Here is a 57,671-nt window from a genome sequence, read left to right as displayed (position 1 = left end):
GCGGCTATGCGAGATGCGATAGTAAAAATGGGTGGAAAAGCCGAAAAAATAAACCCATTAAATCCAGTCGAATTGGTCATTGACCATTCAGTTATGGTCGATGTGTTTGGTCAAGCTGATGCGATGGAAAAAAACACCGCAATTGAGTTTCAACGTAATCGTGAACGTTATCAGTTTTTACGCTGGGGTCAGCAAAGTTTTGATAATTTTAAAGTGGTACCACCGGGCCGTGGTATTGTACATCAGGTAAATCTCGAATATTTAGCCCGCGTAGTATTCAAAAAGCCCGACGAGAATAATTTACTTTACCCAGATACCTTGGTTGGTACCGATTCACATACCACCATGATTAATGGCTTAGGTGTGTTAGGTTGGGGAGTCGGCGGTATCGAAGCTGAAGCGGCGATGCTTGGACAACCCGTGACCATGTTAATACCTGAGATTGTTGGTTTTGAATTAACAGGGAAATTACCTGCAGGAACTACAGCGACTGACTTAGTCTTAACGGTAACCGAACAATTACGTGCTGCAGGTGTGGTAGGTAAGTTTGTCGAGTTCTTTGGTACTGGGGTCAATGAACTGACCTTGGCCGACCGAGCGACCATAGCCAATATGGCGCCAGAATATGGGGCAACGTGTGGAATTTTCCCCATCGATCATCAAACTACCGATTATCTGCAATTAACCGGGCGTGACAGTGACCACATTGAACGCGTAGAGTCCTATTTAAAAACGATGGATATGTGGGGAACGCAGTCTCAACAGCATGCTGTTTATCATAGCCGATTATCATTAAAGCTAGATGAAGTAGTGCCTTCTATTGCTGGTCCTAAACGTCCTCAAGACAGAATTTCACTTGACCGTGCCGGTCTGGCGTATCGTGACTGGTTAGCTTTACAACACGGTATAAAACAAGCAGTCTCGAGCGATAGTGAAAGTGGCTTTGAAAGTGAAGGCGGACAACCTTCGGTACTATTACCTGCTAGTAATGAAGATTCAGGCGTTCCCTGTCAGTATGCTGATGAAGACTTTGTATTAAAACACGGATCCGTCGTTATAGCGGCAATTACCAGTTGCACTAATACCTCAAATCCATCGGTATTAATTGCCGCTGGACTATTAGCCAGAAATGCCCGGTTGCGAGGATTAACGGTTAAACCTTGGGTAAAAACCAGTTTTGCACCTGGTTCACAAGTGGTCACTGATTATCTGCTTAAATCTGGCTTAAATGAAGATTTAGATGCCCTTGGTTTTCAGTTAGTCGGATACGGATGTACTACCTGTATTGGTAACTCCGGCCCTTTACCTACCGAAATTAGCGACGCTATTCATCAAGGCGATTTATCTGTTACCTCTGTTTTATCGGGTAACCGTAACTTTGAAGGTCGTATTCATCCAGAAGTCCAAGCTAATTATTTAGCCTCTCCTCCTTTGGTCGTTGCTTATGCTTTAGCGGGTAATATGAAGATAGATATTACCACGGGCTCACTAGGTGATGACCCTACAGGTAAACCGGTTTATTTACATGACATCTGGCCAGATAGTCAGGAAATTAAACAAGTTATCGAAAAAGTTATCGACAGTTCAATGTTTATTTCCCGATATGAAGATGTTTATAGCGGTAATAAAGACTGGCAAGCGCTGGATATAGTACAAAGCCAAAAATATGATTGGCCAGCTTCTACCTACGTTAAATTGCCACCATTTTTTAATAATATTAGCGCAAAAATACCAACTATTAACCCAATTAAAAATGCTCGATGTTTATTAAAACTGGGTGATAGTGTCACTACTGACCATATATCTCCTGCCGGTTCGATTGCGCTAGATAGCCCCGCGGCTGAGTATTTAAAAAGTGAAGGCGTCTCACCCAAAGACTTTAATTCTTATGGCTCTAGACGCGGTAATCATGAAGTGATGATGCGCGGTACTTTTGCCAATGTTCGTTTACGAAATTTATTAGCACCCGGCACTGAGGGCTGTTGGACGACACTGATGCCATCGGGTGAAAAAATGAGTGTTTTTGATGCGGCGATGCAATATCAACAACAAAACATTGCTTCGATTGTTTTAGCTGGAAAAGAGTATGGTACGGGCAGTTCTCGTGATTGGGCCGCCAAAGGGCCAGCTTTATTGGGCGTTAAAGCGGTTATTGCACAGAGTTACGAACGTATTCATCGCTCTAATTTAGTCGGCATGGGCATATTACCATTGCAATTTATGCCAGATGATAATGCCGAGTCACTAAAACTAACAGGTGAAGAGCAATTCAGTATTCCTGCCGTGAGTATTGGGCAGAAAACGGTGACAGTATCTGTTAAAACTGAAGAGGGTAATGAACGTTCCTTTGAAGTAAAAATTCGTATTGATACACCCAACGAATTCAAATACTACCAACATGGTGGCATATTACATTATGTGCTACGAAATTTAGCGTCAACAGACTAATGTTGTTACCCTTCTTAATTCCTTCTTAATTAATTTTGAAGGGTAAATTTTTTAGCATAATGCATAAACAGGTCATATTGTTGACCTGTTTATTATTCATTGTTGTAGAGGTTAACATTCAACAGTAGATTTTAAATGTAAATGCCTGAACCCTAGTCAATATTTACGATACTAATGGCCTATTCCTTAACAGGAATACCTTCGAGTAGCTTTATGATCGTGGGGTTGTTGTTTATATAGGCTAAATTAATGAGGTATTTTTTTTCAAGATCTTGCATGGATTGATTTGCTAGTAAGTTTTTTATTAATAATGCTTCGCCATTTCCTATTGCAGTTTTCAAAGCAGAGAAGTTCACGGTAGCGTGTTTATTTTGATTGGTATGATGAGATCCCATGATAAAACTCCGTTAATTATTCGTTATGATAGTCACCGCTACTCCTAGCATCTAACGATGCAAATTAGGAGCACCAGTAAAGCAGTTTTTTATATAGACTTATTCGTATTGATGCTATTTAACATATCGATGTAGCGTTTACTTTTCGATGATATTTTTTGGGGGGTTGGCATTGTGTAAATATTTAAATAAGTCACTGTTAGTCGACAGTACTAATGTCGTATCTTCGCCAATAGCAAGCTCATAGGCTTGCAAGGTTCGTGTAAAAGCATAAAATTCAATAGATTCTTGACTTTGGCTATGTGCTGTAGAATAAATTCCAGCGGCTTTAGCATCGGCTTTACCGCGAATTTCTACAACTTGACGATAAGCTTCTGATTGAATTTTATTTAAATCACGTTCGCGGTTGCCTAATATCCTAGCTGCTTCACCTTTGCCTTCAGATAGAAACCTTTCGGCAATTTGGCGACGTTCACTGATCATGCGCTCATAAATTTTAGGTCGTACACTTTCATTATAATTAATGCGCTTAAAACGAATATCTAATAGTTCAATACCAAACACCTTAACCTTTTCTGCCGCGGCGTTAAATATGTCTTGTTCGACAAGTTTCCTACCTTTATGGATAGGTACTAAACTGCCCATATCTAATGCTTTTTCTGCATCAGTTAACAATGGGTCACGCAGAGGTTGGCGGCCTTTCGTGGTCCGAATAATTTCAATTAGCTTATGTGTTGCTACCGCATTTCGTGTCTCACTACCAAAAATATCATCTAATCTCGATTGCGCACTGCGTTCATCACCCAGACGTAAAAAATACGGCAATGGGTCGGTTATCTGCCAGCGTGCATATAAGCTAACAGAAATATATAACTTGTCCTTTGTCGGCATATCTGAAGGTGTACCTTCCCATTCCAACACACGTTTATCAATCGAATTAACCTGCTGAATATAAGGTAATTTAAACTTAATACCAGCATCAACAACCGGCTCCCCCACGGGACGACCAAATTGCGTAATAATGACTTGTTCGACTTCATTTACGGTATAAAAGGCGCCATAAAGTAAGGTAATAATAACGAATAGCAAAATACTCGTGAATAAGCTTAAATAACGTTTCATGGTTTTCTCCCTTCAATAGATGTTAAATCAAGCAAAGGTAAGACATCTATTGTGCCACTATCGATGATAATTTTATTGCTTATGGATGGCATTACTTTTTGCATGGTCTCCACGTAAATGCGCCTGCGCGTGACCTCTGGCGCCAATTTAAATTGGTCATATAGTGCATTAAAACGTAATACATCACCTTCTGCTTCATTAATTCGTTTTATTCTATAGCCATCTGCTTCGCGAATACGTTGATCTCGCTCGCCTTCTGCCAATGGGATAATACGATTGTAATCTCGGCGCGCTTCATTAATCAGCTTTTCCTTTTCTTGTTGAGCCTGATTTACCTCATTAAATGACGCTTGAACGGGCTTTGGCGGATTAATATTCTTTAATTGAACTTGGTCGATACTAATGCCCATTACATATTTAGTTGCCAAAGCCTGCATTTTTTTAAGTGCTTCAACTTCAATTTCTTGGCGGCCAATAGTGATCACTTCGTCAACAGTTCTATCACCTACCACTTCACGCATCACTGATTCAGAAACATAGCGTAACGTACCTGCTGGATCACGTACTTCAAATAAGTAATTTTTGGGATCAGCAATTCGATACTGAATAACCCATTCCACCAGTGCAGTGTTCAAATCCCCCGTCACCATTTGCGTTTCACCCACTTGATTACTTGCTACGGCTAAGTCACGCTCACGAGCACTACGGCCTATATTGTTTAAAGAATCATTGAACGAGTTGTTTATGGAGATATTTTGGTCAGGGTCTTTAGCACCAGGCGTTGAAAAGCCAAACTCTTGCTTCAACTGCCGCTTTGTTGGCACTATGTTCACTTGCTCTATACCTAAAGGTAATTTGAAATGTAAACCCGCGGGGAAAATAGCTTCAAACTTACCAAATCTCAGTACAACGGCTACAGAATCGCTAGGAACTGTGTATACCGCGGTATAAATACCACCAGTGAGCAATATAACTGCAAGGATAATCCATCCAGGTTTTTTGCCACTACTCGTTGGCAGTAATTCTTGATACTTTTGAAAAAATTTACCGACTACTTTGCTTAGATCAGGTAGCTCTGATTTGGGCTTTTTAGCGTTGTTATTATCTGGCGTCATAGGCTCCTCTCTTTATTAACTAACCTTCGAAAAATAGGTTTTAACTTTATAATTAATGACTGCCCCATCCTATCAAACTGTAAAATATAACTTTAATTAAATAAATCGTATTATATTATTTGTTTTTGGATAGACACACTTTGTAATTTCCTAGTCAGGATCATCAGAAAATTCTACGATAAATAATATTAGTTTTCTGTTCGATACCACACGTAGTCGTCATAAATCATTTCAGTTAATACAGCCGGTGATAGATAGAACATCATCACAAATCATAAATCATTTCAGTTAATACAGCCGGTGATAGATAGAACATCATCACAAATATTGAATTTTGATTGAAGTTGAGTGTCGAAATAACGTTTTCACAGCTTGGATTTATTAGATAACTTTCCATTGAATCTGAAAAAATTAAAATGGTGATTTTTTTATTTTTTATAAGTGCTTACGTTAACCCTTGATGTGGCCAGTAGTAGATAATTACTGACGCACTTGTGCAGGTAAGGTCTCTATTTAAAAGGAGGGCTAAAGCGGTGGGACAGTAATTTCTGTTTGACGAATCTCAACCAGCGGACAAACACTGGCTACTTTATCATGATATACCTCAATCTGGTGATCAGCTGGAACATCCAACATCATCAGCACTTCGCCATTACTAATTGCAGTTTCGCATGCAACCTTCTCCTGATCACTTAAACCAGCGCCTACCATACCTGAGACCCAAGCACCAAAACTCGCACCCGCAACGGTAAAACCTAAAATAGCGGCACCACCAAGGGCTAAACCCGTAGCCGGAAGGGTTATAACCGCCAGACCTGCCAATAATCCAGTAGTTCCACCAGCAATAACACCCCGTTTGATCGCTGGGTACAAGTCTGAATCATCCAATACATCCGCTTTGGGGAGTTCGCTTAAATCGATTTTATCGTTTGCTATTAGATGCATTTGACTGTCGTTAATGCCATCAGCACGAAACAAGTTTACCAATTCACATGTAACCTTAACATCGGGGGCTAGAAAATAAATACGTTTCATTTGTTGCTCCTGTGTGCAGCCACACTGGCTAAAAACCTTATAATGTTAACAGGCAATGAACTGCAGTATTTGATTAAAACAAGAAGGGAAAATTTTAATAATTCCCCTATCGATAAAGTGCATGTTTATCCATAAGTCATCATAAATTGATATCCACAAAGCGTCTGTGCGTTGCCACACATTATTTAATGAAGTGATCTAAAGTCATAAATTGCATTGCTTAACCTATGATAAACAACGTCAAAATTTACCCTCTGCTTATCAATGAGATCTTAACTAACGACAAGCTGATTGATCTGTATCAACCTTGATTCAGATAAACTAGCGCTCTTTATCAACAGTAACTAGACTAAAAATCAATCGATTAGTAGAAGCTACTACCTCTACCTTTGCTTAGGTATCTGTTTAATTTATTCTGCTATTTAATGAATGACCCTTGATATGATTAGAAATTTTTATTTCATTTGTCATTATTAATGGGCAAGAATTGATTCTCTATTATCTTCATATAGCGCAGAGTGTTAACTAGCTGGCTAATAATTCAACCTAAAAATGATTAAGGAATAATAATGAAATACTTTCTATTGAGTTTACTTGTCGTTATGTCATTAACACTGTTCAGTTGTGATAACGGAATTGACTCACCAAGAGGATTTAGTCTACCTACAGGGAATATTGAAGCAGGTAAAATAGCTTTCTTAAAATATCAATGTTTAGCCTGCCACACACTCGATGGTGTTAAGGATGATAGTATTGCAAAGCAGCAAACCCTTTCAATTTCCCTGGGTGGTAAAAAAACTAAAATAGTCACTTATGCTGAATTGGTTACCTCTATTATTAATCCATCCCATAAATTTTCAAATTTACATTCACCACAGTTTAGAACACCTCAGGGTGAATCAAAGATGAAAGTCTTTAATGATGTAATGACTGTGACTGAACTTATTGATTTAGTATCCTTTTTACAACCTAACTATTCATTAAAACCTTATCAACAAACCAGATATCAATATTATCCACATTAAAAGGTATGGGAGTTAACATGAACATTAAACTTTTTGGAGCCACTAGAGAAGTCACTGGCTCTTGCTATTTGGTACAGGGTAATAACAAAAATATACTGATTGAATGTGGTATGTTTCAAGGTTCTCATCACCATGAAAAACACAACCATGACCTCTTCCCTTTTGATGTTAGTGAGTTAGATGCTGTGGTGATCACTCATGCACACCTTGATCACTCGGGTCGATTACCCATGTTAATCGACTCCGGCTATATACACGAAAAAGAAGCGATGGATATACTAGATAAAGAATTAAAACACCTGCATCAGCCTAATGTAACCCAAGCAAGTTATAAGTAAAATATTATAATCTAAGAGGGGGTGGCAATTTGCATGGTCATTGACCAAGACATTATTATAAGGAAGGGAATTGGTTAATTGGTTTGTCGACGATACTGATAAAACTAGGGTCAAACAAAACAGCGTTTGTCTTTGCCTAGTCGCAGATAAAAAATTTTAGCTTAGGGCTTTTTTATGGCTACCATCACACATCGGCTGAGATGCCGTTTGTTTACAGCCACAAAAAAATACTTTTTTTGACTCTGTTGCGGTATATCTTACTGGTGAGAATTCTGAGCCTTTATGAGAGCCATCACAAAAGGGTTGTTTTTGGCTTTCCCCACAAGAACACCAAGAATATTTTTTACCTTCTTCAACGTCGACTGCAAAAGGTGTGTCAGATGCTCGTACTGGTGTAGACATAGTAATCTCCATTAATTGATATATAGCGCCCGATAAATAGGCAAGTAACTGATATTTAAAGTAAGCGATAAAGCCATAAAAGCCAACTGTTATTTATCCCAGTTGAACTTTAATTATCTGTTGAGTAAAAAAATCATAAGAAAACTGCACTAAAGTCCAAGGTCAATAAAGGGATTTTAAAATTTTATCCTCTGACATTTGAAGAATAACTATGCCAAGTGAAGTAACAATAATAAAGTTAACCCAAAAGACTAAAGCCATTAAAAACAAGGCTGCTTAAGGAATAGCGTTCAATGAAAAGGTGGATTAAAAAAACCTGCGCTGTTTAATAAGAGAGACGTTAAGCAAATAATTCAATTAAAAATACTAATTTTGACGCTTTAGATACCAACAGCTTGTTTAACTTTTTCTTTGTAACTTCGACTCACTTTTAATTCTTTGCCATTACTCATCACTAAGTAATATTCGCCATTAAGTTGGCTACAAAACTTATCAACATAATTTTTATTAACTATGGTTGAGCGATGACTGCGTACAAATTGCTTTGGGTCTAATATTTCTTCAAGCTGCTTCATGGTTTTACGTAATATATGTGTAGCGCTATGGGTATGAACACACATATAGTCTCCCGCAGCGTCAATCCATAAAATGTCTTTAACTGGGACTCTACTCACTTCTCCTGCATCTTTTATAGCCAAGATATCAGAGTAAGAAGATAAACTTACCGGTTGATTATTTGCGAGCTCAGCTAAAATTTTATCACAATCATTACCGGTAACATCACTAACTAGCTGAATAAGTTTAGATTTATGAGCAGCATTTTCTGAGCTGATCAGGCTCTGCCTAACCTTGTCCATAGATTCGGCTAAGCGAGTTTCATCAGCAGGCTTTAACAGGTAGTCTTGTGCGTGAACTTCAAAGGCTTGTAAGGCATATTGATCAAAGGCGGTGACAAAAATAACAATGGGTAGCTTTAATCCTCTTTCAATAATAGCTTGCACGACTTCAAAACCATTGAGGCCTGGCATTTGAATATCAAGAAACATTAAATCAGGTTCATAGGCTCGCACGGCTTCAAGTGCTTCACGACCATTATGGCATTGCGCAATAATATCAACGTCTTTATGATCCGCTAATCTTACGGCAAGGCCTTTCCTTGCTAAAGGTTCATCATCAACTATGATTGTTGACAGAAGCTTTGTCATGTATTTATCTCTAGTTCATAGGGCATTCTAATGCTCACTTTAACACCTTTTGGCGTATTATTGGCAACAACTAAAGAAAAATCACTACCGTACAATGCGGCTAATCTTTCTCGGCTATTTGCGAGGCCAACACCATTCTCACGATAAAGATTACCATTTTTAATTTCAGCGCCAGGACCATCATCGGCAAGTTCTAATAATAAGTCATTGGCAAAGCGGGTCACCGTAACTTTAATGGTACCGCCACTCTCTTGAGAAGCAATAGCATACTTAATAGAGTTTTCAGCAATAGGTTGTAATATCATACTGGGTACTAAGGCATTTTTACAATCATCCGCTGCGATAAACTCTACACATAATCGGTCTTCAAATCTAACTTTTTCTATATCTAGGTAAAGTTTTAGTGCATGCAACTCACTATTTAAGGTGACTTTTTTCATCGGATCTTTATCAAGAGAATAACGAAGAAACTCACTTAATTTAGTCACCATACCATTGGCTATTTTATTTTCATTAACCAAAATAAGGGTAGAGATTGCATTAAGAGTATTAAACAAAAAATGAGGGTTGAGCTGATAACGCAGCATTTTAAGCTGAGCCTGGTGAGCGACGCTGTTAGCCTCTAAAACATTTTGTTTTTCTTTTTGCAGCATTTGATAATATTTTGTACCAAAGTATAAACCACTCCAGCTCAAAATAATAAAAAATGAATAAACACTGTTAGTGGTGTAGTACAGCCAAAAATCAGGGCGATAACCGTGCTTGTATATTTCCCAATGGTTAATGTTTTTAACAACTTGCCAAAGAACGCCAACCAAATAAGAGGCGACTATGACCACAACGGCTATTTTTGCCGGACTAAAATTCCAAACTCTACGATATAGGTAGCGCAAAGGCACAGTGAACAGCCAACCCGCATAAGCATTGAGAAAAATTATCACGACAAAAATATCACGAGGATCATGTAATAATGATCCTAAATAATGCACTAAAGCAAATCCAAACCAACTTGTGCTATGCACTAACCAAAAAAGTCGGTTCTTATTTTCTAATAATTCTTTCCAATTCACGCAGTATAACCAATAAAAAATCTTATAATAATTATGAAGTAGCTTTGCCATTCACGCATTACCGTTGACCGTAGCATTTCAGCGACTCAACTCATTTGTATTCAATATAAATACAAAGCTTTAAAGCGCTATCATTTTACCTAAACGTTGCCCACCGACTAAGTGCATATGGATGTGATAAACCTCTTGGCCGCCATGATCATTACAATTAATAATAAGGCGGTAGCCATTTTCAGCAATGCCCTCTTCTTTGGCTATTTTTTTAGCGACAGTGATCATGCGCCCTAGAGTGAGCTCGTCATCGTCAGTGACATCATTAACCGTCGGAATTAATTTATTCGGAATAATAAGAACATGGGTACTCGCTTGTGGTGTTATGTCTCTAAATGCTGTTACGAGTTCATCTTGATAGAGTAAAGGTGTTGGTATTTCTTGTCTGATTATTTTTGAAAAAATAGTTTCTTCTGCCATGATATGCTCCGTTGTGTCTGTTAGTTTACTTCTGGTGTCCACTTATTATAGTGTATCGCGTTATCAACTGAACGTCTCGGCAACCACCCTGCACTTTCTAATTCAGGTTTGTCTTTGAAATGTGTGACATAACCAACGCATAAATAAGCAATGATTTCAATTTTTGTGGGAATATTCAAAGCATCTCGAAGCTTGTCATCTTCGATAATACTTACCCAGCCAACGCCTAAATTTTCTGCTCTTGCGGCAAGCCATAAGTTTTGTACAGCGCAAACCGCACTGTATAAATCCATTTCAGCTTTGATCGTTTTTCCTAAGACAACTGGGCCATTTCTTTCTCTATCACATGTGACACATATTCCTATCGGCGCTTCTAATATCCCTTCAAGTTTTAACTTTTGATAGCTTTGTTGTTTATCATCTGTAAACATTTTTTCAGAGACCGAATTTGCTTGCTCAAATCCATGCTTAATTTTTTGTTTTGTTTCTTTATCATTAATAACAATAAAGTCCCACGGCTGCATGAAACCAACACTGGGAGCATGATGAGCGGCGGTTAATACTCGCTTTAAAACATCTTCTGGGATGGGTTTGTTAATAAAATCGCTTCTAACATCTCGACGTGAAAAGATAGTTTTATAAACCGCGTCTCTTTCTTTTTCAGAAATATGCATTTGAATAATTTTTGCTTGAGGTAAATGAAATAAATAACAATGTCGCATAAAAAAGGTCTAGGTTAAAAATTAACCTAGACCTAATCATATATTTAAAAACTCATCGTTAGCTTTTTTTCAACACTCGTCGAGTGAAGCCAAAGGTTAATAGAGCGAATAAACTGATAAAGCCTAAACCAGCGCCTTCTCTTTCTATTTTTTTCTCTACCGCTGAACAGTCATCTATCTCACCCGCTAACGGTCTCAATGTGACAGCACGAACAACATCTTCTAAAAGCTGCTCGCCAGTATCTAAATCAAACATCAATTCACCTTTTGCGTCACGGCGAGGTGCTTTAACAAGTGCTGAAGCAGATATTTCATTTTTATCGTTAATGTCTCGCGCTTCGATAATTGTGTACTGTGAGTCACAAGTTAAAAAGTCATTGAGATCGGTAAAGGTCTTACTGGCAATCTCATACATAAAAGCATGTCTACGACGAGGAGACTGCTGATCGTTATGTGTTTCAACTTCACCTTCACCAACAATAATACCATTTTCGTTAATAGCACGTGCAGTACTTGATGAGCCCTTGAAAAAGTCATCAGGCATTATCATTTGCATACCACTATCAAAATCATTGGTATCTACATGAAAGAATTTTGTACGCGTATTACCATTTACCACCGTTTTAGTATGACCGATAGCAATACCAGCATTATTAATACCGTAAGTACGAGAATCAAAAAACTTACTATGATCATCAGTGAAGTCTTTCACTTGACCATTTTTATAAACTACCGCATATAAATTTCGACGTTCACTTCTGCTTGGTTCGGTTTCGTTCTCATCCACCCAACCATGAGCAAAACCAACAGCAACACCATCATTATTAATAGCCTGTGCGTAGTTAAGAAATTCTCTTGTATCATCAACATTTGGTGTAACTAAATGCCCTAAAGTCTCAGTCTTTGTCACCCCTTCTAAACTTAGCGTCCATTTTATTGCTTCAGTGTTATACATACTCGACACTGCATTTTGAATACAAATTTCGAACGGAGCATTTGCTAAAATAGCAGGGTCTGCACAGCCACCCGTTTCATCAAAAATAAAATCAAGCGCTTCTTGATCGATACTCGTACTGGCATAACCGACAGCAAATAAAGATTCACTCATGTCTAAAATAGCAGAATCACCGCCTAAGCGAAGATTCTCGGCAACATCGTCACCTTCAGTCGGTGGCTTTAATTCAATAATGGTATTGCCTGCATCAGGAGAATAAAAGGCTCTTGAGGTAAAATCACGAACCCAATAGACAACAGGGTTATTATCAGTGCCCGTAAATGGCAATGCAGTATATGGAGCTGAGCCGTTACCATAAATCCAGCCATCATTAGTAATACCGTTTACATAATCAACCGTTGAACGCGTCAATGTTGTGGTATCTGGGAAATATTGGTCAAATACAGCAAAGCTTTCAGTATCACCCGCTTTACCTGTTAAGTTACGCATAGCCAAGATATTACCAATTTTTTGATAAAACCTAGCTGAGCTACTGCTGTTTTGACTAGTCAAATACAGGACAGCCCAAGCTAAATCATTAGCGGTTGGATTACCTAACCTTAAGTCGTTTTCGTTTTCAATATCGACTAAGCCATCAACATCTTCATATTGTAAATTGGCAAATCTAACAATACTATCAAAATCATTAGTATCAAAGTACTGAAATTGAACGGGAAAATTATAAATATCTGAGCCAGAAATAGCCATTTGATTTTGGTTGTTTTCTTGCTGAGCATAACTATATTTAACTATATCAATGCCACCTTTATCGATAACTTCATATTTAGCTGCCTGTGCCATTGATAAACTTAACGCACTGCTAATTCCTAAAACTAATACAGATTTTACAAATTTGTTCATATACTACTTAACTCTCATTTCTTGTTATAATTCATCTAGCTCTTGCCATCTTGCGAAAGCGATTTCGAGTTTTGACTCACTTTCTTCAAGCTGGTTCAATATATTTTTTGTTTTATCACTATCTTGAGCAAAAAAGTTAGCGTCGTTGACTTGTTCTTGCAATGAATTTATTAATGCTTCAAGTTCATCGACCTGTCCAGGTAGCGCTTCTAATTCACGATTATCTTTGAACGATAATTTTTTTTTAGTAGGCACATTAACTGCAGATTTACTCTCACTCACTGAATTAACAGGGGCTTTTATACCTTCAGCTAACTGCTTACGCTGTTCAGCTTTGTATGCTAAATAACTATCAACATCATCATAACCGCCAACAATATTTGTTATTTCACCACTACCATCAAAGTAAAGACAACTATTTACACAATTATTAACAAAATCGCGATCATGGCTTACTAAAATAACGGTTCCTGCATAATTTGCAACGACTTCTTCTAATAATTCTAAAGTTTCTATATCTAGATCGTTAGTTGGCTCATCAAGAATAAGTAAGTTGCTGGGTCTTAAAAATAGACGTGCTAATAACAAGCGATTTTTTTCACCACCTGAAAGCGCACGTACAGGAGTTCTAGCACGTTTAGGACTGAATAAGAAATCTTGCAAATATCCCAATACATGGCGTGTTACCCCATTAACAGTGACTTCTTGCTTACCTTCGGCAACGGTGTCCTGAACGGTCATACTCAAGTCTAAAGCATCGCGATGTTGATCAAAATAAGCCACATCTAAATTAACACCAACACGCATCTTTCCTGAGGTGGGTTGTTGTTGTTCCATGATTAATTTGATTAACGTTGACTTACCCGTGCCGTTGGCACCAATAAGGGCTAAACGGTCGCCACGCGTTATAAGTAAATCTAAACCATTAAAAATGGTTTTATCACCAAACGCCATATGCAAGTTTTCACACTCAAAGACTAACTTACCTGAGCGATCTCCGGTTGATATATTAATATCGCCCTGCTTCTTAACTTCACGTCTTTCTTGGCGTTCGACTCGTAACTTTTCAAGTGAACGAACTCTGCCTTCGTTACGAGTTCTGCGAGCCTTAACCCCTTGTCTTATCCATACTTCTTCTTCAGCTAGACGCTTATCAAAAAGCGCATTTTGTGTGGACTCAACTTCTAAGTCGTGAGCTTTTTGTTCGATATAAAGATCATAGTTACCAGGATAGCTAACAAGCTGACCACGGTCTAAGTCTAAAATACGGGTCGCTAAACCACGAATAAATGCTCTATCATGACTAATAAATATGATAGTGCCTTTAAAGTCTTTTAGAAATTGCTCTAACCACAACACACTACTAATATCTAAATGGTTAGTAGGCTCATCAAGTAATAGCACGTCAGGCTCGCTGACTAATGCTTTCGCTAATGCCAGTTTACGTAACCAACCACCAGAGAGATCGCAAATCATTTTGTCTGCTTCTAGCGCTAGCGTGGTTAATACTTTATCGATACGTTGTTCATCTTGCCAAGCATTGGCTTGGTCAAGTTGTTGTTGAACGTTTGATAATTTATTAAGATTCTTCTCTGAAGGGTCTTCACCAATAATATGAATTATATGGTGATATTGCTTAATCAATTCTGCATTTTCAGCAACACCTTGAGCAACATAATCAAAAACGCTCATTTCAGATGACTCAGGTGGATCTTGCTCTAACATCGCTAACTTAATGTTGCTCGACATCAAGATCTGACCATCGTCTAGGTTCTGTTTACCCATCAACACTTTCATTAATGAAGACTTACCTGCGCCATTTTTACCAACTAAACAGACGCGTTCGCCCGTTTTTACCGTTAAGTCTGTCTTATCTAAAATACTGTCTTCACCGAAGGCTAATTCGCCTTGAGCTATTCGGATTAATTCCATGGTTTATATCAACTCTACTACTTGTGATTGTTCGAAAGGCCAGAATAATAATGTGTTATCACTCAAGCGCTCTAATACGGGAATATGAACACCGTATAAATTTACTAAATTATTTTCACTACTGGTGTCATCATCAATAATATCAACCACCTTAATTTGGTGATCGGGTATTATATCAACAATTAACTCTGCAGCTTGCTCACAAAGGTGGCAACCGGCACTACTATATAAGTGAAATAAAACACTCATTAAGCCGTAACTTTTTTACGGGTAATTAACCAACTGTTATGGATGTGCTTATTACGCTGAAAATCTTTATCGCGGGTTAACTCTGAAATTGACTTCACCTCAAAATTTAAAGCAGCAACAGCATCAAAGTCCATTTTGAAGTTTCGTTTATTATTCGTGAAAATAAGCTCACCGTTTTCAGCAACACACTTCATTGCATCAGTAATTAACGCCACGTGATCGCTTTGCACATCAAAGCTGTCTTCCATACGCTTAGAATTTGAGAACGTTGGCGGATCAACGAAAACAACATCGTAAGTGCCCCTATGTTCTTTTAACCAAGTTAAACAATCGGCTTGTACAAATTGATATTTATGACCTGACAATTTATTCAAGGCAAAGTTTTCTTGTGCCCAGTTCAAGTAAGTATTCGACATATCAACAGTAGTAATACTTGTTGCGCCATGCAGTGCGGCTTGCAATGAAACAGAACCGGTATACGCAAATAAATTAAGTAATGATTTGTTTTTAGCTTTCTGTGCAACAATTTGCCTGGTTTTACGGTGATCTAAAAATAAGCCTGTATCAAGGTAGTCCCATAAATTAATTTTTAATTTTGCACCATGTTCGTTGATAATCATCGACTGTTTACTTTGATCAACACGTTGATATTGGTCACTGCCCTTTTGCTTGGCACGGGTTTTTAATATCACCTTATCGGTAGGAACACCGAGTACCTTAGGAGCAAAATAGATAACTTCTTGCAAACGTTTTGCTACTTTACTTTCTTCGATAATTTTAGGTGCTGAATACTCTTGAATAACCAAATACTCACCATAAACATCAACCGCGACATTATATTCTGGAATATCTGCATCGTATAAACGATAACATTCAATATTTTCTTTTTTCAGCCAGCTTTTTAAATTTTTCTTATTTTTTAATAAGCGATTACCAAAATCCGAATCTTTATCTTCGAATTCTGCATCATTGTTTTGCCCTGAAGCTTGTTTTTCATCGACGTTATAAAGAGCAAGTTGACAATCTAATGGACCATTCTTAAATTTATAGCGTTTGTGGCTTGCTAGCTTCATCATCGAAAGCAATTCAACATTCGCTGTTAAAATAGCAATACGCCAGTCCACAAATTGTGCTTTTAGTTTTCGACCTAATAAAACAAAATTTTCAACAAGTTCTGGTAATTCACCAATACGCTCCCCATAAGGAGGGTTAAGTAAAAAAGTACCATTGTGGCCAAAACCATTATTTAAATTATTGATATCTTTACATGAAAATTCAATAAACTTTTGTACACCGGCATTACGAGCATTTACTTGTGCGGTATTTATTACTCGGCTATCAATATCAATACCAAAAACTTTCGCTTTTAATTCTTCAAGACCAAGATGTGATTTTTGTTTAGCTTGAGTTAATTGTGCTTGCCACGGGTATAATTGATGACCAAGCCAACAATCAAATCCCCATTTTACTCTGTCTATACCCGGCGCGTAACCTGCGGCCATCATTATAGCTTCAATTAAAATCGTGCCAGAACCACACATAGGATCAACAAGCGGTTTAGTGGTATCATCTAACCAGCCTGAACGAGTAATAATAGCCGCCGCTAGATGCTCTTTTAATGGCGCAGCACCCGAGTGCTCGCGATAGCCACGCTTAAATAAACTACGACCAGAGAAATCAAGATAGATAACAACCTTTTCTCTTAACAAACGCGCTTGAAAACTGATGTCTGGCGTACTTTTGTCAACAGAAGGTCTATCCATACCTTGATCACGAAAATGATCAACTAGCGCATCTTTAATAGTAAGCGCACCAAACTGGGTATTTCTGATTTCATCACTTGACCCGACAAAGTCGATAGCAAAGGTATGGTTACTCGAAAATTGTTCAGACCAATTAACACTTTGCGCGGTTGCAAAAAGTTTATCTTTATTTTCAGCATCACCTTCAGCAAGTTTTAATAAAATTCGCGTTGATAAGCGACAATAGAGACAGATTTTATAGGCCTCTTCAATTGTTGCCGTAAAATATACGCCTTCAGGCTTTTGCACGACTTGTGATGCTTTTAAATCTTTTAGCTCTTGAGCTAATAAAATTTCTATACCAGGAGATGTTAATGCTAAAAATTGCTGCATGAGTGTTTTCCAGACCGATTTATGCCCGCAATTATAAACAAAGACGCTAACTACTTATATAGAGACGTGCATAAAACACCAATATTCACTGATATATATTTTAAAATATTTTTAATAACCGTATTAACAGACCTTGAAGGTCACAAAACCACCATTTAGACTACAATTAGGGCAATTAACTGCCTTTTTTTAATAGATGTAAAAATGTTAAAGAAACGCCTTGCAATGTGATGTAACTATCCTTAAGATACGCATCGCTTTCAAGGGCTGAGGCTTTTGAAATGCATTCGTTAATAACAAGAATTAAAACAGTTATGGCTTGTTTATGTGTAACCTTTGATGGGAATACTTAAACCATTCGGACGCGGGATGGAGCAGTCTGGTAGCTCGTCGGGCTCATAACCCGAAGGTCGTCAGTTCAAATCTGGCTCCCGCAACCAACTTACGCTTAAGTATAAAAAGCAAATTCTTAAGTTTGAATTAAAACAACTTGGCTTTCCTAAGAAGGTATTAGGACATTCGGACGCGGGATGGAGCAGTCTGGTAGCTCGTCGGGCTCATAACCCGAAGGTCGTCAGTTCAAATCTGGCTCCCGCAACCAACTTAGGATATAAGTATAAAATCAGGTCGTCAGTTCCCTTTCAATTAGATATGGGCTCCGATAACCAACTTTAACTCAAGTATAAATAGTGTCTGTACTGAAAGTCGTCACTTCCTTATTTAAAAACATTCTCCGATACAAAATCCATATTTCATTGTTAAATAACATTTAGTCACTCTATAACTAAAATATTTTCTAATACATATTTATTTAGTACAAAAAAATCATCATATTAAATTTAACATTATTTGCTGTCTATCCTGTTAAAATTTAATAATATTCTTCATTACTCGCTTTAATTAGAAATAACCGCTAATAAGCTAACGTCTGGGATAAGTAACGAGCTCACCATACACATGAAGTGTACTCATCTTATTAAGCTTTCTTAGAAAATAAATTTTTACTGTTAACACAAACACCGTTTTCTTTAAGAGGTGACAAAGAAACTGATGGATCCCATATCCGCTGCCAAACACCTCCAAGCAGACTAAAATCAGGCCTAGCACTTACCTTTTCAGTATGACTCTTAACAATCCCAATACTCGTTTGCTCGCCAACAATAAAATTAAACACATAACTACACTCCACACCCATGCGTAAATCGGATAAAACAATATACTGCTCTGCTTGTTTTACTGAATAAAAGCCTTTCGTGAACCATTGTAGTCGTTGCACATCCCATTCATCTTTAATATTAGTAAGCAGAGAGTCTGACGATTGATATGCTTCTAGACTTACCTCAGATACTGAGTCAAACACAGAGACATAGCCCTCGTAATATTGACCATCAGACATAACCAATACCCGCCAAAGTAGCGTAGAAAAAGGCGCAGGTGTACTCAAATAATGATGTGTTTTTATCTGTCGATCGTTTAACGCTGTTGTGACTTTATCGTCTATGTAAAGCTTTGCCATCAAAGACCAACAGATATAAAGTGTGCTTATCGCCAATGCAAAATTATTGATTTTTAAAGCACTTGCCGGTTTAACTCTGGGCAGAAAAATAACAATAAACGCAAACAATAGCGGTAAGGTATACATGGGGTCAATGATAAACAAATTAGAGACCGCAAACGGATATTCAGTAATAGGCCACAGCAATTGCGTACCGTAAACAGTGAAGCTGTCCAAAATCCCATGAGTAGACAAGCACAAAAATACCAACACAAACCAGTGTTTCTTATAAATGGCTGTAGCTTGATGACATTTGGTTATTAACCAGGCAATTAAAGGGCTAATGAGCAAATGTACTAATAACGAGTGGCTAAATCCTCGATGGTAGGTAAAAGCTTCAACATCACCGCTATAGGGTAAGAATACATCTAAGTCAGGCAATGTTCCTAAAACGGCACCATAAATAGCTGCTTTAGGACCAACTTTATTACCTAATACCGCATAGCCTACCGCGCCGCCCAAGACAGCTTGTGTTAATGAATCCATAATGACCTTGCCGATTTAACAATTATTATTCTAATACGCCTTTATCTACAATTCTAGATCAATTGAGACAGCAAATTTTCTTAGGTTTTTCATACTGTTTAAATTGTTAATAAACTATATTCATTCAGTTTACTGACAATTTTAACAAGAAGCTTGTTGTTCATAGAGCGTGACATGACATAAACTTTCTATGGCATTTAACTCATATAATATACTCATGACATAGATAGAATAACTAAGGTAATGATTAACATCTTGTTCGACGATCAAAGTTTCATTATTCCAAGATAAAAAAACCGCAATTAAGCGGCTTATATTATGATGCAGTAGACTTATTTTACTCTCATATCTAATATTGGCATATTACTACTACCTAAAATTGTTGCTGGAAGCTTACCATCCCAGTTTTGAGCTTCTGTTAGCTTAACAATTAAAGGGTTGTTACCCAGTGCTTTAGCTTTAGCCGTAATCGCTTCAGCTTCAGCTAAGCCTTTAATTCGAATAGATTCAGCTTCTGCTATAGCAACGAGCTTAATACCATCTGCTTTTGCTTTTGCCGTATTTACGTCACGTTGCGCTTCTAAATTTTGACGTGCGAGTTTATGTTTCTCCGCATCAGCTAGATTTTTTTCTGTTTGCTTAGTCTCAATAGAGGTTAAGTACTTAGCCGGTAATTGAATGTTTTCAATTTGAATGTTATCAACAGTAACAGGAAAGTCTTTCATTTCTTCGATAAAGCTTGCTTCAATCGCTTGAATGGCACTTGCTCTATCTTGTATTAATTTTTCTGCATCATACTGTGGGATAACATCTTTAGTGGCAGATCTAAAACGAGGATCAAGAATTCTATTTTCAAATTGCTTTAAACCACCGTATTGACGAAAAAGTTCAAGCGCAGCTGTCTTGTCTACCGTCCAGTTAACTGAAACAATAACAGTTACTGGCATTTGCTCTTTAGTACTTGATGCCATTTTTTCTTCATTTTTTCGTGTTCTGACTTCTATCTCTTCAACGCTATCAATAAAAGGCACTTTAAAGTGTAAACCAGGGTTAACCTGCTCTTTGGCTTCACTGAAGCGTTTGACAATGCCGATGTGCCCTTCATTGACGGTGTAAACAGAGCTGAAAAATAGGGTAACAGCAATCGCCACTGTTATTATTGATTTAGTTGGGATATTTAATTTTTCTATATTCACTTTTCTACCTCAGAGGCTTAATTAGGTGCCCATATTTAAAGACACATTCGTTAAATATTACAGCATGTTATTCGCTATGCAGAGACCATAACCTTTTAAGTGACATAACGTCAAACTTACACCTGAGTGAACCAGCTCTGCAAGTCTAAACAATCGATAAAATTAACCGTTAGTAAGTTCACCTTATCAGTTAGGTGAACTCAAAAGTGTTGTATTAATATTTTTTCTGTCGGCCATTAACAAAAGTTAATGGGTCTGTTGTCATTTATGTGGCATTAGCAATCATCTTAATAGCAATATCAGTTAAATCGGTCACTTCTCCGATGCCGATAGTACTTTCTAACTGAGTTTCAAGATCATCCGCTAAGTCTTTATCTAGACTTTTTAAATAACTGATTTCGTCACGGTAATACATGTTTTGCACTTTATCACTTTTTTTCAATTCAACTTTTAAAATTGCCGGTTTACCGTGATTAGATACTTTCTGGGTATATTCTTTCAATTGGGCAGATTTTTTCAATACTGATAAGTCACGATACCAAAAGGAATACTCTTCTTTATCATTTTTATCTTTAGGTAAAACAAGAATATAAAATGCACGAGCAGGTAATTCTTTATAAGCAAGTACCGCAATAATTGATAAGCAAGAATCTCTAAACTTTTGATTACTCAATAGATTAAGAATAATTTCTTCACTATTTTCATTTTTATAGACAAGGTGCTTAAGTGCAGAGTTACCACTAAAGCTCGCCGCATTAATATATTGTTGGTGCTTAGTTGCTTTTAAGTAGAATGGAATAGAGAAATGATTGTGTGCATATATATTCCTCATCGCTTTCTGCAGACCATAAATACGACTACCGCGTTTTCCGCAGGCTTCAAGGGTATCAACATGTTGATAAATATACTTTCTTATCGCCCTGCAAGCTAAATGTTTACTTTCAATTGTATTCATTAATAATCGAACAGCCCCATGGCTGTCATAACCTAACACAATATATTTCTGTTTTTGTAGTGTTCTATCTTGTTCAGAAAAAGGTACGGTTAATTCAATTTCAATTTCTTCACCGGCTTTAAATTTAGTTTCTTTTACTAGGCTAACTAACAAACCTTGTATAGAGATATTTTTAGTTATACCGGGGATATGAGTAACAACATTATTACTGCGTGTAATTGCCATTTTAAAAGATAATACAAAGCGGTCTTCACCTCTAGAATCATCATTTTCTGCCGTTACAATTTCGGTTTCATCAAGTGAGTCAATCGCACTCAGTTGAAAACGTTTTGGTAATAAATTTTCTAATTCAATGATGTCTTCGCTGACCGGCCGATGTATTGTTTCATACAAGCTAGTAATATCTGATAAGGTGATCATATGATCGCAATTACTGATCATATCTAGCGCCGCTTTCGGGATAGCCCTATTTAACACAGCCATCTTAGGATGAACATGACAAGGTAAGGCAGACGGAACATAAGCATCTTCTACAGAATTAATAAACGATGAGGATATTTTGACTACTCTAAAAAGGCTATTTTTGAAATAATGATTAAAAACAGCTTTGACGCTTCTATTATTAACAAAATCGTCATACCAAATAAGGGAATAAATGAAGGTATCTTTATATTTAGATTTTAATATAAAAGCATATTTATCAACCGTATTCCTCTCATTTAACGCCTTTTGTATATCTTCGTTACCCAGTAGTACGGGTAAGTGAAAATTTTCATCTGTATCACTAAAAAACCGCCAAAACTCATCATTACCCGATGTTTTCATCGCAACTTTCGCATGCCATGCATTATTATTTTTATAACATAGTAACGGAATGTCGTGAGTTTTATTTAGATACAGTTGCTCGTAACCTTTAGAGGTAACAGAATCAAACAAAGGGGTGATAAATCGTTCTGTAGGACCAATAATAGCCAATTTTTTTTGTCTTAGGTAATGAGCGAACAAAACCCGCATTTGCTGATCTGTTAATGGACTTGAAAATTTCAATAAGTATTCAAACTTATTTGCAGAAGATTTTTGACTATCAATAATAACAAATCCGAGTTCAAGCTCTTCAGTGAAATCTATTTCGGTATGATGGTCATATAGCCACAGGTACACTTTATTTGCTATAACACCTGCTATTTCGTGAGAGGTCTGAATAACAACTTTTTGATTATTCATCTTCTCAATGTTAGCCGTAATACCTACCTCTTTTTTCCCTTGCGCGGTCATCCCCATAATAGGGTTGATAAAGACTTTACAAGCAGAGTTAAGTTTTTTAAGTTCGTTAATTATTCTATTTTTATTTATTAAGGGTTTAGGTTCGGTTTTATCTATTTTAAATTCTGAAAATTCGCTGTCATTTTCATTTTCGTTTTCGTTTTCAATATTATATTTGCTGACACCTTTATCTTTATTAGCCGCTCTCTTTTGAGCGTCTTCATAAACTTCATAGTAAAGTGCTGTTGTATAAAGATTTTGATATTCAACAAGTTTTTCATTGAATAGCTTTTTACCCGCTATATCCAAATAATGATTAACTTTATTGTGTGTAACTATTTGACAATCAGCAAAGATCAGCCGTAAATCTATTGGTTTATTAGCTTGTTGGGCAAGTTTTTTGATTTCATTTTTAACAGCAAGGTGTTGACCAGAGTTTTCATCAGGTAGAAGTTTTTTAACTAAATATTCCAATCTATCATTGCTGGCATAGGGGACCAAACTTAAGATTTGTTTTTCAAACTTTTGTAAGTGAGGACTGATGACACTGCTCATTAATCGTGGTACCTCGTATTTTGAAGCTAAACACATTGGAAGGTATTCAATTCATAAACCATTAACGTTGATGGTTTAATCCTAGTGCATATTCATAAATAAGACTAAATAAATGTTGCCATGTTGGTTAGTTGTTTTATTGGTCTGTCGTTATCGGCACAACCGCCATTATACTTTAGACTTTATTAACTGCCTATGTGGATATAATCAACAGGCATGATAGGGAGCGCGCATTTATTGCTTGCTCCTTTTCGCTAGAGGTCGATAGTTCTAATTAAAAAATAAGTAGGCCAAATTTCGCGTACCTGATACTCCCACTCAGTATCCACTTTGCCATTAGGTGATTGTAAAAACCAATACCTCGCCCATTTACTGACAACTTTACCTGACTTACTTAATTTTAATGGCGAAAACCGACGCTGGTATCGGTTGCCATCATACTCAACAATTGCGTTATTTCTTGCTCTTTTATGTAAGCTATCTAATGCCGTACTAATGAGTTCGACCTTTGATAAGGCCAATATACCTTGTTCTTTTAAACAAGCTAATATCGCCGCTTTTTTTATACTTACCTGCATGTAATCATCTATATGAGGAGTATAAACCATGCCCGTTAGACCATAAATAGCGGCTCGCTCTCTATCAGCAAGTGCTTTTAATGGGATAATTAGCTGATTAATTTCATCTAATTCACTGATGACATGCAATTTTATAGGTAATTTAGACAATGCCTACGCTCTTATAAATACTCATTGATTTCTCATTAATTTGGCGGATCTATATTATTGTCAATGCTGTTGTTTAAGCGGAACCACCCTGCTATTGAGAATCTATCGCGCTTAGCAGGTAATACTTCATGCGGAAACTCTTCGCTTAAAAAAACAACTATCGTACCAAAGCTGGGCAATACTTTAATTTTACTGTTATCAACGACAGCGGAGGCTGGTATTTTTTTATCATAAATCACTAACTCGCCTCCATCATCAGCGGACCAATGCTGATTAAGGTAGACAACAACAGATAGCACCCGATTACCCTCACCTTTAAAAGCATCTTTGTGCTTCTTATAAAAGTCGCCTTTGGCATAATGAGCAAAATGACTTTCAAAAGAAAATAATCCGAGAAACAACCGGCGATTAAGATAAGCTTGCAGTGACTCGGCCCACGTTATCCAAGCACAACTGGCTTGGTTGTTACTGGTTATCCAGCTTATTTCATCTGTCCGTATAAAATCATTAATCATATGATCTTTGGCACGACCTATTCCAGCACGTTTGAATTTTTCAGTAGGTAACTCAATAATATGATTTAATAACAGATGGGTTAATTCTTCAGGCAGAGCATAAGGACGAATACTATAGCCCTTTTCAACAATATCATTGGATATTGACTCGAACAGTGATGAGTCACCACCAGAGTAAGTTATTTGAGCTAGGTTCAACTACATCCTATCTTAGGAAGTAAAACTAACATTTTCTTGATAATCTAATAAAATAATGAATGGTCTATATTAGCACTTTGAATATATTAGTGTGAGCATTCGTTTTAATAAATGATTTAAACTTTTGTCGACAGTAGATGTGATTAGTTAGAAAGTGAAAACGTTACAGGCGGATAGCGTAAGGTCAAATCAGATAAAATAGTAAGACACTTTGCTAATAGCTAAAATCATTCCTACAGTTAACGCATAGAACTGCCAGTAGACAGTTAATTCAAGGAACGAATGTGCAAGTAACTAATCAACTTATTAAAGAAACATCCAAACAGTTTTCGACTCATATTTTAAATTCAGGAATGGAATGCGGCATCAGTCAAGATATTACCGACCCACAAGGAAAAAGAGTTTTTTTAAAAGCAGGTACTGAAATTACGGAAAAAATCCGTTTAAAATTAACTAACTTACAACAAGAGGGGATCATTGGCCATGAAGATGTAATTTCTCTTACAGAAGATACCAGTAATGAAGATATATTAGCGCCGATCCTAGACTTAGCTAAAACAAATCCTGTAATAAATAACTTTCAGCTAAATGAAACACTGGTAACCATTGGCGACTTTATAAAAGGCGGCTCAATTCCAAAGAAAATTATTGATCACCTCAGTATATTTTCACACCTCAACCCCTCTGCATACCAAAATACTTTAATCAATTTGGTATTTGGCACCCATATCGGTAAAGCAAACAACTATTCTCCAACCGAATTAACGGAACTTATCTCTGTTTTGTTCTTTGAAAATATTGGTTACGCAAGACTTAACAATACCATGAAAGATGCAAAGTTAGTTCACCCTATCTTGAGTAAAGAAATAGTGAGACTTGCGGGCTTAGAGAGTAAGTTAGTCTTAGAATCGATAGAACAACATGAAGAGAAATTGGATGGCTCTGGTTATCCCAAAAAGTTAACACAAATTCATGAGTACGCTCAAATCTCACAAATAGCGAATCAATATTCTCAGATCACTAGAAAAAGTAAAAATATTAACACGGCCATCGGAGAACTCTATTTATTAGCCGAAGGATTTGACTTTAGGACCAGTCAAAAAATGCAGGCTATTTATTCTTATCACTTACAAAAGCCCCTATTAGCAATAATGCAAGAAAGTATACAAACAGATACCCATCGACAAGCCTACGGAAACCATTTATACGACCAATTATCAAAAGTCATTAAATGGACAAACACCTTAAATACTAACAACCCAGAAATGAATTTTATTCAAGCTAAACTTAGGAGCACATTATGGGTGTCAGAATCATCACAGCAGCCATTCCAAATAAAAAGAGAAGAGCTTAAAGATAATCAAGTTTGTAAAATGTTTACCAATGACGCTCGAAGATTAGTACTGCAAATTTCACAGTTTGCCAATTATTTCAATCAGATACTCCATTACCCGATTAAAATTGATAATATATCAACCAATAAAGAATATTTTTTAAAGTTAATCAATCCAATAATTTAATTTGCTTAACAATGACTTAATATCGATTCTCGCTGAATTCTTTGGTTAAATAGCAGTTAGTTTGCATACCCACTGCCAATAGCAGTAAATGGCAGCTCAAGTTCGAGCTCAGGGACTTGTAAACCTATCCAGGCGACAAAAGTATTACTATTAGGGCCTGGGAAGATACTATATTCATTGACCCAAGGATAGCGGGCAATTGCGGCCTTAATCTTAGGAATTAGTTTAACCGCTTTATCACCTTTAATAGAAAGTAATAATACCGGCTTTGAGCCATACCAATACCTATCTGGTGTTAATGTTTGGTACTGTCTTATTGCTGATAACCCTTGATTTACTTGCCAACCAGTAACTTCATAAACACTATACTCTGCTGCTTTTTCTTCTTTGATTGCAAGCCAAGGGTGAACAGCAAACCAACCACGCCAACTAAAAGCATCTGCGGCATAAAACTCTACAACAGCCCTACTATCGTCATTGGGTAACGTTGCAATACCAGCAGGCTCTCTGCTCGCGGTTCGCCAGTTGTTATGGGTACAAGCACTCAGTAGGAGTACAATGCAGATAATCGTCCAAAATCTCATATGCGCTATTATTACACCGGTTTAAGCCTAGATTATATTGCTTAGGCTGGGTTTGATAAATTTAACCTATATTCTTATTGGCAATAAAATCCCTATTACTTTAAAATCAGAATACACTTATTTTTTCAAATAAAACCAATCTGTTGTCCCAATTAGAACCATAGAATAAGTTTCAGATGAATATTTACGCCACTTTAAAGCTTCACTTAAGCTGAGCTTTTTTCTTTGATAGTGTAAAATTTGCATAAAAAGTTGTCACTACACCCGCGACAAGAGAAAGCATCGCTAAGCCAAATAATGCGTTATCTTGAGATTCAAAGGCTAATAGATATACCCCCAACACAACACAGAATAAACCAACATAAATAAAGACCTGAGGGTGTGAAATAATTAGACCCGTAGATTCGGTATTTTTCCCTTTATGGGATTTAGTATGTGATGAAGCTTTTCGTTTATGTTTATTTGTTGGCATCGCCAATTCCTTAATCTTTATAACAATATGTTATCGGTACATCTCAACGATGCCCTCATTGTAACTAGTAATTAATTTATACTAATATTAGATAAGATCAAATAATTATCTCTAGCTGGAAATGGCTAAATACCATTAAGATGATATAAAACAAAAATAATTAAAACACATCATAAATATTCAGCAATAATGTACACAGTCAAGTCAACTTGAATGACGAAGCCTAGCACCCCAACTTATTTGTGCAGCCAAGTACTTAAATTAACTCTCGTTAATTGCCTAAGCAGTCATTTGGCGAAGCGCCATTCGTGAATGGGTTATTTTACGTTACTGTAAAATAAAAAATGCCTAATATTAAGATTTAAATCTCAATATTAGGCATGAGTTAACAGACCGTTATAAATATCTTAGCCGTGTAAAGAGGGTAGATATTTATCTGTTTACCAATAATTAATTTTCAAAAATTATTGGTAAAGCTAGTGCTAAATTAAAATGCAAAGTCTTCACTGGCTAGAGCCATCATCGAGTCTACACCACCTTCAATACAAGCTGCATGTCCTTGAGCTCTAGGAAGTATACGATGAAAGTAAAATGCTGCTGTTTTAATTTTAGCTTGATAAAACGCTTCATTTTCACCAGCGTCTTTTAGTTTACTTTGCGCTACAGAGGCCATTTTTGCCCAGAAGTAGCCTAATGTTACATAACCGGCAAACATCAAGTAATCAACCGAGGCACCACCAATCTCATCCGCGTTCTTCATGGCCTTTTGACCAATATCACCCGTGATCATTTGCCACTGTTTAGCGTATGAGTTTAGCGTACTAACATACTCACTCATGGCTGGATTATCGGCATTGTCTTTCGAAAAAATAGCGATATCTGTCATAAACGGCTTCAAAATTTGACCTTTACTGCCCAAAATTTTACGGGCTAATAAATCTAACGCTTGAATACCCGTTGTGCCTTCATAAATACAACTAATTTTAGTGTCACGCAGAAGCTGTTCCATGCCCCATTCTTTTATAAAACCATGTCCACCAAAAACTTGAACACCATGACTTGTACATTCGAAACCTAACTCTGTTAAAAATGCTTTTGCAATAGGTGTTAGTAAGGCTAATTTGTTTTCTGCATCGGCTTTAACATCAGCGTCATCTGATGCGTGGGTTATATCAACTAATTGCGACAAATAGCCAATTAGTGCTCTACCGCCCTCAGAAATAGACTTTTGCGTAAGTAGCATACGACGAACATCAGGGTGCACAATAATAGGATCAGCTGGTCCATCTGGATTTTTTACGCCGCTAATAGAACGCATTTGCAAACGATCTTTTGCATAAGCTAATGAACCTTGAAATGCCGCTTCAGCTGCTGCAGAACCTTCCATTGCTACACCTAAACGAGCAGCATTCATAAAAGTAAACATGCAGTGTAGGCCACGGTTCTCCTGTCCAATTAAAAACCCTTTAGCGCTATCAAAGTTGATAACACAAGTGGCGTTAGCATTGATACCCATTTTATGTTCAATTGAACCACAACTCACAGCATTTCGGTCTGCTTTTGTGCCATCATCATTGACATTAAACTTAGGAACAATAAACAAAGAGATACCTTTACTACCTTCAGGAGCACCTGGTAGGCGTGCGATAACAATATGTACAATATTCTCTGATAAGTCATGCTCTCCGGCTGAGATAAATATCTTTGTGCCGGTAATCGCATAGCTACCATCATCGTTTAATATAGCTTTGGTGCGCAACATGCCAAGATCAGTACCACAATGTGATTCAGTTAAACACATAGTGCCTGTCCAGCTACCTTCAACTAATTTAGGCATATACTGTTGTTTTTGTTCACTGGTGCCATGAGCTTCAATTGTTGCTTGTGCCCCATGACTTAGACCAGGATACATAGCAAAACTATGATTAGCAGACGACATCATTTCACTAATAGACGCATTAAGAGAGTAAGGTAATCCTTGCCCACCAAACTCTTCACTCTGAGATAATGTTGGCCAGCCACCCTCAACGTATTGTTGATAAGCATCTTTAAAACCATCTGGCGTAGTTACTACACCGTCTGTCCACGTACAACCTTGCTCGTCACCGATTTGATTTAAGGGTGCAATAACTTGTTCAGTAAACTTGGCTGCTTCTGAGATAATAGCGTCAACCATATCTTCACTAGCATCATCGTAACCTAATTGTTTATAGTGTTTGTCGCAGTCTAATAATTCTTGCATTACAAACTTAATATCACGAACTGGGGCTTTATATTCAGGCATTCTATTGACTCCAAAAATTTATTATTAACCGTTGACTTCACTATTCAACATTGCTTTAACCAAGTGGTCATACCACTGATATTATCGATATGAGATAAATTAGTCAAATGAATTTAATTTATCCCTAACTATTCAGTATCCATATAATAAAAGTTAATGCGCTTCTGACATACCCAGTGAAAATAGCCACTTACTATATGATTTTAGAATAGAGCGTGATAATAATTATTCATTGGTTTTATTAATATAACCGCTCTACCATCAGAAAATGCGCTTTAATCTCTGTTAACCTTATTACAGTGGCTATTTATACCCTCTTGTAACAAGTATAGATCACTTTTTTAAGCGATTTATATTGGTTAATAGTGGATTAAACGTTACCACAAATTTAATCGCACAAAGCTAAGTCTCATCTATAATTACCCTTAATATGAGACTATTTTAAAATTATAAAGGAGTCTCAATGTCTTTAACCACCCTCTTAGAAAAGCGTAATTCAGTGCGTGCTTATTTGGAAACACCCGTCGAACAAGCATTATTAGAAGCTATTTTTACACAAGCACAACGCGCCCCTTCAAATTGCAACGTACAACCTTGGCAAACTTGCGTGGTGTCTGGCGCTAAAAAAGAATCCCTTAAAAATGATTTACTCTCAGCAGTTATGAGTGGCAAACCACCAAACCCAGACTTTAACTGGCTACCTAAATACGAGGGTATCCATAGAGATCGCCAATTTGGTTCAGCTAATGCACTTTACAGTGCTATTGGTGTTACTCGCGAAGACAAACTGGGTCGTCAAAAAGCGATGATCCGAAATTGGAGTTTTTTTGATGCTCCCCATGTAGTATTTTTTACTATGGATAAATATCTCGATATTATGGGTGCGGTTGATTTGGGTATTTATGCGCAAACTCTTTCGCTAATTATGGCTGAGCACGGTATATCAAATTGTATGCAAGGGGCATTGGGGCAGTTCCCAGATCCAATCAAAAAATCCTTAAACTTACCAGAGCAAAGAGGTATTTTGTTTGGTATGTCATTTGGTTACGCTGATATAAATGCGCCGATAAATAAAACTCTTACTGATCGCGAAGATATTACCAATGCGGTTAGCTTCTTTAAATAAAGACTCACAATAACAATTAATGAGTCGTTATTAGCAATCATGTTTTGTTCAAGACAATGTTGAATAATCATATTGAAAACTAATACAAAATATTTACCCAGCAGATAATAAAGAATACTGAGAGTCGGCATGGATATTACTGAATTAGTTACATTTATAAGACAAAAGGTGTACCTATTGGTATATTTTAAATTATGATGGGCATGGGACTAACCTTTTCCATTGGTCTAATTAATCCTTGACTGTTATTACCTATTATTGGCTCTAGTTTGACACATTTTATGTTATTAACGCTTGAATATACCGTCGATATTCTGCTTAGGTTGTTACGTTCAAATATCATTTAACACAAAAAAGCCTTAACTCAATATATGGTAAGCTAACGTACCTATAAAAAAGGTAAAAATTTAACCTTACTACCAAGCGACGCCTATTCATTAAGTTGATAACAATGAATTTTAAGGAAAAAATGTAAACATGATTACTGTACATCATCTTAACAAATCACGTTCTAAACGTGTTATCTGGTTGTTAGAAGAGCTTAATATGCCTTATAACATTGTTAAACATCAACGTGACCCACTCACAAATTTAGCGCCTGAAAGTTTAAAATTAATTCATCCGCTAGCAAAAGCACCTATTATCGTAGATGGTGAGGTTACTTTGTGTGAGTCTGGCGCGGTTATGGAATATATTCTTAACCATGCAACAGCAAGTAATTTAAGGCCAAGCATTGATTCTAATGAATATTACCATTATTTAGAGTGGTTACACTTCGCAGAAGGGTCCTTAAGTTTACCTGTGATAACGACCTTGCTGATGTCAATGGAAACTCGTGAAGGCACTCAGCCTCTTGACGGTTATATTGCTAAAGAAAATCATCTCGATTTCTCATATATCGAAAATACTTTAACCGTAAGACGTTATTTTGCTGGTGATTCTTTTAGTGCTGCTGATATTATGATGGCAGTGATACTCGAAATTGCAGAAAGTATTGGTTTGTTAGAAAGCAAAGACAAAACTAAAGACTATCTCGTCAATATCAGAAAAAGACCCGCATATCAAAAAGCGGCTCAATTTGGCTAACAGCCAGTGATATCAATTTTAACAACTATAGGAAAGAACATGGAATTAATAGATTTTGAACTCAATGAAAACATTGCAACGATCACCTTAAAAAATGGCAAGGTTAACGCTATTTCTCATCAAGTAATAACAGAAATAAACAGCGCTTTAGATCAAGCAGAAGCAGCAAAAGCGGCCGTTATTTTAACAAGTCAACCGGGAATATTTTCAGGTGGCTATGATTTAAAAACGATGAAAGAAAGTTCTGACTCTGCCGTATCGCTAGTGACAGCAGGCTCAACGCTTACTCGCCGTATGTTATCTTTCCCCTTTCCTATTGTTGGCGCCTGTACCGGCCATGCAATTGCCAAAGGCGCATTTTTATTACTCAGTTGCGATTATCGTATCGGCACTCTAGGTTCATTTAAAATTGGACTCAATGAAGTGGCTATTGGTATGACCATGCATCAAGCTGGCCTTGAACTCGCTAGAAACCGAGTACCGATTAACTATTTAACGCGTTCGGTAATAAACGCTGAATTGTTTGATCCAGAAACAGCTGTATTAGCTGGATTTCTTGACACATTAGTTGAACCCGACCAATTAATGGCAACGGCAAAAGCTGCAGCTACCCAATTGTTAACCCTAAATATGACAGCACACCATGGCACTAAACTAAGAGAAAGAAAAGACATACTAACGGCATTAGATGCGGCGATAGCAATAGATTCAACGATGACCTTGAGCCTATAGTAAATCTACCATGACTCACTAAAGTATTTTCTTAGCGCTACACAACAAGATCGCTAACAGTATATTAGGCCGTTAACTTATGATAAAAAAATTCACCCTGTTTTCTGTTTTATTATTTCTGTGTGTTTACTTTAGTGGTGCATGGTATTTTTCTTCAAAAATATTAATACTGCCAATTACTGAGTGTACACAAGCCCGTTTTGTCTTTTGTGGAGAGCCAAGTGAACAAGGCCTCAGTTTTGAAGAAGTTGTTTTTAACACAGATGATGGGCTAACACTGCCGGCTTGGTATATGCCTGCAGATAATGACACCCATAAAGCGATATTATTAGTACATGGTAGAACAGCAAACCGAACCGAAGGTATGCGCTACGCCAAGGCTATTGTTGCTGCCGGTTATAATGTTTTAGCTATTGATCTGCGTCATCCTCGCCAAGACCCTGCTATTATTTCAACCATGGGCTATCACGAGAAGAAAGACGTCACAGCTGCTTTAAATTATTTAGTTGATAAGAAAAATATTAGCTCGATTGGTGTGATGGGATTTTCTATGGGCGCAGCAACTAGCATCATAGTTATGGCAAAAGACTCTCGTATAAAAGCGGGCGTCTTTAGTGGTAGCTATGCTAATTCGATGGACGTACTCGCTGAACAGGCAAAAGTACTCTACGGTCTTCCTCGTTATCCATTAATGCCAATGGTAGCAAAATTTTTTGCTTGGCGCGGCGATTTAGAAATTGATGAAATTAATCCCGAGAAGTACATCGCGAACATCTCGCCTCGACCTGTTTACATTATGCATGGCACAGCCGATAAAACCGTAGACTTTAAACACGGACAACGTTTATTTAGTGCCGCCAATGAGCCGAAGCAATTTTGGCAAGCTGAAGGTGGCGAGCACACTAAACTATGGCAACTCAACCCTGAAAAGGCTGAAAATAGTGTCGTTGATTTTTTTAATCGCTACCTTTAAAAGCTCTTCAGTTTAGTCTTAACCCTTTAATAATAAATTCAAGGGTAATAATCTTTTATATAATTTTTATCATAGGTGTTTATAAACGTATATGTCAAAACCTGTAATCAACTTTGTCCATGCCAATGGTTTTCCAGCAGGAAGTTACCGTACTTTTCTGTCATTGTTTTCAAACGATTATTCAACCATTGCTTTAGAACAATATGGTCACGATGATTGTTACCCCATTCATAATAATTGGCAATTTTTGGTCAATGAGCTGGTTAACTTCATTAAAAAGCAAGACCAAAAGGTCATTTGTGTTGGCCATTCTTTTGGTGGTGTCATTTCTTTTATGGCCGCTTGTCAGCATCCTGAACTTTTTCGTGGTGTCGTCATGTTAGACCCTCCAGTATTTTCTGGGCCATTATCTTGGTTTTTGAAACTCGCTAAAAAAACACCTTTTATTGATAAAATATCTCCAGCGGGTCGAGCTAAAAACAGGCAGAAACATTGGCCGTCTGAAACACAATTAGTTAATAATTTTGCTCAAAAGAAACTTTTTAAAAACTTTGATGCTCGTTGTTTACAAGATTACGTAGACAGTGCCGTGACATTAAAAAATAAAAGATGGGAGTTAATGTTTTCACCTGACGTTGAAGCCGATATATTTAGACACCTACCTTGCAATTTAACAACATATAAAAATAAACTGACGGTGCCATCTGCATTGATTTATGGTGATAAAACAGACGTATTGCCGGTAAGTTACTTTAATCGATTTGCTAAAATGAATAACATACCACTGACTAAATTAGCTAATGGCGGACATATGTTTCCGCTTGAACAACCAGAAGCAACCGCGTCTATAATTACTAACATTATAAAAGATTGGTAAGTAATGTAATAAAAGAGAAGCTGCTATAAAACGGCTTTTATTAGCCCTTCATTCATTACAGACAGGTAAAGCTGCAACCGTCCTTGGTTTTAATTTACTAGTGGGATATTTAGCTGAGCGCTTTTATCGCTCGACCTATGCCATCGACCGTTAAAGGGTACATTCTATCCGTTATTAACTGCCTAATAATTGAGATTGAGTGATGATAATCCCAATGAGTCTCTGGCTGTGGGTTTAACCAAGCGACCTTATTAAAGTGACCAAGAATTTTGTGCATATGAAAGGTACCTGGTTTTTCATTCCAGTGTTCAACACTGCCGCCAGGTGCTGTTACTTCATAAGGCCCCATAGTGGCATCACCGACAAATATAACTTTGTAGTCCGAACCAAATGTTCTAATAATTTCTTCTAAATCAATAGTATCAGTACGGCGTCGGCTATTGTCTTTCCATAATCTTTCATAAACACAATTATGAAAATAGAAAAATTCAAGGTGTTTAAACTCGGTATGTGCCGCTGAAAAAAGTTCTTCACACGTATGTATGTAATCGTCCATAGAACCGCCGATATCAAAAAACATCAATACTTTTACCGCATTATGACGTTCAGGCTCCATATGTACATCAAGCATACCGCCATTTTTCGCCGTTGAGGTAATAGTGGTGTTAATATCAAGCTTTTCACTAGCACCGGTACGGGCAAATTTTCTGAGTTTTTTTAGCGCTAACTTTATATTTCTAGTGCCTAATTCTCTGTCTTGATCAAAGTTTTTAAATTCTCGTTTATCCCACACTTTAACCGCACTATTATTACGATTTTTATCTTGCCCTACCCTAATACCTTCGGGGTTATAACCATAAGCGCCAAAAGGAGATGTACCACCAGTACCCACCCATTTATTGCCGCCAGCATGGCGTTTCTTTTGTTCTTCAAGGCGTTCTTTCAACGCTTTCATTAGCTCGTCTAAACCACCTAATGCCTTTAACTTGTCTTTTTCTTCTTGGCTTAGGTGTTTTTCAAATTCTTTTCTTAGCCAATCCTCAGGTAATATTTTATCAAATATATCAATTGCTTGGATACCTTCAAAATATTCAGCAAATGCACTATCGAATTTATCATAATGAATTTCATCTTTAACCATAACAATTTTAGCTAGGTGATAAAACTCTTCCACATTAGCAAAAACAACCCCCTTTTTTAATAGCGCAATTAAGTCTAATAACTCACGCAAACTACAAGGAACTTTATGTTTTCTTAACGTTATAAATAAATCTATAAACACAACAACTACCTGTTTCTGCGACTAATAAAGGCGAGTTTTTCAAGTAGTGAGACATCTTGTTCATTTTTTAATAGCGCACCAAATAAAGGAATAATACCGGACTGCTTATCGATTAACACCTCTTGAGCAACATCGTCTGCGACCAGTAGTTTCAACCAATCGATTAACTCTGATGTTGAAGGCTTTTTCTTAATACCTTGTAAGTCTCTCAGTTCAAAAAACACTTCTAAGGTATGTGCTAATAACTCTTTTTTTACATCAGGGTGGTGAACAGCAATAATCTGCTCCATTTCTATTTTTGTTGGAAACTTGATGTAATGAAAGAAACAACGACGTAAGAATGCATCGGGTAGCTCTTTTTCATTATTAGACGTTATAATAATGATTGGACGTTGTTTTGCTTTAATAACTTGTTGCGTTTCATAAACATAGAACTCCATCTTATCAAGCTCTTGCAGTAAATCATTAGGGAACTCTATATCGGCTTTATCTATTTCATCAATTAATAATATCGGACGTTGCTCTTCTTCAAACGCCTGCCAAAGTTTACCTTTAACGATGTAGTTAGCAATATCATGCACACGTTCGTCGCCTAGCTGGCTATCTCGTAATCTTGATACGGCATCGTATTCGTATAAGCCTTGTTGCGCTTTAGTTGTTGATTTAATATGCCATTGATATAGCTTACAATTAAGTGACTTTGCTAATTCTTCAGCTAATTGCGTTTTACCTGTTCCTGGCTCACCTTTAATCAACAGTGGCTTTTCTAGGGTGATCGCTGCGTTTACCGCTAAGCGAAGTTCGTCTGATGCAATATAACTCTCTGTACTGTTAAACATGTTTTTACCTATTTTAGGGCTTAATTATAGTCTAATTCGACTAACATCTACGCAACGTTAATTGCGACCGGTGTACCATTTAAAGCAGCATTACCGGTTAAAGTATCTACTCGACTTGCATCGGTTAAATCATTAATACTAACACCTGGTTGCTTGGCTGCAACCGACATCTGGGTGCCTTGTTGATTATGTCCCCAGCCTTGCGGCATACTGACCACCCCACGTTGAATATCGTCGGTGATCACTACCTCTATTTTCACTTCACCTACCATTGAGCTCACCATAACAGATTGACCATTGCTAATGCCTAATACCTTAGCATCATCTGGATGAACCTCTAAGGTACAAGGATTTTTGCCTTTAATTAAGCGCTCGGAATTCTGTGTCCAGGTATTATGACTTTTCACTAAACGGCGACCAATTAAATCGAACGGATAATTGATATCACGAGCAGGATGAATAATAACATTTTGCAAACGCGGTAAATCATTAATATAGAGTTGCGGCACTAAGTTTACACTACCTTGCTCGGTTTTTATCCGCGCTTCGATACACGGCATTAAAGGTCCAATATCGATACCATGAGGATTGTCGATTAATTTTTCTAAGCTCATACCTTGTTTACCATAAGGACCCTTTTGCAATTCCATATCTAAGATCATTTCTGGTGTGTATTCATCAAGGTCTGTATCTGTCATTCGTGCCGCTAGCTCCTTCAGTATTTGCCAATCGGTGCGTTGATAGTCTGCTGGTTCAAACAATGGCTTAGAATATTTGACGGTATTTCTTACTGAAAATGAATTGAAGAAAATATCAAAATGCGAATTTTCAAGACCGGTTGTTGCCGGTAAAATAATATTAGCGTGTTTAGTGGTTTCATTAAGATAAATGTCGATGGCGACCATATAATCTAATCCTGAAAACGCTTCAGCTAATTTATGTCCACTCGGTGATGAAAGCACAGGGTTACCTGCAACAGTAATTAAGCTTTTTATTTGACCTTCACCGGGGGTTAATATCTCTTCAGCTAATGTTGCAACCGGAAACTCACCATTGAAAAAAGGTAACTTTCTGACACGACTCTTATATTGCCCAAACGAGCTTTTATGACCCTTCTTATGATTTCTTAATAAATCAAAAGCGGGCTGTGGAAACATAGCACCGCCTGCACGGTCAAAATTGCCGGTTATAATATTAAGCACATTGGTTAGCCATTGGCATAAACCACCAAACGTTTGAGTAGATGCGCCCATACGACTGTAACACACCGCTGAGTCTGCAGTTGTCATATCATTGGTTAACGTTCTAATATCACTTGCCGGTATGCCGACATGCTTAGCCACTGATTCGGGTGAATAGTCATTAGCGATATTTTCCAACGCATCTAGTCCATCAACCATATCTGCTAGATGGCGAAGATTAACGCTATTGGTTGTAAAAACACAGTGGATCATCGCCAATAACAAGAGTGCGTCTTTTTCCGGTCTAATAAACAAATGTTGATCGGCAATTTTAGCGGTTCGGGTACGGCGAGGATCAACAACAACAATTTTACCTCCTCGTTTTTGAATAGCTTTCATTCGGCCGATAACATTGGGTGCTGTCATCATACTACCATTAGAGACCACAGGGTTACCGCCAATAATCAACATAAAATCAGTGCGGTCTATATCGGGCACAGGGATTAACATACCCGCACCAAACATAAAATTAGCGGCAACATGATGTGGCATTTGATCGGTTGAAGCAGAACTAAAACGGTTTATGGTCCCTAACGCTTTCATAAATGGTTTTAGAAAAAGCGCATTACCTAAGTTGTGCGCGTTAGGGTTTCCTAAGTAAACCGCCAAAGCGTCACGGCCATGTTCTTTTTGAGTGCCTTTAAGTTTTTCGGCTATCTCGGTAAAAGCTTGATCCCATGAAATATCTTCCCAGCCATTAGCTGTCCGTCTAATAGGTGTTTTTAAACGGTCTCCATCATTATAAAAATCTTCTAACGCCGTTGCTTTAGGACAATTATAACCTTTACTGAAAGGGTCTTTTGGGTCGCCTTTAATCGATAAAATATGCTTATCTTGATACTTAATTTCTAAGCCGCACATCGCTTCACAAATATTACAGTTACGGTAGTGCGTTTTGATATCACTCATAGTTATCTCCTAATTGGACCCATTAAAAAATGAAAACCTTCTTGGTTAGCGGCTTACTTGTGGCTTAAAACATATTAACTATTGACGTTAAAATTTTTCTTCAAACCACTGTTTTGTCAGGCCAATACTGACCATACTTTTAAGTTTAAACAATGCCATCCAATCACCATCTTGGGGAACAGCATCGCCGCAACGGGGATCTGAACGTTGCAGCGCACCCGTCATTTTATGATCTATAGGTATAGTTTCACAGCCATGATCTGATTCACAAATGAAATCCCAAGGCTCTCGAGCCGGTGCATGACAAGCAAAACAGTTGCCGCCAAAGCGATTAACAACATCGACAAAACCACGCTTACCTATTTTTGACCCTTGTTCATTAACTTCTAGTTCAAAAAACTCCCAGTCACCCGTCGCGGGAAAAGTACCCGATTCACGTTTTACCATGGCTTCTGTTGGTACAAGTTGTACAACCGAACCCACGGGGTACTTAGCGCCTTCTGGTGCATTGGCAGCGGCTAAAGTGCTTGTTATATCTCCTAAAAGATTATCAACATAAAAATGCCTGACCGGTGTCATATCTCTTATGCAGCTGAAGCTGTTCTCATCGACATTAACCTCTGTTATTGCTGTAACAGCGTCAGCGACACTTTGATCAGGGTCTGGTGTCTTAACGGATGTGTCTGCGCTAGCAGACAAGGATGTTAAACATGCAAACACTAAGGAGCACATCAGGTTATTAACAAGTTTCTGGGACATATTCATTTCCATTTTAATTAAGTATCGTAAAGTAAATTTGAGTTTTATTGATAAAAAAACACCTATAACCGCGCAACATTAAGCTGACCATCAGAGTTTAACGATAAGTTTGCCTTTATTTTCACCTGTAAAAAATAAGTTCAAGCCAGTCATCGCTTCATCAAAACCATCTAAGATATGAGCACGATACTTAATTTTACCTTGCATTACATAGGGTGTTAGCTTTTCTAATAGGGCTGGGACTTCGCCAAAATGATCTGGCATAGTAAAGCCCTGTATTGTTAAGCGTTTCTTAATGATAGGGATCCAACTAGGTGCTAAGTCTGGTTCTGCTTTTGGGTAATCAGCAATCATTCCACAAACGACAATTCGACCATGAGCATTCATCCGGGCAATAACATGGTGTTGGATGGGTCCACCGGTATTTTCAAAATAGACGTCAATACCCTTTGGCGTTAATTGCGCTAATGTAGTCGCTATATCATCAGTTTTATAATTTATCGCGCCATCAAAGCCTAATTCATTTACCACCCAATCGGCTTTTTCATCACTACCTACAACACCAATGACAGTAAGTCCGTCGGCTTTAGCAAGTTGCCCAACAATTGAACCAACCGAACCAGCCGCTCCAGAAACAACAAGTGTTTCCCCTTTTTGAGGCTTACCTATGCTGTATAATCCTTGTGTTGCGGTTAACCCCGGCAAGGCAAAAACCGATAAGATAGCTTCATCTGGTAAGGGTGCTGTTACTTTATTTAAACCCGTACCATCACTTAAGAAGTATTCTTGCCAACCCATCATGCCCATAACGCGATCACCAACGTTGAAGTTAGCATGATTACTTTCAACGATTTCACCGATACCTGAACTGCGCATAACATCGCCAAGGGCAACGGGTGGAATATAACTTTCTGTATCTGCACTCATCCAACCGAACATTGCCGGATCAAGTGACATATGTGATTGTTTCACAAGAAATTGGTTTTTTGCCACTTCAGGAATATTCTTTTCTACAACGTCAAACAAATCAGGTCCTATTGGACCACCAGAAGGACGTGCAATTAAATTTATCGCTTTATACGTTGTAATCATTATTATCTCTATGCGTTTATAGTATGTAATTGACGACTCTTTATTAAGAGACTATGCCAATAACTGATTTATATTTTTTATAAGGTTTAACTGTTGATTTTTATAAATCTGATCAAATGACTCCGCTAACTTTTCGCTGTCATTCATCACTTTTTGCCAATACCACATTCGCTGTTTGCGGTTCATGGCAATGAAGTCGTTTCTGTCAGGAATTTTATGATGAGGTAATGCGTCAATAAACTTAGCAGAAGGACAAATCAACACCGTATTGTCGTAGTTTTTTAATCTTACTTTTCTTGTTAAACTTTTATCAAACCAACCCGCCTTAAGTGATGAGCTAAAATGGGGGTAAAGTGTTAATCCTGGATTTTTAATCTCAAAATCAAAATGATAATCAACAATACCACCATCTCGATACATACCTTTTGGACTGTTTTCAATATCGCTAATACCCCGCATCACTAAGGGTATTGAACCTGATGCGAGTAACGCGTTACGAATATTACCTGTTGAAAAAGGTAGACGGGATGTGGGTATGTTATCAGGATCGCTAAGCTCAAGGTTACTATGGCTCGACTGAAAAATATAACGCTCATATTGGCTATTTAAGCGTGGGCGGCTGATGCGATTATAAACATAGCTTTTTGCTAGGCCAAGTCCCTGAATAAATTTATTTTCATAAGCAACAAAACCGTTACATTTAGCAACGATGATATGCGCTTTAAAATGGAGGTTATCAACAATTTCTTGCTCGCCTGATTCGCCAAAAATAGCATCCATCATTTCTAGTGCTTTTTCGCTAACCTCTGCGGGCTTGGCTTTAGCCGTGTAGGTAGTTTCATGATAATTTTTTGCGAGACGCTCTATTGCAGCGATGGGATCTTTTTGAGCAAAACATGCATTTCTAAAAGCACCAACACTTGAGCCAATAAGGTTTAATGCTTGTTCTCTATTTTTAAAAAACTCACTAAAGAGATATTTATCTAAACCATATAAAGTAAACCATTTAGGTCCACCACTCGCCGCTAAAAAAGAGCTAAATAAGTCAGGTGAAAATCCATTTTCTTTAATCGTCTTCATGGCTGAATCGCCAGCATATATTTCTAACATATTATTTTGTTGTTCACTTTTTGGTGACAATAATAAATCATTATAATCTCTAAGCTATGGTAAACGTTAGAAATAAATTAAACAAATGAATAGTACTTATGGTTCATTATTCACCAAATGAATTCGAGTTAACGAAAACGAGAAATATAACCAAGCTTAAGATAGTGAAAAGCACAAATGAGGAGACTAAACCCAAAGCGTTCAGTCTCCTAACAGAGGTGAACTATTTTTTATTGGGATTAATCAGATATTTTTCGCCTGTTTTCTTAGCATTGTATTGTAAAACAATCGTTGGGGTCATCGCTTGTTCAAAACTTAATTCGTCAGTAAACGCACAAGCAAAAGTGGTTTTTATCTCATCGGCCACTTGCTTTTGTAATTTTGCGATTTGTTGTGGTTGCAACTTGCTCAAAAAGCTCATCAATAACCAACCGCCTATGCCCCATGTCATTCCGTAAGCGCGATTTAAGATACTTGGGGTGAAGTCTAACCCCCCATAAATATAAACTTGTTTATTTGTCTCTGAACCATAAGTATTAAAGCCAACAGCGTCTTTACTGCCAGACTGCTCCATAGCGTTCAGGATATCACTGACAATTTCTCCACCACCTATTGCGTCAAAGGCTAAAGTTGCCCCTGTTTCATCAATCGCTTTATACAAATCAGCCTTGAAGGTTTTACTAGATGAATCACAAATATATTGAGCACCAATTGCTTTAAGTATATCGGCTTGTTGCTGACTTCTAACAATATTGACCAAAGGAATGTCTTGTGCCAAACATATTTTATTCAGCATTTGTCCTAGACTTGACGCTGCAGCGGTATGCACTAATGCACTGTGCCCCTCCATACGCATGGTTTCTACCATACCTAAAGCAGTTAAAGGATTTACAAAAGAAGAAGCAGCATGCTTAGCTGTAGTCCCCTCATGGTGAACAATACAAGCTTGTGCGGGTACGCAACAATATTGGGCATAGGCGCCTCCGGTTAAAACCGCGACTGTTTTCCCCATTAACGACTGAGCAGCGTCACTATCACCGGCAGCAATCACGGTACCTGCGCCTTCATTACCAATAGGTAATACTTGATCTAAACGAGATTTAATTCGAGGTAGTATACTGCTATGCACAGGTGCACTGAGCGTTAATTTATCTGCACTTAATACCGCCTCGGCTAAATTAGCAGGTCCAAACATCGGCCACATATCAGATGGGTTAATGGGAGCGGCTTCAATACGAACGATCACTTCATGGGATTTAGGTGTCGCTACCTCGACCTCTTTTAAAGATAGTTCAAGTGTTCCGCTTGCAGAAATATGAGTAAATAATTGTTTTGAGTTTGTCATGATAAGATATTCTCCAGCTGTTTGTTGTCGTTTTATGACGTGGTAATTTTGATAGCGTTAGGTGCTACCTTGCGTGTTGTCTTGGCTACAATAACGATTACTTCCATTAGCGCCTTTCAGGCTCAGTCACTTTACGACCCTCAAGACTAAATTTGCCGGTTCCTAGGCCAGTTATTATTAATAAACCGGCTATTATGCCCATATTTTTAAAGAAGTTTTGTAATTCGTGACTCCGCGCCACACCTTCTGTCATTCCCCAAAAGTCATGCATAAATAGGCTGATCAACAAGGTTAGACCCGCTAATATAAAAGCAGACACTTTACCTTTAAAACCAACAATGATAGCCACTCCACAAACCAATTGAATAATAATGGTTAACACTAATAATAACGATACCATAGGAACATTGTGCTGCTCCATGTAGACACTGGTGCCCTCAAATTTGTTAATTTTACTTATCGCAGGGATAATAAAGTAAAACCCCATCAGTAAACGTCCCAACAAAAGACAGCTATTTTCTAAAATATTCAAGGGTAAATCCTTATCGTGTTAATGAGTTTTTTAGCTTCCTAGCAGAATAAAAAACGCCTAAGGACTAGCATAACACTAGCCGTAGGCGTATATATCCAATCGATTTAGTTCTAGAAAAAAGTTAACCTAGTCTATTTATGCAACGTCCTTACGTAACTCTTTTCGTAAAACTTTTCCGACATTACTTTTGGGTAGCTCATCGATGAACTCTATCAACTTAGGACGTTTATAGTTTGTTAGCATTTCATGACAATGATCAAATATATCTTGCTCTGCTAAATTAGGATTTTTCCTGACAATAAAAACCTTAACCGCTTCTCCCGTTGTGTCGTGTGGAATACCAATAGCAGCGGCTTCAAGTACACCATCATGCATAACGAGTACTTCTTCAATTTCATTAGGAAAAACATTAAAGCCTGAGACGTTGATCATGTCTTTTTTTCGGTCAACAATTTTAAAAAAGCCATTTTCATCCATGGTGGCAATATCGCCGGTAGCTAGCCAACCATCTTTGAGCACTTCTTCGGTTGCATCGGGTCGGTTGTGATAACCTTTCATCACCTGAGGACCTTTAACCCACATCTCACCGGGCTCACCTAGCGCAACTTCCTCACCATTATCGCCAATTAAGCGAATATCGGTCGAAGAAACAGGTAAGCCAATAGAGCCGTTATAGCTTTGTTGATTAAAAGGGCTCATCGTCACTAATGGCGCACACTCTGTTAAACCATAACCTTCTAACAATCTTGTTTTAGTGACTTTTTCCCAAAGCTCGGCTACCGGACGTTGTACTGACATTCCGCCACCAAAACCAAGTTTTAATGGGCTAAAATCAAGTTGGTCAAACCCAGGGGTATGTAATAAAGCATTAAACAAAGTATTTACACCCGTGATAATAGTAAAAGGGTATTTAGCGAGCTCTTTAACAAAGCCTTTCATATCTCTTGGATTGGTAATTAAAATATTAGTACCGCCAAAAGGCATAAAACATAAGCAATTAGACGTTAGCGCATAGACATGATAAAGCGGTAAGGCTGTCACCATAATTTCTTTGCCTACTTCATATATATTTTTAGTCGCCGCATTTGATTGTTCGAGGTTAGCTACCATATTGCGATGGGTAAGCATGGCTCCTTTTGATGGGCCCGTCGTGCCACCGGTATATTGTAAGAAGGCTAGATCTGAACCAACCACTTTGACAGGACTAAAGGTTAATTTAGCTCCTTTTGTCATCGCTTGATTAAATCTGACTGCTCCAGGAAAATTAAAAGCAGGCACCTGCTTTTTAACATGCCTGAGTACACTGTTAATAAGTAACCCTTTAACTGCCCCTAACCTGTCACCTACAGCCGTAAGAACAATATGTTTAACATCGGTTTTATCAATAACTTTTTCAAGGACATGGGCAAAATTCTCGAGGATGAGAATAGCTTTAGTGCCTGAGTCTTTTAACTGATGCTCTAATTCACGTGCTGTGTATAACGGGTTAACATTCACCACGGTAAGTCCAGCTAATAAGGCACCAAATAATGCGATAGGGTATTGAAGAAGATTGGGGATCATAATCGCGAATCTATCACCTTTAACTAATCCTAAATCTTGTTGTAAATAAGCCGCAAAGTCATGAGCTTGTTGACCAAGTTCTTGATAACTAATGCTTGCTCCCATATTAATAAAAGCGGTGTTATCTTGATATAACTTAGTATATTTAGTAAATAAATCTGCTAATGAGTTATATTTATCTGGGTCTATTTCGAAATCAACACCAGGTGGGTAACTCTTTTCAAGCCAAATTTTTTCCATTATATTTATCTCCCCAATCACAAATTGTTTACGTGGCATTATTATTATAGTTACGCCACGGTAAATGTTTTAATTAAAACGGTTAAAGTACTTCAAACAGACCCGCTGCGCCCTGTCCACCACCAATACACATGCTGATCACAACATATTTAATTCCACGACGTTTTCCCTCAATCAGTGCGTGCATCACCATACGTGTGCCACTCATACCATAAGGATGGCCAATAGAAATTGCACCACCATTTACATTAAGACGATCTTCAGGAATGCCTAATTTAGTCGCACAATATAAAACTTGTACCGCAAAAGCTTCATTGATTTCCCATAAACCGATATCGTCAATCGTTAAGTTATTACGCGCTAACAATTTGGGTATTGTATAAATCGGCCCAATCCCCATTTCATCGGGTTCACAACCGGCAACGACCATGCCACGATAGACACCTAAAGGCTTAAGGCCTCTCTGCTCAGCTAAACCTCGTTCCATTAGAACAACGGCTGCAGCGCCATCGGATAACTGCGAAGCATTGCCGCCCGTAATAGCGCCATTATCTTTGACCGCCTTTAAAGCCGACAGTCCTGCTAACGTTGTTGATGGACGATTACCTTCATCTTTAGTTAAAGTGACCGTTTCTTTACTGATATCACCCGTCGCCTTGTCCATAACCAGTTTAGTACAGGTCACCGGCACAATTTCATCATCAAACCTAGCCGCTTGTTGCGCTGCGGCGGTACGTTGTTGAGATTTAAGTGCATAGGCATCTTGCTCTGCTCGAGAAATACTATAGCGATTGGCAACGATTTCAGCCGTATCAAGCATCGGCATATAAGTAGCTGGTCGATAGGCTTTAACACTTGGGTCAACAGCTCTATACATATTCATTTTATCGTTTTGTACCAAACTAATGGAATCGCAACCGCCTGCAAGCACCACTTGTGCGCCATCACAAACAATATGATTGGCCGCAATAGCAATAGACATTAAGCCTGACGAACATTGACGATCGACAGTCATGCCAGGTACAGAAACCGGCAACTCAGCCGCCATTGCCACTTGCCGACCAAAGTTCATCCCTTGATTACCTTGCGTTAGAGCGGCACCAAAAATACAGTCTTCAATTTCATTGGCATCGATTCCTGCTCTTTCAACGGCGGCTTTAACCGCAATAGCCGCTAAAGTTGGCGCCGATAAATCATTAAAGGCACCTCGGTATGCTTTACCTATCGGGGTACGTGCGGCAGATACTATTACGGCTTCTCTCATCAGTATTCCTTTTTAATTATTATGTGAACGACAAACAAGTTGTCATATTTACTTTTGCTGCTGTGACTTCATATAAGCCATAGCTTTGCTGACAAATTTCTCACCTTGTTTTGATCCAGAAGATAAAGCTGCTTGGCCTGTTTCATCAGTTAACTGTGACCACTGTCCGCGCACAGATTCTGGTGTTTGTGACGACTGTGGGATAAAACAACCTTGAGTTTCAAACATGCTTGCACTTGAGTAACCGCCCGCACCTGCACATAAAATAAAGCGGGTCGGCGCATCGTCATCGCAAAGGGTTAGCAAACCAGCCGTTACCGCTTCAGGAGTAAATGCTTTTACAATGTCTTCAGGCATTAGGTCCTCAGTCATACGTGTGCCAGCAGTTGGGGCAAGCGCGTTAATCCTAATGTTATTTTTAAATCCTTCAATCGATAACGTATTCATTAACCCTAAAACTGCCATTTTAGCTGCGCCGTAGTTAGCTTGGCCAAAATTACCATACATGCCACTGGATGAGGTTGTCATCACAATACGGCCATAGTTTTGTTCACGCATGATATCCCAAACAGCTTTAGTACAATTAACGCTGCCCATCACATGAACATCCATCACCAAGGAAAAGTCTGCTAAGGTCATTTTAGTAAAGGATTTATCTCTTAAAATACCGGCATTGTTGATTAATATATCAACACGACCCCATTTTTCCATGGCTTGATTAACCATGTCTTTTACTTCATCAAAGTTCGCAACATTTGCGCCATGGCTGATGGCTTCTCCACCCTTTTCTTCAATTAAACGCACAACATCTTGTGATGCTTGTGAAGACGCCCCGCTACCATCGCGCGCACCTCCTAAATCATTAACAACGACTTTTGCGCCACGCGCAGCAAGCGCTAAGGCATGTGAGCGACCTAATCCATTACCTGCGCCGGTAACTATAGCGACTTTTCCTATAAAACTGATTGTCATGATATTTCCTTAAAATACTTTAAAATTACTTTTTAGCCATGTTATTTTACCATTTGTACTGAAATCCACTGTGCGACTAGCGCAGGTGTTTCACTGCCTTCAATTTCAACACTTACTTGGGTAGACAAACGATATTGTCCTGGTTTTTTTTCTTCAATCGCCAACGTTGTTGCATGTGCTCGAATACGACTATTGACCGCAACGGGTTGCAAAAATCTCACCTTGTCAAAACCGGCATTTAAGCCCATGTAAAATCCGTCAATGATAACGCTAAAGTCTTCAGCAAAATGAGAGAGCATTGATAGCGATAAGAAACCATGAGCAATAGTACCGCCAAAGGGTGTCGCTTTTGCCTTTTCTTCATCAACATGGATAAACTGATGATCGAGTGTACAATCAGCAAATTGATCAATTTGTTGCTGAGTAACTAAGTGCCAAGGCGTTGGTTTAGCTTGAAAACCTATATAATTTGCTAATTCTTCTTTGTTAATTATAGTTGGCATAAGGTGTCTCTATTATTTATTTAACTGCTATTTTTAATGACTCTTTAAAACCATTCAGCTTTCATCTGATAAGTGCTGTCATCACTGTCTATTAACAGCGCTGACCATAACGCTATTTGCGGTAATTCAAACCTGTAGAAATACTGTAAGGTTTGCAGTTTTCCTTGATAGAAATTTTCATCACTTTGGTGTGGTTTATTTTCAAGCGCTTTCGTGGCAACAAGGCCTTGTTTGAGCCATAACCAAGCGACGATCACATGTCCAAACAACTCGAGGTATTTAACCGAATTAGCTAAAGCTAAATCAATATTTTTGCTGGTCATGGCGGTTAATAGTGCTTCGGTAGTTAGCTGTAAACTTTTTACCGCTGCCGTTAGTTGTTGGCTAAATTCAGTTAAACTTTGATAATTTTTGGCTTGTTCTATCGTTATATTTATTTCAGTTAACGTTGCTAAGTATCCTGCCATCTTATTCATTGGCACCTTTCGCGTTAATAAGTCCAACGACTGAATACCCGTTGTACCTTCATGAATAGCGTTTAAACGATTATCACGATAAAATAATTCCACGGGGTGTTCATTAATATAGCCATGACCACCGAGTACTTGAATGGCTAGGTCATTGGCTTTAGTACCATATTCAGAGGGCCATGTTTTAATAATAGGGGTAAGAAAGTCTAATAAGAGATGCGCGTGCTCTTTTTCTTCAGCACTAGCTGCTGTTTTCTCATCATCACTCAATTGTGTGCCATAAAGTACTAATGAAAATGCGCCCTCTGCGTAAGCTTTTTGTGCGAGAAGCATTCTTCGTACATCGGCATGTTCGATAATATTAACCATAGGTGATAGTGGATCTTTACTCGAGGGTAAACGACCTTGTGGCCGATTTTTAGCATAATCTAATGAGTACAAGTAACCTGCTATACCGATAACCGCCGCACTGGTTCCAACCATAATGCGTGCTTCATTCATCATATGAAACATATATTTGAGCCCTTGGTTTTCTTCCCCCACTAAGTAACCAACAGAGCCGTTCTTTTCTCCAAAACTCAACGCAGTGGAAGTTTGAGCCCGCCCGCCCATTTTATGAAATAGTCCGGATAAGGCGACTTCATTGTCATCGCCAATTGAGCCATCGTCATTAAGCAAAAATTTTGGTACAACAAAAAGCGAAATACCTCTTATCCCTTTTGGCGCTCCGGTTAATCTCGCAAGCACTAAGTGAACAATATTTTCACTGAGATCATGATCACCACCCGATATATAAATTTTATTACCACTAATGCGATAGCTACCGCCTTCGGCCTTAGTCGCTTTAGTGATTAAATCACCTAAGCCTGAACCACTGCCCGGCTCTGTCATCGCCATTGTGCCCATAAAACGACCCGCTCGCATTGGTTTTACCCACTTTTCGATGAGGTCTTCACTGCCATGCGCGCTAAGTAAATTAGCATTCGCGGTAGTTAACATGTTGTAACCTAAACCGACACCACCAGCGACAGTTAAATATGAAGTAGCGATGCTGGCGATGATTGGCGGCAGTTGCATACCACTGGTTTCATAATCTGCGGTCGCTGAAGATAAACCCGAGGCAATAACGGCATCAATAGCGGGTTTGAGCTCAGGAATTAAATGTACCTTTTTACCGTCAAACGTCGGTTGGTGAGTATCAAGTTTTTGACGAATAGGTAAGAAATGTTTTTCTGCTATAGTTTTAGCCGTAGCAATAACTTCGTTAAATGTATGCCGGTCATGATCTTGATAACGTTCTCTTTTTAAAAGAGACTCACTATCAAAGAATTCATACAGCATAAATTCAATATCTCGTTGATTCATTAATTCACTGGCCATTCGGGTCTCTTCTTATTAACTATTTAAAAAAGTAACACAAGATTATTGTTTACTGCGCTGATACACCGCCATCAATCGCGATACATTGCCCGGTCATATAAGTGTTCGCGGGTGACAGCATCATTAGCATCACGGCAACAACTTCTTTAGGCTCGGCTAAACGCTTCATTGGCGCACCTAAACTCATTTTACTTTGCATACTTTCATCGGCCATGTCAGTGACCATTTTAGTTAAGGTAAAAAAAGGACATATCGCATTGATACGAATATTATGGCGACCATATTCAACAGCGCCCGTTTTTGTCAAACCAATAACGGCATGCTTTGCCATAGAGTAAGCCGCAACTTTTGCCGCACCGCCAAGACCTGCCATTGAGCTAACGTTTAAAATGGCGCCACCTTGTTGCGTTAACATCTGCTTAATTTGATGACTCATGCCAAACTGCACACCTTTAACATTAACGGCAAATTGTCTATCCATCAGGGCTTCGTCAATTTCGTGTAACGCATGAAAATCATGAGCAACACCTGCATTATTAACACCAATGTCAACACGACCAAATTTTTCAATGGCTAAGTCGACCATAGCTTTACAATCTGCATTGTTAGCAACATCGCATTGAAGGCCGAACACCTCAGCACCTGAGGCTGCAATATCGTTGGCCACCTTGTTAACACCTGCTTCGTTAATATCACTGATCACTAACTTAGCACCACGCTGAGCTAACTCTTGTGCTAATAACATACCAAACCCCTGAGCAGCACCCGTAATAACAGCAACTTTTCCGGTAAAATCTAATAATGGATCCATTTTTTTTCCTTAAAATATTATTTGAACGTGTTTATTATCATGGTGCTAAATTGAATAGCTAGCGGCTATTTTCTGACCTTTTCTTGCGCTATTATCTCAAGAGCCATCAGTGCTAGAGGTTCGACAAACTGACCAATTTTACTGGCATTTTCATTCGACGCATTGCCCTGTGACGCTCTTTTGGCAACACCTTGAACAATGGCGGCTAACCTGAAAAAACTAAAGGCGAGATAAAATGTCCAGTTATCTATCTTTTCAATGCCCATACGCTGACAATAGGTTGCCACATATTCTTCTTCCGTTGGAATGCCCAGACTGGCTCTATCTACCCCTTTTAAGCCATCGATACTGCCAATACCTTGGGGCATACGTAATCCCATACATTGATAGGCTAAATCAGAAAACGGATGTCCTAAGGTTGAGAGCTCCCAGTCAAGAATGGCTATAATTTCTGGTTTGTCTTTGGCAAACATCATGTTGTCTAAGCGAAAGTCGCCATGGACTAAACAAACTTTGCCATCATCTGCGGGTAAATTAACTTCAAGCCATTGGTTTAACTTGTCCATCGCTATTATTTTTTTGAGTTCTGAGGCACGATATTGCGCAGACCAACGATCATATTGACGTTGAAAATAATTACCTGCTTTTCCGTACTCACTTAAGCCAACACTTTCAACATTGATGCGATGTAAAGCAACCAAAGCATTGTTCATTGCGTCATACATTTTACTGCGATATTCATTAGTTTTGACTTCTGCTAATGAGGCACTCCAATAAACGCTACCATCACAATATTCCATCAGATAAAACATCGAGCCAATAATGCTAGTATCTTCGCAAAGGTGATAAACCTCGGCGACAGGAACGTCTGAAGATTTTAACGCGGCTAGCACTTTATATTCACGGTCAACCGCATGTGCTGATTTTAGGAGTTTTCCTGGCGGTTGGCTGCGCAAGACAAATATTCCGGACTGCGCTATCACTTTATAGGTTGGATTAGATTGTCCGCCTGAAAATTTATCAAGCGTAATGGGACCGATAAAACCATCAAGATGAAGTGCTAGGTAAGCGGTGAGTTTTTCAACATCAAAAGGTACGTTTGCTGCCATGTATTTATTCTCTTTCAGATTTAAGACGATTAATTTCAATAATCATTTAATGTTATGTCGATTTTTTTACTAAATCTCGTCCAAGTTGCATCATGTGAACTTGATCAGGACCATCTGCTAAACGCAAGGTTCTTTGAGCCGCATAAGCATGCGCTAAAAAAGTATCCTGACTAACCCCTACCGCACCGTGACATTGAATAGCTCGGTCAATAACGTCAAGCGACATATTCGGTGCAACTATTTTTATCATGGCAATAATATCTTTGGCTGCTTTATTACCTTCAAGGTCCATTTTTTGCGCCGCTTTTAACGTCATCAAACGCGCTTGTTCAATTTGACAAGCTGAAATAGCAATATCTTCGCGTATTGATTGTTGTTTTATCATCGGACGACCAAAGACAATTCGTTCATTAACACGCTTACACATTAAATCTAACGCACGTTGAGCAATACCAATCGAACGCATACAATGATGAATACGACCAGGACCTAAACGCCCTTGCGCGATTTCAAACCCTTTACCTTCAGCAACAATAATATTGTCGATAGGCACTCGAACATTTTCAAAAATAATTTCAGCATGTCCTTCTGGCGAATCATCATAGCCAAACACTTTCATTGGGCGAACCATAGTGACACCGGGTGTTCTCATTGGCACTAGCACTTGCGATTGTTGAATATAACGATTTTCATTGTCGGGGTCGGTTTTACCCATAACGATCATAATTTCACATTGTTTACGGCACGCGCCACTGATGTAAAACTTTTTACCGTTAATGACATATTCATCACCGTCACGTTCGATACGTAATTCAATATTGGTCGCATCACTTGAAGCAACTTCAGGCTCTGTCATGGCAAAAGCGGAACGGATTTTTCCTTCAAGTAGCGGCTCTAGCCACTGCTTTTTCTGGGCTTCACTACCATATTTAGCGAGAACTTCCATATTGCCTGTATCAGGAGCCGCACAATTAAACACTTCTGGCGCCCACATCACTTTACCCATAATTTCAGCTAAAGGTGCATATTCTAAGTTAGTTAAACCCGCACTATATTTGCCATAACTCAAAGGTAAGAATAAATTCCATAGCCCTTCTGCTTTTGCTTTCGCTTTTAGCTCTTCCATTAACGGCGGTGTTGACCAAGGCTCTTGTGCAACTTGTTCATGCATTTTCTGTTCAGCAGGATAAACATATTTATCCATAAATAAATTTACACGATTTATTAATGCGTTAACTTTGTCACTGTATTCAAAATCCATGAGAGATCCCTATAATTTAATAGCGCCCGTTTACTAACGAGTGCAGTGAGAATTTTTTTGTCACGATATTCAAAAATCATTGTCGGTTGAAAGTTGATTAATCAACCGACAACTGACTTAATTTATTTAACTTAACTTCATTAACGCTTCTTTATTAAACGGGGCTATTTGGTCTTCTTTTTTATCTCGTATTTTATTAACCCACTCTGGATCGACTAATAACGCTCGACCAATAGCAACCAAATCAAATTCATCATTATTTAGGCGCGTTAATAAACCATCAATTCCGGTTGGGTTAGAAGCACCGCCCAGGTCCATACTACCTTCACCGGTGAAGTCACTGTCGAGCCCAACACTGCCCACGGTTATTACCGGTTTATGGGTTATTTTTTTCGTCCATCCGGCTAAATTCAGCGTCGAGCCTTCAAATTCTGGTAACCAAAAACGGCGGGTGCTCGCATGAAATATATCGACCCCAGCATCACTTAATAGTGTTAAAAAAGTCGTTAACTCTGCGGGTGTTTGGCAAAGTTTTGCATTGTAGTCTTGTTGCTTCCATTGAGAAAATCTAAAGATAATAGGAAAATCTTCACCAACAGCGGCGCGAATTGCTTGAACAATTTCAACACCAAAACGGGTACGATTTTCTAATGAACCACCGTAGCCATCATTACGTTGATTTGTGCCTTCCCAGAAGAACTGATCAACCAAGTAACCATGAGCACCATGAACTTCAACGCCATCAAAGCCAATATTTTTAGCATCGAGAGCAGCTTGCGCAAAAGAAGCAACAACTTCGTCAATATCGGCTTGGCTCATTTCAATACCATTGGGGGCACCGGGTTTATATAAGCCAGATGGACTATAGGCAGGTACTGATTTATCTGGGCCAATACCTTCTTTTCTCACTGAACCAACATGCCAAATTTGTGGCACGATTTTACCTCCAGCCGCATGTACCTCATCGACAACATGTTTCCAGCCAGCTAAAGCTTCTTCACCAAAAATAGCAGGAACTCGCTCATAGCCATTAGCCGCTTTATGCGAAATAAAAGTACCTTCGGTAATAATTAAACCGACATTACCTTCTGCTCTGCGTCGATAATATTTTGCAACATCGTTATTGGCAATATAGTTAGGCGAAAAGGTCCGAGTCATCGGAGCCATAACCGTACGATTTTTTAACGTGAGTGCACCTGATGAAAATGATTCAAAAAGTTTGGCTGAATTACTATTACTCATTGTGTTTCCTGAAATTTATTAATACTAAATATTGCAGCAGACAAATTAATGTCAACGGTTGCTAGAGCCTTGTTAATCACTTTATTGTCTAGCCAATTAAATAACCACCATCAACGTTAATCGCAGTACCTGTCGTGTAACTTGATGCATTTGAAACCAAGTAAAGTACAGTGCCAGCCATTTCTTCAGGCTGCGCAATACGCTTCATCGGCACGTGATGCAACATTTGTTCAAGTATCTTGGGATTATTGACTAATGTTGACGCAAATTTTGTATCGGTGCCGCCGGGTAATAAAGCATTAACTCGAATATTAAATTGAGCACACTCTTTGGCAAAGGTCTTAGTCATAGAGATAACCGCGGCCTTGGTAATGGAATAAATCCCCTGAAAGTCACCAGGAATAACACCGTTAATAGAAGCCACATTGACAATAGCGCCACCATTATTTTCTTTCATTAGCTTTGCCCCAATAACAGACATGAAAAAATATCCGCGAATATTGACGTCGACTGTTTTTTGAAAAGCACTTAAATCAGTATCTAACACATGGCCAAAATAGGGATTAGCCGCGGCGTTATTAACTAAAATATCAAGCTTGCCATGTTGTTCTTTAATCAAAGAAAAAATGTTTTCGATTTGGTCCATTTCGCCAATATGACAAGGTATAGCTTGAGCGCTGCCACCCGCGGCAATAATATCGTCAACAACAGTTTGGCAACCTTCAACTTTACGGCTAGAAACAATGACATGGGCGCCACTTTGCGCCAGTAATTTAGCTATTTGCTCACCAATGCCACGACTTGCGCCAGTAACCAAAGCGATTTTTCCTGTTAGATCGAATAAGTTAATCTTGTTCATGTTAAGTCTCCTTCTTAATTGCTAATATATTATCGATTATCTAAACGTCACCCAGTCTTCACCTGCTAGGGTCAAATGACTATAATTGTTAAAATAATCAATGCTTAAATTCTTTTCTGAAAAGAGTAATTTAGTAACACCAGTATTGCGTGACTGTTGATTGATGATTAATGTTTTTTCATCAGATAAGCCTAAAACATGCTGAATAATGACAGCTATGGTGCCACTTGAAGTAAATATACAAATATTGTTTGTATGTTGATTCTTTTGTGTAATAGTTTTTCTTGCCGTTAGCTCTTGCTTAATGACATCTTGTAATGCGCTAATACAACGTTTTTTAAATTGACTCCAACTTTCTTTATACTCATTGTCGTGGTTGCCACCTGTCCACCGAAGCAGTGCATTAGCAAACTCTTTTTGAAAAGCTTTATTTGCGCTCGGCTGTTTACTCATTATCGTAGCCATTTTTGAAAAATCTTTCCATTGCGCATCATAACAAGTTAACAATTCTTGATGATTAAACTCATTAAACCCTGAATGCAGTATCACAGGTGATGGTTCACTTTCATAACCCAGTAAGAAATGTTCTAGGGTTTGTCCGTGTCGCAGCAAATCACCCGAGTAAATCTTTTCTGGTGCAGATATGGCTTGCCAATACTTACCCAATAAGCGCGATTGTTCACTGCCTTTTTCAGACAAGAGGTCGTAGTCGGCTTTACCAAAAGAGGCTTGCCCGTGACGTATAAGATAGATGGCCGTCATGCGTTTACCCTTTCACAGAAATAGGTTGCGATTTTAATAGCGGGCTTATTATCATCTTCATCATTAATTGAGGTTCTTTAAATATCTGTTTTTTCGATATATTGATATTAATTGCCAGTCAACAATTAAACAAATGAATAGTTATTATGACCTACTATTCATCTTACAAATAAAGAAGCCGAAATATAATAACGATTGATTAAATATATGACCCTAATTAAATTAAATAATAAACTTAATGATTAACTATTCATTTTATGAATAGAATGGCAATATTAATTTCTTATTTTACGAATTAGGTTGAAATATAACGATGAAAGTCGACTTAAATTTATTTGTGGTCTTCGAAGCCATTTACTGCGAAGGCAATATTACCAAAGCAGCATCAGCACTGAATTTGTCACAGCCAGCAGTGAGTCACTCTTTGAGTAAATTACGCGCACATTTTGACGATCCACTTTTTGTGCGACAAGGCAATGAAATGCGACCTACTGTAGTGGCTAATAATGTAGTTGCAGATGTTCGTGAAGCTTTACGTCAATTACAAATATGTTTAGCACAGTCAAAACAATTTCAACCAATGACCTCGCGCAAAAGTTTTACCATTTCGTTGCACGTTGCCTTAGAAGCTTCTTACTTGCCGCCTTTGATACAGAGAATTCATAAAGAAGCGCCCTGGGTAAATATACAAAGTAGCCGCCGAGTTAATCGCCATGAACTGGAAAATAAACTCGCCAGTGGCGACATTGATTTAGCCATAGATACGTTATTACCCGTTAGCGACAATATATTACACACCCAATTAGAAAAAGATAAATTAGTCGTCGTTGCACGTAAAAATAATCCACAAATTAACGCAATACTAGATTTAGAAAGCTACTTAGCGATGGACCATATTTTAGTGTCGTCGCGTTCAACAGGACCAAGCATTGAGGATTTCGAATTAGCTCGTCTTGGATTACAACGTAAAATAGGTTTGCGGTGCCAACATACATTTTCAGCATGTCGGGTTATAGCTGGTAACGATATGTTGCTTACGGCAACAGAAACAACCGCTAAAATGTACGCGCAATTGCTCGATTTGGTTATATACCCATTACCTGTAACACTACCTGATATTGATATGCATCTTTATTGGCATACAAACCTCGACTTTGAACCCGCTAACAAATGGCTTAGAAATAAAGTGATTCAAGCAACACCCGGCGTTTAAAGTCACTTATTGCTAGATATACCCTTTGCCTAACGCCCAAAAAATGTGGATCGTCACAAATAATGAGAAATGCGTCACACGATGAGAAAATTTAACATTTAAGTTATACTTGAGAAAATTTTTGTAACTCGTCAACGATCCAATAAGGTCAGCAAAGATACGGTTATAGTCCTTTAAGTCTGAATAAACCTATAATTAGGATGTTCAGATCATGTGCCTATTTCATACGAATATTGATACGATATCATTTCGATGGTTACCGCTTTACTTTCGATGTATTAGGTACGCC

At 38.1% G+C, this 57,671-nt stretch carries 50 protein-coding genes and 2 tRNA genes (1 of these 52 running past the window's edge); 12 read left to right on the top strand and 40 right to left on the bottom strand.

Annotation, left to right across the window (positions count from 1 at the left end; genetic code table 11):
• Positions 1-2,448: the 3' portion of an aconitate hydratase AcnA gene (gene acnA, locus H4J75_RS08890; RefSeq protein WP_182221912.1), read on the top strand. 291 nt of this gene lie to the left of the window's left edge; the window shows 2,448 of its 2,739 coding nt (coding positions 292-2,739); the start codon falls outside the window, past its left edge; it ends in the stop codon at positions 2,446-2,448.
• 179 nt (positions 2,449-2,627) lie between these two features.
• On the opposite strand, the gene H4J75_RS08885 is transcribed toward acnA, so the two are convergent.
• From H4J75_RS08885 to H4J75_RS08870, 4 genes are all read right to left on the bottom strand, one after another.
• Complete coding sequence (locus tag H4J75_RS08885; RefSeq protein ID WP_182221911.1) at positions 2,628-2,843, bottom strand: hypothetical protein; 216 nt, start codon at positions 2,841-2,843, stop codon at positions 2,628-2,630.
• Positions 2,844-2,981: 138 nt separating this feature from the next.
• The gene (gene hflC, locus H4J75_RS08880; protein ID WP_070373525.1) at positions 2,982-3,965 is read right to left on the bottom strand and encodes a protease modulator HflC; all 984 of its coding nucleotides are present in this window, start codon (positions 3,963-3,965) and stop codon (positions 2,982-2,984) included.
• Complete coding sequence (gene hflK, locus H4J75_RS08875; protein ID WP_182215250.1) at positions 3,962-5,080, bottom strand: FtsH protease activity modulator HflK; 1,119 nt, start codon at positions 5,078-5,080, stop codon at positions 3,962-3,964. The genes hflC and hflK overlap by 4 nt, the downstream gene beginning before the upstream one ends.
• Before the next feature lie 525 nt (positions 5,081-5,605).
• A complete protein-coding gene (locus H4J75_RS08870) occupies positions 5,606-6,115 on the bottom strand; it encodes a DUF1269 domain-containing protein (RefSeq protein WP_182221910.1) in 510 nt (169 codons plus the stop codon).
• Positions 6,116-6,684: 569 nt separating this feature from the next.
• Here H4J75_RS08870 and H4J75_RS08865 point away from each other — a divergent pair.
• Together H4J75_RS08865 and H4J75_RS08860 are read left to right on the top strand one after the other, a co-directional pair.
• A complete protein-coding gene (locus H4J75_RS08865) occupies positions 6,685-7,140 on the top strand; it encodes a cytochrome C (protein ID WP_182215253.1) in 456 nt (151 codons plus the stop codon).
• 17 nt (positions 7,141-7,157) lie between these two features.
• The gene (locus H4J75_RS08860) at positions 7,158-7,478 is read left to right on the top strand and encodes an MBL fold metallo-hydrolase (protein ID WP_182221909.1); all 321 of its coding nucleotides are present in this window, start codon (positions 7,158-7,160) and stop codon (positions 7,476-7,478) included.
• 156 nt (positions 7,479-7,634) lie between these two features.
• Here the strand turns inward: H4J75_RS08860 and H4J75_RS08855 are convergent, their stop codons facing one another.
• The 9 genes from H4J75_RS08855 to rlmKL all read right to left on the bottom strand — a co-directional run bounded on the left by H4J75_RS08855 (position 7,635) and on the right by rlmKL (position 17,519).
• Positions 7,635-7,880 carry a CDGSH iron-sulfur domain-containing protein gene (locus H4J75_RS08855; RefSeq protein WP_070373520.1) on the bottom strand — a complete coding sequence of 82 codons (246 nt, stop codon included), beginning with the start codon at positions 7,878-7,880 and terminating at the stop codon, positions 7,635-7,637.
• A gap of 380 nt (positions 7,881-8,260) precedes the next feature.
• Positions 8,261-9,085: a LytTR family DNA-binding domain-containing protein gene (locus H4J75_RS08850; RefSeq protein WP_070373519.1), complete on the bottom strand. Its 825-nt coding sequence runs from the start codon at positions 9,083-9,085 to the stop codon at positions 8,261-8,263.
• Complete coding sequence (locus H4J75_RS08845; protein ID WP_070376930.1) at positions 9,082-10,155, bottom strand: sensor histidine kinase; 1,074 nt, start codon at positions 10,153-10,155, stop codon at positions 9,082-9,084. Before H4J75_RS08845 ends, H4J75_RS08850 begins: the two co-directional genes overlap by 4 nt.
• A gap of 120 nt (positions 10,156-10,275) precedes the next feature.
• Positions 10,276-10,626, bottom strand: a complete 351-nt coding sequence (hinT, locus tag H4J75_RS08840; protein ID WP_182215258.1) for a purine nucleoside phosphoramidase — start codon at positions 10,624-10,626, stop codon at positions 10,276-10,278.
• A gap of 20 nt (positions 10,627-10,646) precedes the next feature.
• Positions 10,647-11,300: a 5,6-dimethylbenzimidazole synthase gene (gene bluB, locus H4J75_RS08835; protein ID WP_182215260.1), complete on the bottom strand. Its 654-nt coding sequence runs from the start codon at positions 11,298-11,300 to the stop codon at positions 10,647-10,649.
• A gap of 106 nt (positions 11,301-11,406) precedes the next feature.
• On the bottom strand, positions 11,407-13,203 hold the full coding sequence (locus H4J75_RS08830; RefSeq protein WP_182221908.1) for a DUF3466 family protein: 1,797 nt from the start codon (positions 13,201-13,203) through the stop codon (positions 11,407-11,409).
• 24 nt (positions 13,204-13,227) lie between these two features.
• Positions 13,228-15,135, bottom strand: a complete 1,908-nt coding sequence (locus H4J75_RS08825; protein WP_182215263.1) for an ABC transporter ATP-binding protein — start codon at positions 15,133-15,135, stop codon at positions 13,228-13,230.
• A 3-nt stretch (positions 15,136-15,138) separates the two neighbouring features.
• Complete coding sequence (locus H4J75_RS08820) at positions 15,139-15,384, bottom strand: glutaredoxin family protein (RefSeq protein WP_182173404.1); 246 nt, start codon at positions 15,382-15,384, stop codon at positions 15,139-15,141.
• On the bottom strand, positions 15,384-17,519 hold the full coding sequence (gene rlmKL / locus H4J75_RS08815) for a bifunctional 23S rRNA (guanine(2069)-N(7))-methyltransferase RlmK/23S rRNA (guanine(2445)-N(2))-methyltransferase RlmL (protein WP_182221907.1): 2,136 nt from the start codon (positions 17,517-17,519) through the stop codon (positions 15,384-15,386). The genes H4J75_RS08820 and rlmKL overlap by 1 nt, the downstream gene beginning before the upstream one ends.
• 363 nt (positions 17,520-17,882) lie before the next feature.
• Between rlmKL and H4J75_RS08810 the strand changes: the two genes are divergently transcribed.
• Both H4J75_RS08810 and H4J75_RS08805 read left to right on the top strand, forming a co-directional pair.
• A tRNA-Met gene (locus H4J75_RS08810) sits at positions 17,883-17,959 on the top strand.
• An 84-nt stretch (positions 17,960-18,043) separates the two neighbouring features.
• Positions 18,044-18,120: transfer RNA gene (locus H4J75_RS08805), tRNA-Met, on the top strand.
• 375 nt (positions 18,121-18,495) lie between these two features.
• On the opposite strand, the gene H4J75_RS08800 is transcribed toward H4J75_RS08805, so the two are convergent.
• The 5 genes from H4J75_RS08800 to H4J75_RS08780 all read right to left on the bottom strand — a co-directional run bounded on the left by H4J75_RS08800 (position 18,496) and on the right by H4J75_RS08780 (position 24,970).
• Entirely contained in the window at positions 18,496-19,560 is a 1,065-nt protein-coding gene (locus H4J75_RS08800; protein WP_182221906.1) for a metal-dependent hydrolase, read from the bottom strand.
• Positions 19,561-19,892: 332 nt separating this feature from the next.
• A complete protein-coding gene (locus tag H4J75_RS08795; protein ID WP_404842541.1) occupies positions 19,893-20,720 on the bottom strand; it encodes a prohibitin family protein in 828 nt (275 codons plus the stop codon).
• A 301-nt stretch (positions 20,721-21,021) separates the two neighbouring features.
• Complete coding sequence (locus H4J75_RS08790; protein ID WP_182221904.1) at positions 21,022-23,529, bottom strand: hypothetical protein; 2,508 nt, start codon at positions 23,527-23,529, stop codon at positions 21,022-21,024.
• Between the two features lie 254 nt (positions 23,530-23,783).
• A complete protein-coding gene (locus tag H4J75_RS08785; RefSeq protein ID WP_182217106.1) occupies positions 23,784-24,257 on the bottom strand; it encodes a hypothetical protein in 474 nt (157 codons plus the stop codon).
• A gap of 35 nt (positions 24,258-24,292) precedes the next feature.
• Positions 24,293-24,970: a 2OG-Fe(II) oxygenase gene (locus tag H4J75_RS08780; protein ID WP_070376899.1), complete on the bottom strand. Its 678-nt coding sequence runs from the start codon at positions 24,968-24,970 to the stop codon at positions 24,293-24,295.
• Positions 24,971-25,254: 284 nt separating this feature from the next.
• Here H4J75_RS08780 and H4J75_RS08775 point away from each other — a divergent pair, with 284 nt between their 5' ends.
• Positions 25,255-26,490: an HD domain-containing phosphohydrolase gene (locus H4J75_RS08775; RefSeq protein ID WP_182221903.1), complete on the top strand. Its 1,236-nt coding sequence runs from the start codon at positions 25,255-25,257 to the stop codon at positions 26,488-26,490.
• A 56-nt stretch (positions 26,491-26,546) separates the two neighbouring features.
• On the opposite strand, the gene H4J75_RS08770 is transcribed toward H4J75_RS08775, so the two are convergent.
• From H4J75_RS08770 to H4J75_RS08760, 3 genes are all read right to left on the bottom strand, one after another.
• A complete protein-coding gene (locus H4J75_RS08770) occupies positions 26,547-27,074 on the bottom strand; it encodes a DUF3750 domain-containing protein (protein WP_182217101.1) in 528 nt (175 codons plus the stop codon).
• Between the two features lie 202 nt (positions 27,075-27,276).
• Positions 27,277-27,546, bottom strand: a complete 270-nt coding sequence (locus H4J75_RS08765) for a hypothetical protein (RefSeq protein WP_070376896.1) — start codon at positions 27,544-27,546, stop codon at positions 27,277-27,279.
• Between the two features lie 487 nt (positions 27,547-28,033).
• The gene (locus tag H4J75_RS08760) at positions 28,034-29,830 is read right to left on the bottom strand and encodes an acyl-CoA dehydrogenase C-terminal domain-containing protein (RefSeq protein WP_182221902.1); all 1,797 of its coding nucleotides are present in this window, start codon (positions 29,828-29,830) and stop codon (positions 28,034-28,036) included.
• Positions 29,831-30,293: 463 nt separating this feature from the next.
• On the opposite strand from H4J75_RS08760, the gene H4J75_RS08755 reads away from it, so the two are divergent.
• The 5 genes from H4J75_RS08755 (at position 30,294) to H4J75_RS08735 (ending at position 34,624) form a co-directional block, all read left to right on the top strand.
• Positions 30,294-30,956 (top strand): nitroreductase, encoded by a 663-nt coding sequence (locus H4J75_RS08755; RefSeq protein WP_182217099.1) that lies wholly within the window; start codon positions 30,294-30,296, stop codon positions 30,954-30,956.
• Between the two features lie 477 nt (positions 30,957-31,433).
• A complete protein-coding gene (locus tag H4J75_RS08750) occupies positions 31,434-32,042 on the top strand; it encodes a glutathione S-transferase family protein (protein WP_182217097.1) in 609 nt (202 codons plus the stop codon).
• A 39-nt stretch (positions 32,043-32,081) separates the two neighbouring features.
• Complete coding sequence (locus H4J75_RS08745; RefSeq protein WP_182217095.1) at positions 32,082-32,774, top strand: crotonase/enoyl-CoA hydratase family protein; 693 nt, start codon at positions 32,082-32,084, stop codon at positions 32,772-32,774.
• Between the two features lie 79 nt (positions 32,775-32,853).
• Positions 32,854-33,747, top strand: a complete 894-nt coding sequence (locus H4J75_RS08740) for an alpha/beta hydrolase (protein ID WP_182221901.1) — start codon at positions 32,854-32,856, stop codon at positions 33,745-33,747.
• 91 nt (positions 33,748-33,838) lie between these two features.
• On the top strand, positions 33,839-34,624 hold the full coding sequence (locus tag H4J75_RS08735; protein ID WP_182217092.1) for an alpha/beta fold hydrolase: 786 nt from the start codon (positions 33,839-33,841) through the stop codon (positions 34,622-34,624).
• A gap of 109 nt (positions 34,625-34,733) precedes the next feature.
• On the opposite strand, the gene H4J75_RS08730 is transcribed toward H4J75_RS08735, so the two are convergent.
• From H4J75_RS08730 to H4J75_RS08640, 19 genes are all read right to left on the bottom strand, one after another.
• Positions 34,734-35,906, bottom strand: a complete 1,173-nt coding sequence (locus H4J75_RS08730; RefSeq protein WP_182221900.1) for a VWA domain-containing protein — start codon at positions 35,904-35,906, stop codon at positions 34,734-34,736.
• 5 nt (positions 35,907-35,911) lie between these two features.
• A complete protein-coding gene (locus tag H4J75_RS08725; RefSeq protein ID WP_182217088.1) occupies positions 35,912-36,745 on the bottom strand; it encodes a MoxR family ATPase in 834 nt (277 codons plus the stop codon).
• Between the two features lie 47 nt (positions 36,746-36,792).
• A complete protein-coding gene (locus H4J75_RS08720) occupies positions 36,793-38,895 on the bottom strand; it encodes a molybdopterin-dependent oxidoreductase (protein ID WP_182221899.1) in 2,103 nt (700 codons plus the stop codon).
• 87 nt (positions 38,896-38,982) lie between these two features.
• Entirely contained in the window at positions 38,983-39,654 is a 672-nt protein-coding gene (locus tag H4J75_RS08715) for a hypothetical protein (protein ID WP_259366362.1), read from the bottom strand.
• Between the two features lie 90 nt (positions 39,655-39,744).
• On the bottom strand, positions 39,745-40,743 hold the full coding sequence (locus tag H4J75_RS08710) for an NADP-dependent oxidoreductase (RefSeq protein WP_182221975.1): 999 nt from the start codon (positions 40,741-40,743) through the stop codon (positions 39,745-39,747).
• A gap of 54 nt (positions 40,744-40,797) precedes the next feature.
• Positions 40,798-41,856: a patatin-like phospholipase family protein gene (locus H4J75_RS08705; protein WP_182221974.1), complete on the bottom strand. Its 1,059-nt coding sequence runs from the start codon at positions 41,854-41,856 to the stop codon at positions 40,798-40,800.
• 223 nt (positions 41,857-42,079) lie between these two features.
• Complete coding sequence (locus H4J75_RS08700) at positions 42,080-43,201, bottom strand: zinc-binding dehydrogenase (protein WP_182221898.1); 1,122 nt, start codon at positions 43,199-43,201, stop codon at positions 42,080-42,082.
• A gap of 106 nt (positions 43,202-43,307) precedes the next feature.
• Complete coding sequence (locus H4J75_RS08695; RefSeq protein ID WP_182221897.1) at positions 43,308-43,733, bottom strand: DoxX family protein; 426 nt, start codon at positions 43,731-43,733, stop codon at positions 43,308-43,310.
• 135 nt (positions 43,734-43,868) lie between these two features.
• Positions 43,869-45,536: an AMP-binding protein gene (locus H4J75_RS08690; protein WP_182217082.1), complete on the bottom strand. Its 1,668-nt coding sequence runs from the start codon at positions 45,534-45,536 to the stop codon at positions 43,869-43,871.
• A gap of 82 nt (positions 45,537-45,618) precedes the next feature.
• Positions 45,619-46,800 carry an acetyl-CoA C-acyltransferase gene (locus H4J75_RS08685; protein ID WP_182221896.1) on the bottom strand — a complete coding sequence of 394 codons (1,182 nt, stop codon included), beginning with the start codon at positions 46,798-46,800 and terminating at the stop codon, positions 45,619-45,621.
• A gap of 48 nt (positions 46,801-46,848) precedes the next feature.
• Positions 46,849-47,772 (bottom strand): SDR family NAD(P)-dependent oxidoreductase, encoded by a 924-nt coding sequence (locus tag H4J75_RS08680; RefSeq protein WP_182221895.1) that lies wholly within the window; start codon positions 47,770-47,772, stop codon positions 46,849-46,851.
• Positions 47,773-47,813: 41 nt separating this feature from the next.
• Positions 47,814-48,275 carry a MaoC family dehydratase gene (locus tag H4J75_RS08675; RefSeq protein ID WP_182217076.1) on the bottom strand — a complete coding sequence of 154 codons (462 nt, stop codon included), beginning with the start codon at positions 48,273-48,275 and terminating at the stop codon, positions 47,814-47,816.
• A gap of 44 nt (positions 48,276-48,319) precedes the next feature.
• Entirely contained in the window at positions 48,320-50,125 is a 1,806-nt protein-coding gene (locus tag H4J75_RS08670) for an acyl-CoA dehydrogenase (protein ID WP_182221894.1), read from the bottom strand.
• Positions 50,126-50,174: 49 nt separating this feature from the next.
• Positions 50,175-50,936: an SDR family NAD(P)-dependent oxidoreductase gene (locus tag H4J75_RS08665; RefSeq protein ID WP_182221893.1), complete on the bottom strand. Its 762-nt coding sequence runs from the start codon at positions 50,934-50,936 to the stop codon at positions 50,175-50,177.
• Positions 50,937-51,001: 65 nt separating this feature from the next.
• Positions 51,002-52,045 carry a phosphotransferase family protein gene (locus H4J75_RS08660; protein WP_182221892.1) on the bottom strand — a complete coding sequence of 348 codons (1,044 nt, stop codon included), beginning with the start codon at positions 52,043-52,045 and terminating at the stop codon, positions 51,002-51,004.
• Positions 52,046-52,097: 52 nt separating this feature from the next.
• Positions 52,098-53,306 carry an acyl-CoA dehydrogenase family protein gene (locus H4J75_RS08655; protein ID WP_182173479.1) on the bottom strand — a complete coding sequence of 403 codons (1,209 nt, stop codon included), beginning with the start codon at positions 53,304-53,306 and terminating at the stop codon, positions 52,098-52,100.
• A 126-nt stretch (positions 53,307-53,432) separates the two neighbouring features.
• Positions 53,433-54,548 carry an NADH:flavin oxidoreductase gene (locus H4J75_RS08650; RefSeq protein WP_182217068.1) on the bottom strand — a complete coding sequence of 372 codons (1,116 nt, stop codon included), beginning with the start codon at positions 54,546-54,548 and terminating at the stop codon, positions 53,433-53,435.
• An 88-nt stretch (positions 54,549-54,636) separates the two neighbouring features.
• The gene (locus H4J75_RS08645) at positions 54,637-55,407 is read right to left on the bottom strand and encodes an SDR family oxidoreductase (protein ID WP_070376874.1); all 771 of its coding nucleotides are present in this window, start codon (positions 55,405-55,407) and stop codon (positions 54,637-54,639) included.
• Positions 55,408-55,443: 36 nt separating this feature from the next.
• On the bottom strand, positions 55,444-56,169 hold the full coding sequence (locus H4J75_RS08640) for a histidine phosphatase family protein (RefSeq protein ID WP_182217067.1): 726 nt from the start codon (positions 56,167-56,169) through the stop codon (positions 55,444-55,446).
• A gap of 313 nt (positions 56,170-56,482) precedes the next feature.
• Here H4J75_RS08640 and H4J75_RS08635 point away from each other — a divergent pair, with 313 nt between their 5' ends.
• The gene (locus H4J75_RS08635; RefSeq protein WP_182221891.1) at positions 56,483-57,382 is read left to right on the top strand and encodes a LysR family transcriptional regulator; all 900 of its coding nucleotides are present in this window, start codon (positions 56,483-56,485) and stop codon (positions 57,380-57,382) included.
• The last annotated feature ends 289 nt before the right edge of the window (positions 57,383-57,671 follow it).

Source organism: Colwellia sp. BRX10-1 (genome assembly GCF_014077545.1).
In the GTDB taxonomy this organism is placed as follows: Bacteria; Pseudomonadota; Gammaproteobacteria; order Enterobacterales; family Alteromonadaceae; genus Colwellia_A.
Note: the sequence above shows the minus strand (reverse complement) of the source record. Positions and strands in the feature narration are given on the sequence as shown.

Coding starts and splice junctions, on each gene's coding strand:
- hflC (WP_070373525.1), bottom strand. CDS start 3,965: ATGAAACGTTATTTAAGCTTATTCACGAGTATTTTGCTATTCGTTATT.
- H4J75_RS08735 (WP_182217092.1), top strand. CDS start 33,839: ATGTCAAAACCTGTAATCAACTTTGTCCATGCCAATGGTTTTCCAGCA.
- H4J75_RS08825 (WP_182215263.1), bottom strand. CDS start 15,135: ATGGAATTAATCCGAATAGCTCAAGGCGAATTAGCCTTCGGTGAAGAC.
- hinT (WP_182215258.1), bottom strand. CDS start 10,626: ATGGCAGAAGAAACTATTTTTTCAAAAATAATCAGACAAGAAATACCA.
- H4J75_RS08640 (WP_182217067.1), bottom strand. CDS start 56,169: ATGACGGCCATCTATCTTATACGTCACGGGCAAGCCTCTTTTGGTAAA.
- H4J75_RS08765 (WP_070376896.1), bottom strand. CDS start 27,546: ATGCCAACAAATAAACATAAACGAAAAGCTTCATCACATACTAAATCC.
- H4J75_RS08725 (WP_182217088.1), bottom strand. CDS start 36,745: ATGTTTAACAGTACAGAGAGTTATATTGCATCAGACGAACTTCGCTTA.
- H4J75_RS08830 (WP_182221908.1), bottom strand. CDS start 13,203: ATGAACAAATTTGTAAAATCTGTATTAGTTTTAGGAATTAGCAGTGCG.
- H4J75_RS08770 (WP_182217101.1), bottom strand. CDS start 27,074: ATGAGATTTTGGACGATTATCTGCATTGTACTCCTACTGAGTGCTTGT.
- H4J75_RS08745 (WP_182217095.1), top strand. CDS start 32,082: ATGGAATTAATAGATTTTGAACTCAATGAAAACATTGCAACGATCACC.
- H4J75_RS08655 (WP_182173479.1), bottom strand. CDS start 53,306: ATGGATTTTGAATACAGTGACAAAGTTAACGCATTAATAAATCGTGTA.
- H4J75_RS08750 (WP_182217097.1), top strand. CDS start 31,434: ATGATTACTGTACATCATCTTAACAAATCACGTTCTAAACGTGTTATC.
- H4J75_RS08865 (WP_182215253.1), top strand. CDS start 6,685: ATGAAATACTTTCTATTGAGTTTACTTGTCGTTATGTCATTAACACTG.
- H4J75_RS08860 (WP_182221909.1), top strand. CDS start 7,158: ATGAACATTAAACTTTTTGGAGCCACTAGAGAAGTCACTGGCTCTTGC.
- H4J75_RS08670 (WP_182221894.1), bottom strand. CDS start 50,125: ATGGCCAGTGAATTAATGAATCAACGAGATATTGAATTTATGCTGTAT.
- H4J75_RS08650 (WP_182217068.1), bottom strand. CDS start 54,548: ATGAGTAATAGTAATTCAGCCAAACTTTTTGAATCATTTTCATCAGGT.
- H4J75_RS08820 (WP_182173404.1), bottom strand. CDS start 15,384: ATGAGTGTTTTATTTCACTTATATAGTAGTGCCGGTTGCCACCTTTGT.
- H4J75_RS08700 (WP_182221898.1), bottom strand. CDS start 43,201: ATGACAAACTCAAAACAATTATTTACTCATATTTCTGCAAGCGGAACA.
- H4J75_RS08645 (WP_070376874.1), bottom strand. CDS start 55,407: ATGAACAAGATTAACTTATTCGATCTAACAGGAAAAATCGCTTTGGTT.
- H4J75_RS08870 (WP_182221910.1), bottom strand. CDS start 6,115: ATGAAACGTATTTATTTTCTAGCCCCCGATGTTAAGGTTACATGTGAA.
- H4J75_RS08685 (WP_182221896.1), bottom strand. CDS start 46,800: ATGAGAGAAGCCGTAATAGTATCTGCCGCACGTACCCCGATAGGTAAA.
- bluB (WP_182215260.1), bottom strand. CDS start 11,300: ATGCATATTTCTGAAAAAGAAAGAGACGCGGTTTATAAAACTATCTTT.
- H4J75_RS08665 (WP_182221893.1), bottom strand. CDS start 50,936: ATGGATCCATTATTAGATTTTACCGGAAAAGTTGCTGTTATTACGGGT.
- H4J75_RS08675 (WP_182217076.1), bottom strand. CDS start 48,275: ATGCCAACTATAATTAACAAAGAAGAATTAGCAAATTATATAGGTTTT.
- H4J75_RS08635 (WP_182221891.1), top strand. CDS start 56,483: ATGAAAGTCGACTTAAATTTATTTGTGGTCTTCGAAGCCATTTACTGC.
- H4J75_RS08755 (WP_182217099.1), top strand. CDS start 30,294: ATGTCTTTAACCACCCTCTTAGAAAAGCGTAATTCAGTGCGTGCTTAT.
- H4J75_RS08855 (WP_070373520.1), bottom strand. CDS start 7,880: ATGTCTACACCAGTACGAGCATCTGACACACCTTTTGCAGTCGACGTT.
- H4J75_RS08850 (WP_070373519.1), bottom strand. CDS start 9,085: ATGACAAAGCTTCTGTCAACAATCATAGTTGATGATGAACCTTTAGCA.
- H4J75_RS08740 (WP_182221901.1), top strand. CDS start 32,854: ATGATAAAAAAATTCACCCTGTTTTCTGTTTTATTATTTCTGTGTGTT.
- hflK (WP_182215250.1), bottom strand. CDS start 5,080: ATGACGCCAGATAATAACAACGCTAAAAAGCCCAAATCAGAGCTACCT.
- H4J75_RS08800 (WP_182221906.1), bottom strand. CDS start 19,560: ATGGATTCATTAACACAAGCTGTCTTGGGCGGCGCGGTAGGCTATGCG.
- H4J75_RS08680 (WP_182221895.1), bottom strand. CDS start 47,772: ATGACAATCAGTTTTATAGGAAAAGTCGCTATAGTTACCGGCGCAGGT.
- H4J75_RS08660 (WP_182221892.1), bottom strand. CDS start 52,045: ATGGCAGCAAACGTACCTTTTGATGTTGAAAAACTCACCGCTTACCTA.
- H4J75_RS08715 (WP_259366362.1), bottom strand. CDS start 39,654: ATGTCCCAGAAACTTGTTAATAACCTGATGTGCTCCTTAGTGTTTGCA.
- H4J75_RS08885 (WP_182221911.1), bottom strand. CDS start 2,843: ATGGGATCTCATCATACCAATCAAAATAAACACGCTACCGTGAACTTC.
- H4J75_RS08760 (WP_182221902.1), bottom strand. CDS start 29,830: ATGCCTGAATATAAAGCCCCAGTTCGTGATATTAAGTTTGTAATGCAA.
- H4J75_RS08790 (WP_182221904.1), bottom strand. CDS start 23,529: ATGAGCAGTGTCATCAGTCCTCACTTACAAAAGTTTGAAAAACAAATC.
- H4J75_RS08690 (WP_182217082.1), bottom strand. CDS start 45,536: ATGGAAAAAATTTGGCTTGAAAAGAGTTACCCACCTGGTGTTGATTTC.
- H4J75_RS08720 (WP_182221899.1), bottom strand. CDS start 38,895: ATGAGTGATATCAAAACGCACTACCGTAACTGTAATATTTGTGAAGCG.
- H4J75_RS08705 (WP_182221974.1), bottom strand. CDS start 41,856: ATGTTAGAAATATATGCTGGCGATTCAGCCATGAAGACGATTAAAGAA.
- rlmKL (WP_182221907.1), bottom strand. CDS start 17,519: ATGCAGCAATTTTTAGCATTAACATCTCCTGGTATAGAAATTTTATTA.